We start from the raw sequence: 57,671 nt of genomic DNA on the forward strand, positions 1-57,671 counted from the left end.
TTTTGATGTGTCGCCATCTATCGATGGGTCATTAAACTTCTTGTTCTTTGAACGCTTCGAGATTGGAGCAACTTACAGACTGGATGACAGCTTTGGTGCTATGGTAAACTATGCAATTACACCAGGCCTACGAATTGGATATGCTTACGATCATATCATCTCAGATCTTAATGTAACAACTCCTGCATCGCATGAGATCATGTTATTATTCGATCTGAACTTCCCGAAAAAAGTATCCCGTTCACCACGTTATTTTTAACATAAAGCCAATTACAGATGAAAAAATTATATCTCTCTCTTAGTTTGCTTGCAACCATGGCTATGGCGGGGCAAAATAAAGACACCGAAACTGCCGATAAACTATTTGCTAAATTTGAATATGTAGATGCCGCAAAAGAGTATTTAAAACTGGCAAACAAAGGCAAAGATGTTTATGTTTATAAACAACTGGCTGAAAGTTACTATAACCTGTTTGATTCTAAGCAAGCCATACAATGGTATGCAAAGCTTATAGAGGCTAAACCGCAGGATGCCGAGACCTATTACCGTTATGCTCAAATGCTAAAGGCAGAAGGCAGGTATGAAGACGCAAATAAACAGATGCAGAAGTTTGCATCATTAGCACCTAAAGACCAAAGAGCAGTTTTATTTAATCAGGATCCTGACTATCTGCCAAAATTAAAAATGCAGACAAAGCTGTATGATGAAAAATTGCTGGACATCAACGATAAAAAATATGCTGATTTTAGCGGTTTTGTAACCAATGATAATACTTTCTATTTTGCCAGTACACGTAATACGGCAAGAAGAACATACGGTAGGAATGAAGAACCGTATCTTGATATTTACACAGCCACTTATAACTCCGATGGTAGTTTTAGTGAGCCAACACCGTTATCTGAACTGAATACAAAATGGCATGATGGCCCTGTAACAGTAACAGCAGATGGTAACACCATGTATTTTGCAAGTGAAAGTTTTAAAGAAGGTAAATTTGAAAAAGATACTCCCGGACAGAGAACAGGGCTTGTTTATCTTTTTAAAGCAACAAAATCTAACGGCAAATGGGGTGACATACATCCTGTGCCATTTAACGACAAACGTTGGTCTACGGGTAACCCGGCTATAAGCAAAGATGGCAAAACACTTTATTTTGCATCAAACAGGGAAGGCTCTATGGGAGGCAGCACCGATATTTGGAAAGTAGAGGTTACTGGCAACAATACATATAGCAAACCTGAAAATCTTGGTTCTAAAGTAAATACTGAAGGAAGGGAAAATTTTCCTTATATAACAGACGACAACAAGCTGTTTTTTGCTTCTGAAGGAAGAAAAGGTTTTGGAGGAATGGACATCTTTATGATTGACCTTGCAAAAGGCGGCGAAGCGATGAACTTAGGTTTGCCCGTAAATTCCCCTAAAGACGATTTTGGTTTTAGCTTTAACAATACTAAAAATATTGGTTTCTTTTCAAGTAACAAAGCCGGCATAGACAACCTTTACCTTGCTACCCCTATTTGTGGCGTAGAGGCGATTGTACAGGCAAAAGATGCTAAAACAGGTAAATTCCTGGCTAATGCTAAAATTTCTATCCTTGATGAAAGAAATAACGTAATCCAAACAACTATTGCAGATGCAGATGGTAAAGCAACTTATAGTGTAGATTGCGACAGAGCGTATGTAATACAGGTAGCTAAAGATGGCTATTTACAAAATACAGCTCCAATAGCTAAAACAAGGGAGCGTGTTAAAAACGTTTCTGTAGAACTGACTCCTATAGATGTACTTATTGTAGGCAATGAAATAAAACTTAATGAGATTTATTTTGAATACAACAAAAGTAATATAACTAAAGAGGGCGCTAACGAACTTGACAAACTGGTTCAGGTACTACAGCAAAACCCAAACATGGTTATAATGGTAAAATCACACACCGATAGCAGAGGTAGTGCAGAATATAACCTTGCACTTTCAGACAGCAGGGCAAAAGCAACAGTACAGTATGTAATCTCAAGAGGAATTGATGGCAAACGAATATCCGGGAAGGGGTATGGCGAAAGTGAGCCTAAAGTTAACTGTGGTGAAAACTGTACTGATGAACAGCATTCTCAAAACAGGAGAAGCGAATTTCTTATTGTTAAAAAGTAATAATCACAACTATTATTTTTTTTGAAGCAGCCTTTAGGGGCTGCTTCTTGTTTTGCAACACATTGATTTTCAAAAAATAAATGACGTTGGGACTGAAATTTTAAGAAAACCTTATTTTACATTTAAATAACACTTTCTTAATTTTGTTATACCAAAACAATTTATCTGATGCCATTACATTTGACAGAAATTGAACGTGTAAAGACCATTTCGAAAAAGGATTTTTATAACAAGTATGTAAAAAGGCAAAAACCACTAGTCATAGAGCAGCTCACACAAGACTGGCCTGCTTTTGAAAAATGGAATCTTAATTACATTAAAGAAATAGCCGGAGACAAAACTGTACCACTGTATGATGATCGGCCTGTATCTCACAAGGATGGCTTTAATGAGGCACATGCCAAAATGAAAATGGCAGACTACATTGACCTTCTGCAATCAAAGCCTACTAACTACAGAATATTTCTTTACAACCTCATGAAAGAGGTTCCTTCTTTACATAAAGATTTTAAATGGCCGGATATTGGTTTAAAACTTGTTAAACAATTACCTATGCTGTTTTTTGGGGGAGAGAATTCAAAGGTTTTTATCCACTATGACATTGATTATTCTAACATACTTCATTTTCATTTTAACGGAAAAAAACGCTGTATTCTTTTTGAACCCGATCAGACACCTTACCTCTATAAAGTACCCCATGCGCTTATATCTAGAGAAGATATCGATTTTGACAATCCTGACTTTGATAAATGGCCTGCATTACAATATACTGAGGGCTTAGTTACAGAACTTAATCATGGCGAAATGCTATATATGCCCGAAGGTTATTGGCATTACATGAAGTATGTAACACCCGGATTTTCTATGAGCCTCAGAGCTTTTCCAACAAGACTGATTAATATATCCAAGGCCGTTTACAATATCTTTATTATGAGGAATTTCGACAACTTAATGCGAAAGTATAAAGGCCAGTCATGGATTGATTATAAAAACAAACAAGCTATAATAAATACTCACAAAAACTTAAATCTGCCGGTATAAATAAAACCCCCTTGGTTATGGGATTCTTTTTACCTTTATCCCAGAATTATCAGACAATGTATAAATCGTATACGGTAGACGAAGCACAAAGAAAAATGGAGCATTACTGTGCTTACCAGGAACGCTGCCATGACGAGGTTATACAAAAACTAAAAACGCTGAACATGATTCCTCAGGCTATAGATGCAATTGTGGTACATCTGATTGATAATAATTTTCTCAACGAAGAACGCTTTGCCTGTAGTTTTACCAGAGGAAAGTTCAGAATAAAGCATTGGGGGAAAAGAAGAATTACAAACGAACTTAAGGCAAGGAATATTTCTAAATATAATATTGACCGTGCCCTTAAAGAGATCCCGGCTGAAGAATATTTGGAAACTTTTCATCTTATCGCCGATAAACAATGGGATATTGTTAAAGAAAGTAACATCCTGAAAAAGAAGAAAAAAGTGATGGATTATCTGCTAAGAAAAGGATATGAAAGTAATTTAGTACAGGAAAAAATATTCTCTTTTTGTTAATTTTTTTTACTTTCAACCGAATTATCGTCCCTAAAATTTTGTTAATTTGGCAGTGCCAACCCCAGAATACGTTTACAAAATTTAATGTCTTAATGCTATGGTAAAAAAACTACCCTTTGCGCTTGTATTTATCGCTGCATTATCATTTGGACAAACAAAAGAGTATGACTTTAAAGCTGCTGAATTAAAAACCAAAAAGCTTATTTACTCTCACCCGGACAGTGCTTTAACAATAATTAAAAGAACACTCTCTCAAAAAGGAAATGTCCACGATACAATTTATGGTAACACCTACAACCTGTACGGCATGTACTATGGTATGATAGGCAAACCGGATTCTACCATTTATTATTTAAAAAAATCACTAACTTATCTTGGCCGCTACCCTAAAAACAGAGTGAGAAGCCTTATGAATCTGGCTATAGGGTATCGTAATAAAGGAGATCATACAACTTCTATAAAATACTTAGATAAAGCAATAATTCTTCATAAAAAAAACAAAAACAATGTAGGCCTTGCAATGGCTTATGGGGAGATAGCATCTAATTACAACTACATGATGGATTATGACAAATCTGTAGATTATTTACTAAGAGCTATTACCTTGCTTAAAGCAGAAAAAAACACCACACAGCTTGTTGCCATAAAACAAAAACTGGCAAACACTTACCTGGGTACCCAAAATTACAAATTTGCTATAGACCTATACCGCGAATGCCTCATAGGATTTAAGGCTAATGGCATGACAAAAAATTATTATCTCACGCTAATTACTCTTGGTGATGCTCTTATTCAGGTTAAAGACTTTTCTGGCGCAAAAACAGCACTACAGGAAGCTGCTACAGGACTAAATGGTTTTGGAGATAAAGAACTTATAGGCGTTTGTGCCTCAAAGCAGGCCGAACTGGAAACAAAACTGGGACAAACAGGTAAAGCAGTTATTAGTTATCAAAAAGCAGTTGATAATCTCAAGGAATCCGGCTCTTCAAGAATTATTGGCACAGCGGGTTCTTATATCGATTTACTCAACAAACAAAAACAACATCAAAAGGCATTAAGTATTATAGCAGGAATTGAATCTTCAAAGAAATTTAGGGATGCCACTAAAGTAGACCAGTTAACTTATCAAAATGCTATTGCCGACACATATAAGGCTACAAATAATGATAAAGAAGCCATTAAAGCATACCAAAATACTATTACTATAATGGATTCTATTGCCAGCGCTGAAAAAAGTGCGGCTTTAGAAGAAATTCAGGCAAAATTTCAAACAGAACTGCAGCGCGAAAAAAACATGGCACTAGAGGCAAATAACAAATCGCTGCAAAAAGATATGGAAACAGAGAAAATGCTAATGTTACTATATATCCTTATTAGCATATCTATTATCATATTAATTCTCTTGTTTTTGCGTGGCTATTGGTTAAAAAACCGATTGCAGAAAGAAGAATTAAAATCTATCGAAGCAGAGAAGAATCTTATACAAAAACAGCACGAACACGAACAGGAACTTACAAATACACAAAAAAACATTATAGAAGAAAAACAGCGGGAGCTAACCTCTACGGCATTAAGAATGGCTAACTATCAGGATAGTATTAATGATATTATTGGAAAATGTGAGTCTAATGATTTTATAAAGGTAACCGATGTAAAAAAAGAATTAATGTATTTAATGAAGCAAAAAGATTACTGGAAACAGTTTGAAACACGCTTTAACAATTTGCATCCGGAGTTTGGCACTACGCTTACTAATAGATTTTCGAAGCTTACTAAAAACGACGTCGAATTTTGTTCATTGCTTAAACTTAATTTATCGAACAAAGAGATTGCTTCGCTTTTACAAATTTCTCACGAAAGTGCTATTACTAAAAAATACAGGATAAAAAAGAAAATGGAGATTAATGACGATGCCGAATTTGAAAAACTGATTCTGGAAATATAAATTATGAAACACTATTTTTTAATCTTATTTCTTTCATTAACTTCCTTTTTATCAAGAGGGCAGGAAGCTCCCTTTAGTTATAAAGCTACCGAGGCAAAAATTAAAAAATACATATATTCCTCCCCTGACAGTACTAAAGTGCTTATCGATTATGCCCTTTCTCAAAAAAACCTGCCTGACTCATTAAGAGGAAATGTTTATAATATTTACGCTATTTACTATGGAAATATAGGAAAGCGGGATTCCAGTTTATATTACTATAAAAAAGCAATTGCGACCCTTAAAGATTATCCGGCAATACGATCAAGAGCCTTAATGAATATATCGGTCACTTATCGTAATATGGGCGAATATGATAAGTCCTTTGTATACCTGGAAGAAGCTTTAGAAATTGCTAAAAAAGACAACAATAAATTAAACGAAGCGCTTATTTATGGCAATATGTCCTCAAACTATCAGTTTATGCTTGAGTATGACAAAGCTGTTAGCTGTCTCTTAAAGGGTATTGCCATTGTAAAAAAAGAAGGCGAGAAAGGTACACTATCCACGCTAAACCAAAAACTGGCAAATACTTACATGAAAATGCGAAACTTTGATTTTGCAAAAGATATGTATTTAGAATGCCTTGCAGGGTTTAAAGCCTCAAATGACAGCCGTAATTATGCTTTTACCCTGATAAATTATGCCGAATGTATACTGCACATGAGCGATTCAGATGGCGCAAAAAAAGCACTAAAAGAAGCTATTGAAATCTTAAGGAAATTTAACGATCAGGAACATATTGGAGTAGCTTATTCTAAAATTGCCAATATTGCTTATTTTGAAAATAAATTCAGTGCGTCCTTTAACAACTACAATGCAGCACTTAAAGCACTTACAAAAGCAAACGCTATTAGTGTAGTACTAGTTGCAGCAGAGTATACCGAAAAGCTCAATATGTCTAAAAAATATAAAGAGGCATTAACTGTTATTGAGAACACAAAAAAAATTCCCATCTTTAAAAATACAAATCCTCAGGATAAATTAAGATTTGACCTTGCGGCAGCAGAAACCTATAAAAACACAAATAACGAAGAGAAAGCATTATTAGGCCTTAGTAATGCAGTTAAATTAAAGGACTCGTTAGCCGCAATAGATAGCGACTTGTCTACTAATCACTTACAAGCAGAATTTCAAAAAAACTTACAACAGGAAAAAAGTACTCTTCTAAAAGCAAAAAATAACACACTGCATAAAGCAATGGATGCTAAAAGCAGACTTACATTGCTATATATTCTTAGCAGTTTTATCATTATAATTATCATATTGTTATTCCTCCGCAGCTATTGGCTCAAAACCCGCCTGCAAAAAGAAGCATTAAGAAGTATCGAGGTTGAAAAAAACCTTATTCAAAAACAGCGCAAGCATGAACAGGAACTAACAAACACCCAACGTGATATAATCGAAGAGAAACAACGTGAACTAACTTCGACAGCCTTAAGAATGGCTAATTACCAAGACAGTATTAATGAAATTATTGAAAAATGTGATACAACATTCACTAACGTTAATGATGTAAAAAAAGAACTTCAGCATTTAATAAAACAAAAGGATTATTGGAAACAATTTGAAACCCGGTTTAATAACCTTCATCCCGAATTCAATTCTACTCTTACCAATCGTTTTTCAAAACTCACAAAAAACGATGTTGAATTTTGTGCATTACTTAAATTGAATCTATCAAACAAGGAAATTGCTTCGCTTCTGCAAATTTCTCATGAAAGTGCTATTACCAAAAAATACCGTATAAAAAAGAAGATGGAAATTAATGATGACAATGAGTTTGAAAGAGTAATCATGGCAATTTAATTACTGTAAATTTATTTTGCTCTACTATTCTTTTAATTTCAATAAACTTAACCCCAAAGGGGTCTTGTCTATGTTTTTCGTCTATAAAATATACACATAATCCATAAACAATTGATTTACAGCATTTAATAAATTTATAAAATTTACTCTGTCTATACTTTGTCTATTAATGTTTTGTTAACACTTTGCTTTTTTTAGCTTTACTTTGTAATGTACAAACGGCCTAATTATGGTTATAAAATAGTAATCGATTTTGGGTTGTATACACCGCCAACAAAAAATACTAAACAATAAATTAATGATTAGAATACTCTCTTTAAATAGATTAAATCGTTAGGGTTACCGCCCCCATAGCCCTAACGGTTTTAATTTTTAATATAGAACCTGCCCCCAGTTTTATATTATACGCCCCCTTAGCAGAGATATCTTTCTCTGAGTGATTTTAAAGATGATTTAGCCCCCACGAGATTATCGTCTATTTTATAGTCTTTACTTACTACTCGAAAAGCTTAAAGCATTTACCGTGTTTTCTTTCTGAACCCAATAAATAGTTGTACCCCCAGCTACTTTTTATATGGATGCATAATGACTAAATTTTTATTATTCGTATTTATGTTTTTGCCGTTTTTTGGCACTTCCCAAGAATTTGACAACTTTCCTCCTCCAGATACCAATACCGGAATATACTGCAATGCTTCCACAACCTGGAATGGCAGTGCATGGAGTAATGGTGAACCGGATGCAAATAAGGATGTAATTTTCAATGCTAATTATACCTGTATTACAGGCACGTTTAATGCATGTTCCATTTTTGTTCTGGATGGTGCTCATATAAATTTCAATCAAGGTTCTAACGCAATAGTGACACATAGTGTTAATGTTGCCGAAAATGCACAACTTGTTTTTGAGAGCAGCAGTAATCTTATTCAAATTGAAGAGACAGAAAATACAGGAAATATTATTATAAAAAGGAAATCCTCTAAAATTGTTAAGGATGATTATACCTTATGGTCTTCTCCTGTAAGTGGTGAGCAAACCCTTGTTGATTTTTCTCCGGAAACGCTGCAAAACCATTTCTATACATTTAGCACTAATAATAATATTTACAATAATCTGGTTAACCCTCAAGCTACTGTATTTACAAAAGCAAAAGGATACTTAATTCGCACTCCCGAAACCCACCCAATTGTTCCAACTGCATGGGAGGCGCAATTTGAAGGCACACCTAATACGGGAGATATCAATATTCATTTAGTCTATGCTAATCAGGATTTAAATTATAATGCCGTAGGAAACCCTTACCCGTCTCCTATAAGCATTAAAGCATTTATCGAAGCAAACAGTGATGTAATTGACGGGACTGTTTGGTTGTGGAGAAAAACACAAGACGCTGCAAAATCAAGTTATGTTACAGTTACAAAACTAGGTTATCAGTCTAATGATATCGTTAATATAAACAACCCCAACGATCCTTATTACGCACATCCGGATGGAATAATAAATACCGGTCAGGGTTTTATGGTTAGATCTAAAAACACCCAGGAGTTGGTTTTTAATAACGCTATGCGCCTACCGGTAAATGAAGCTGTTTTTTTTCGCCCAAAAAATGACGAACAACCCGAAGAGAATCTAACAAGCCGGTTATGGATAAATGTTACTGGCACTGGTGTATTTTCACAAACCCTAATAGGCTATACTCCACAAGGCTCATTACAATATGATAACGGATTTGATGGACTGGCAGTAATGGATGGTGGTGTTACATTATACACTGTAACCAATACAAAAAGGTTTGCCATACAGGCCCGTCCTGAATTTAATGATACAGATGTTGTTCCATTAGGATTTAAGACACAAACAGCTGGCACATATCAAATTGCCCTGGACCACATGGATGGTTTATTCTTAAGTGGACAACATATATACCTTAAAGACAAAACAGACAATACTATACATAACCTAAATGAAGGGAATTACACATTCACTACAAATGCAGGTACTTTTGAAAACCGTTTTGAAATCGTTTATACTGAAACTTTAGGTACTAATTTACCGGCAGCACCATTACAGGAAACTATAATTTATACTAATAATAATCAGGTTAAAGTTCATTCTACACAAGAGATAATGTCTATAGCCTTATATGATATATCCGGCAGGCTTATCTATTCTCAGAATAATATTAATGCTTTTGAATTTTCAAGTTCATATCTAAATATTACAAAACAAATTGTTATCGCTAAAACAATATTAAGTAATAAACAGATTGTTACTAAGAATATCGTAATCCAATGATTTAAAAAAACTATAATGAGTAAGGTCATTATAAATGTTGAGTAGTTTTTAATTACTAAAGGCTCCGATAAGTAATATTATCGGGGTTTTTTGTAATTTCCAAATCAGCTTCATAAGTCATAAAATCCTTACTAATGCATTGTTGTATATGGCAGAATTTTAAACATAAGATTACAATATCATTGTATAATATTCTTAAAAATGAATATTATCATCTATTTGTTTCATATAAATATCTATATAGTAAATATATAACAGTAGTATTGAAAAATACATAAAAAGCAAATACCTCTATTACAAATACTTATATATCAATATATTTGCATAAGGATAATAAAGGGGATTTATTTATTAATTTATTTATAAATTAAATAAGAATATATACTTAATTTGAAGAGTAATTATGAGTTCTACTCATAATGTTTTAGTAATTTTTTAGTTGGATGCGGAATCCCGGGTTAGTAGCCGGGATTCTATTTTTTATACCCTTCCGTTTATTTAGAAAGTAATATACTTACTGCATTTCCGCCAAAACCTACAGCATTTACTAATATCTTTTTCAAGGGTCTGTCCAATACTTTATCAGACGCTACAAATGGAACCCCTACAAAATGATTGTGCTGCAGCATCAAAACGGCAAATTCAAGGCTCAATAATCCTGATGAACCAAACGTATGCCCTATCTTCCATTTATTAGTAGTCAATAAAGGAAGTTTATCACTAAATATTTTTTGTATAGCTTTATATTCAGAAAGATCACCTTTAATTGTGCCTGGCGCATGCATAACAATAGCATCTACCTCTTCAATAGGTGTATCTCTAAGTGCCATTATCATTGATTTTTGCATGCATTCTGCGTCGTCAGAAATAGAGACACTATGTTTCAGTGTTTCTGTAGCATATCCTACCCCATCAATATAAGCCAAGGCATTTGGCACTTTACCAAGCTCAAGGCATGCCGAAGCTGCTCCTTCACCCAGCACCATTGTATTTGCTTTTTTATCCAGATCTAATGCCCTGCATGGATATTCAGCAGTAAGTGTACTATAAATTTTCATTGCCTGCATTTGCGCAATCGTAAAAGGTGTTAATGGCGCCTCACTACCTCCTACAAGGAATTTATCTGCCATGCCAGCACGAAGCCATGCTACGCCATTTAAAAGCGCATGTAATGCAGTAGAACAGGTGATTGAATGTGATATTTCAGGACCGGTACTTTTAAGATCCTGGGCAACCCAGCTCGAAATATTTCCAAGTGTAGTAACCGGTGATGCCTGTACTGCTGTTTTTCCGGTTTCTAAAAATTCACTATGGTGCTTCTCAAAAAGATCGGTAGCACCACGGGAAGAGCCAATATTAATCCCAAAAACATCATCCCCACCCCATCCGGCTTCCTTTAGCGCCTCTCTCGAAGCGAGCAAAGAATACAGCACCGAATTGTCAAGACTACTGTATTTTGAGTCAGATTTTTTTAAAGCTTCAACTTCATGTTTCTGTTGCTCAGTAAGTGCAGCAGCCGGAACAATTTTAGCGCCTGCCTGAAAATCCTGAATAAGCGTTGTCTCTTTTAAATAATTCTCCCAAACCTCCTGAGGCGTAGTACCCAATGGAGAAAACGAAGAAATGGAAACTATGGAAACCGGTGTTGACACTGTAAATAAATTTATGCAAAAGTACTGCAAAACACAAAAAAAGGGGCATTAGCCCCTTTAAAATTTTAAACTTACTATCACAGCACTTTTTCGATAGCCTGCTCTATGATTTCATAAATTTTCTCTAGCAATTCGTCCTGTATTATATACGGAGGAAGTATGTAAATAATATTACCTACAGGTCTCATTATAACTCCGTTTTCGATAAAGAAGTTGTATAATTTATTCCTGAAGTTGCCATAATATTCTTCACTATCCCTATTAATTTCAAGTGCAAATATTACCCCCTGCACCCTTGCTGTTTTAACTCTTGGATGAATTTCCATTTTCGCCTTAAAGGCAAGGTGCTGCGTGTTTATGCGCTTAATGTTTTCCTGCATTTCCGGCTGCAGCAATAAATCCATACTGGCAAGCGCAGCAGCACACCCTGTTGGATTAGCCGTAAAGGTATGTCCGTGAAACAATGCTTTGTTTACATCATCATCATAAAAACCATCAAACAACTCTTGTGTAAAAGTAGTTATCGCCATAGGTATCGTTCCTCCTGTCAGCGCTTTCGACAAGCACATCATATCAGGCTGGGTTGTTAGATAATCGCAGGCAAAGTTTTTTCCTGTTTTACCAAATCCCGTCATTACTTCATCTGCAATCGTGAAAATAGCATTTGCTTTACAAATTGTAATCAGTTTGTCTAATGCTGCCGGCTCATACATAACCATTCCCGCTGCTCCCTGAACTAAAGGCTCAAAAATAAACGCCGCATATTCGTTAGTCGCTGCCAACTCTTTTAAAATCTCAAAGCTTTCTTCTTCTTTTCCTTTTAAAGGAACCGGTATTCTAACCACTTCAATGAGCGATCCTTTAAAGGCTTCGGTAAAAAAAGAAATACCGCTTGCTGCCATAGCGGCAAATGTATCCCCGTGAAAAGCATTTTCGAAAGCGATGATTTTAGTACGCTTTTCGCCTTTGTTATAATAATACTGCAATGCCACTTTCATTGCGATCTCCACAGCTGTAGACCCATTGTCTGAAAAGAATAACTTCTTCTGGTTATCCGGAAGCAGTTCCATCAGCCTTTCGGCCAATACAATAGCAGGCTCATGCGTAAAACCGCCAAAGAGCACGTGCTCCAGTGAAGTAAGCTGTGCATAAATAGCATCGGCAATATATTTATTACTGTGCCCATAAGGGTTTACCCACCACGATGCTATCGCATCGATATATTGTTTCCCTTCTTCATCCCATAGCAATGCACCCTCTCCTCGTTTTATAGCAATGGGCAGGGCTGCCGTTTTATGTTGTGTGTACGGATGCCAAAGGTATTGACCGTCTCTTTCCTGTAAATTCATAACTTCAATAGATTTTCCCGAAATATATCGGCATAATAAGAGATCACGTTTTGATCAAAATAAGGTTCATCTTCAATGCGGCCTATCATTGTTAATCCCGTTTTTTTAAGAATAATCTCTTCTGTAGATGGTAGTTCGTTACCATTAAACACAATACCAGCTATATCAATATTTCTATGTTTCAAGGCTTCAATAGTAAGCAGTGTATGATTGATACTCCCAAGGTAATGCCTTGAAACGACAATAACTTTATAGTCGGGCTTTATCAAATCGGCAATAGTATCAGTATCATTAAGCGGAACAAAAAGCCCGCCGGCTCCTTCTATCACCAAATGATTTTGAGTTATAGGCTCCTGTATCTTTTTAAGTTCAAGAACAACGCCATCCAACTCTGCTGCCAAGTGCGGACTCGCAGGTGTATTAAGCAGGTAGCTGTTAGGGAATAATTGTGTTTTAGTATTAGATATGTACTGTTTTATCTTATGGCTGTCTGATGTTTCTACATCGCCTGCCTGTATAGGTTTCCAATAATCGGCTTCGAGAGCTTCGGTAATAATTGCTGAAGCAATCGTCTTACCAACATCGGTACCTATACCTGTAATGAATAGTTTCATTGTTATTTTGTTTCGTTATGCAAACTTACTAAACGAAATGGCATGCTCAAGCGAATATGTAAAGGCAATTTTCACTTTGAGCAGTTAAACATAATTTTAATACAATATTACGAATGAGGGGTTTTAAAATTCTTAATTTTGAAAGAGAAGCTTTATAAATTTAACCCGTTTTTACTGATATGGAGACATCAACCGTGCCCAATTACATCAAAACCGTTTTCATAGCCCTACTTATTATTATCATTGTATTCTTCATGATAATCGCTAAAGCATTATTAGTTCCCTTACTCATATCGGGGTATATCGCCATGCTGCTTACCTCCACCTGTAATAGGTTAGAACGTTATAAAATACCACGTTCATTAAGTGCATTTATCTGTCTTTTGTTTTTTACAGCTTTAATTGGAGGTATTTGCTACTTTATATTTTCGCAGGTAAAAGGTTTTGCCGACGACCTGGGAGGCGACCTTTCGCAAAAATTAAACGCATTTGTTATAATGATCAACAACTGGTTCTATGAGAATTTTGGTTTTGATCTTGGTATGAAAAACGGCTTTGAAATGAAAAAAGCTGTAGAAATCGTTCAACCGGAAAATGGAAGTCCAACACAAATTGTGTTCTCTACTCTTAACACGTTATCAAACATTATCCTACTGCCAGTTTTTATCTTTTTCCTGCTAATATATCGTGACCACCTTGTTGTATTTATAACCAAAGTATTCAAGAAGCACGAAAACAATTCACTGCTGGAAAAAGTGACTTCGATTAGAAAAATTGTTCATGCCTATATTGTAGGCGCCGGTAAAGTAATGGTTATACTTGCCGTAGTAAACACCGGCGTTCTACTCGCTTTAGGTATAAAACACGCTATTTTTTTTGGAGTATTGGCCGGAATGCTTAATATAGTGCCCTATTTAGGCCCCTCATTAGGTGTTGTGCTGCCCTTCACGTTTGCATTACTAACTAAAGACAGTGCTTTTTACCCTATTGCGGTTGCTGTATCTTTTACATTTATCCAATTACTGGAAGGTGCCTTTTTAACTCCAAAAATTACAGGAAGCAATGTAAACCTAAATGCATTGGTTACTTTTCTGGGATTACTAATTGGAGGAGCGATATGGGGTGTGGTAGGAATGATCATTATTATCCCAACTATTGCGATCCTCAAAAAACTCTTTGAACTAAGTCCGGATACCGAGCCTTATGCCTACCTTTTTGGGGAAGAAGACAATAACTGGTTTAAAAAAAGGGGTGTCGGAAAGAAAATAGCTAAGACCGAATCGTAACCCTGAGTAATTCTAATACAGTAGTAATTTGCTGTGGCGTATTATAAGCATGCAAACAAAAACGCAAGCGTTCCTGCCCCTGCGGAACTGTAGGAGACAATATTGCTTTTACATCAAAATTATGCTGCTGAAGAACTGACGATATATTTTTTACTTTTTCGTTACCCGGAACCACCGCACAATGTATGGCTGACTGACTGATTATGAAAAATTTAGTTAGCTCCAGCCTTTTCATTTCTGATGTAAAGAATAGGATAATTTTGTGCAGTGCTTTCCTTTCATACGAATGATTTTCCAGATACTTATAAGCCGTTAAAATTGTAGCCAAAGAATGTGGTGGCAGTCCTGTAGTATAAATAAAGCTGCGGGCAAAATTAACCAAGTAGGCTGTAAGCTGCTGTGAACCTAGAACAGCAGCACCATGACAGCCGAGCCCTTTGCCAAAAGTCATGATTCGGGCAAACACTTTGTCATGGAGATTTTTGCTTTGCAATAATCCTTCACCTTTTTCTCCTGCAACGCCAAGAGCATGGGCTTCATCTATTATCAGTAGTGCTTTATATTCATCCGTAAGATCTACCAGTTTTTGAAGGTCAGGGCTGTCGCCATCCATAGAAAATACCGATTCTGTAACTATATAGACCTCATTCTCCCCAATCGTATTGTAAGCTCTTTTAAGCAGCCTTTCAAGATCATCAACGTCATTGTGGCTAAACTTATACGCCTTCGCGTTAGACAGCCTTATACCGTCACGTATGGAGGCATGAATGTACTCATCGTATAAAATTATATCTCCTTTTTGCGGAACCGATGAAAACAAACCCACATTAGCATCATAACCCGAATTAAAAACAAGTGTACTATCTGCTTTATGAAACTGACTTATAAAGTCTTCTGTGATCTTATATTGATCATGATTACCCGATATTAGTCTTGATCCGGTAGCACCATTATTGATTATACCGGCATTCGCCAGATACTTATGCGAATCCTGAAAAATAATTTCCGATTTAGAAAATCCCAAATAATCATTAGAAGAGAAGTCAATACGCTTTCCGTTAACAGGCAACTTACGCAATGCGTTAGCAGACTCGCGCTGCGCCAGTTTATCTGATAAAGACTTTGGGAAACTTTTCATGACTCAAAAATAAGCAACTTACAATTAGGCAAAATTAAAAAATAATATTTTTTTTCGATGTTTTATTATTGATAAACAATAATTATTATATTTGTCTCAACCAAAATACAAAACCAATGAGAAAATTTAAAATTTTAAGATGGGCTATACAGCTCTTTATTACTATTTGCATATTAGGTATCTGTAGCAATATATACATCTATTATATATTATCATCTGAACCAATACCTGCATTATCGGTAGACATTACACCTTATTTGGTCTCTATGCTAAATGTACTTCTGCTTATAACCGGACTATGGTATATTCATCAGTCGTTCACCTTTTTTATCCAAAGGAGTTTTTTCAATTTTAAAAGTGCTTTATACCTTTCAAAAGGCGGTTACATTATAGCAGCTACAGGGATTATTAGTTTTACATATAACATGACTAAACTAGCCGGTAAATCCAGAGAAGAGCTCATAACAAACATTATTCTTAACTGCCTTATGCTTATTATTGGATTTGGCCTTACAGCCGTTGCAGATATCATAAAAAAAGGAGAAAGCATTAAACAAGAAAACGACTTAACCATATAATTCCATGAAACGATTACCCATATTAAAAACGCTAATTGATATTATTTTTTATCTATCAGTTATACCCTTAATTTTTGGATTACCTTTTATATTCTTACTAGGCATAATGCCCGATAAGATACCTTTGACTCTAAACAATGAAGTTTTATCTATTACAGGTGCAGAACGAATACTATTTCTTCTTCTGATACTTGTTGGCTATGCACTACATGTTTATGCTCTTTATCTATTCAGGAAAGTCCTGCAGCTATTTAGCAGGAGAATAATTTTTGACGACCGAATTATAAAGAATTTCGATCAAATGGGTAAAGCTATACTAACTGGCACATTTATCATTATTGCTCCATTAATTTTTTACAGCCTGATAAAAAAACCTATCGAAATAAAATTAGGTTTCAGCTCAATTTTATGCACTCTGGGTCTTGGTTTATTCTTTATGGTTCTTAGTGAGGTATTCCAAATGGCAAAGAAGATCAAAGAAGAAAATGACTTAACGGTATAACAACAATATGAAACATCACTTAAATATCATAATAATTGCATTGCGTGTAGTTTTGTTTGTAGCTGCAATAATGTGTGTGTTTAATTTAATCCAGGCATATGGATTTATTCAAACAGATGACCCCGTAGCCATAAATGAGTTTTTCTTAAATTACTTTACAGCTCCTAAATTATCTTTAGGCAGCTTGGAACAGCTTGGGGCACGTTATTTTTTCAACATAAAATGGCTTGCCATAGGATTTACTATAACCTATACCGCTTTGCTTGTATATGGAATAACTGGAATAATCAGGCTGTATAAATGCCTTTTAAAAATAGAAAAAGGGCAAATGTTTTATAATGAGCAAGGCGCACAATTTAGAAAAGTTGGCGCAACAGTAATTATTTTCGCCAAGCTTAAGTACGTTTTATTTTGTTTTACAGGCATACTGAGTTATTTAGACATATCGACATTCTTTAAGCAGCTCCCGGCTTTCCTTACACTTTACCTTGTAGGAAAACTAATCTTCATTATGTCTTATATAACCGAAAAAGGCGAGTTTATACAAGAAGAGAACGAACTAACAATATAGCTATGCCAATAATTATAAACCTCGATGTAATGCTGGCCAAGCGTAAAATGCGGTCTAATGAACTTGCCGAAAAAGTAGGCATCACTACAGCAAATCTTTCTATACTAAAAACCGGTAAGGCAAAAGCCATCCGGTTTTCTACGCTTGAAGCCATATGTGAAATACTCGAATGCCAGCCGGGCGATATAATGGAGTATATTCCTGAGAAAGAAACATAAAAAAAGCCCCACGCATAACGTGGGGCTTTTTGTTTTTATATAAATCGGAAGGAAGGATTAACCTACCAAGATAATAATTCTGTTGTCTTTAAGCTCCAAAGTACCTGATGTTATAGGTAAAAGGAATTTTTGATCTTTCTCTGATTTTTCAAAACGAGCCGAAAACTCAGCATTTGTTTTAAAATCAGGAACTGCAATTTTGATAGTACCAGTTGTTAATATTGATACAATATTGGCGTGGTTAACTAACATCTGGAATTCACCGTTTGTACCAGGAACAGTTACCGATGTAACGCCTCCTTTAAACAAATGGCCTTCCGGCGATACAATTTCTAATAATAACATAGTTATAAGTTTTGGGTTGAGGGCTGCGGGTTTAAGGCGACAGATATAAATCTAACACTATAAACCCGAAACCCGAAACTGTTATTAAGCTTCGCTCAACATTTTTTGTCCTGCCTCGATTGCCTCTTCAATAGTACCTTTAAGGTTGAAAGCTGCTTCCGGAAGGTGGTCAAGTTCACCGTCAATGATCATGTTGAATCCTTTGATAGTGTCTTTAATATCAACTAATACTCCCGGTATACCTGTAAACTGCTCTGCCACGTGGAATGGCTGAGAAAGGAAACGCTGAACACGACGAGCACGTGATACAGATAGCTTATCTTCTTCGCTAAGCTCTTCCATACCAAGGATCGCGATGATATCCTGAAGTTGTTTGTATTTTTGTAGAATTTCTTTTACTCTTTGAGTACAGTTGTAATGTTCATCACCAAGAATTTGTGGAGTAAGTATCCTTGAAGTAGAATCCAATGGATCTACTGCAGGGTAAATACCAAGCTCAGCAATTTTACGGGAAAGTACAGTTGTAGCATCTAAGTGAGCAAAGGTTGTAGCCGGTGCCGGGTCAGTTAAGTCATCCGCAGGAACGTAAACCGCCTGTACAGATGTAATAGAACCCTTTTTAGTAGATGTAATACGCTCCTGCATTGCACCCATCTCTGTTGCAAGTGTAGGCTGGTAACCTACCGCAGATGGCATACGGCCAAGTAGAGCCGATACCTCAGAACCTGCCTGTGTAAAACGGAAGATGTTATCAACGAAGAAAAGTACGTCTTTTCCTTGTCCTTCTCCTGCTCCATCACGGAAGTACTCAGCGATTGTAAGTCCAGAAAGCGCAACACGTGCACGTGCTCCAGGTGGCTCATTCATCTGTCCGAATACGAATGTAGCTTTAGACTGCCTCATTCCAGGCTTGTCTACTTTAGAAAGGTCCCAACCACCATTCTCCATAGAATGCATAAAGTCATCACCATACTTGATGATACCAGACTCAAGCATCTCACGAAGAAGGTCATTTCCTTCACGTGTTCTTTCACCTACTCCTGCGAATACAGAAAGACCACCGTGACCTTTTGCGATATTGTTAATCAACTCCTGGATCAATACCGTTTTACCAACACCTGCACCACCAAATAATCCAATTTTACCACCTTTTGCGTAAGGCTCGATAAGGTCGATTACTTTGATACCTGTGAATAAAACTTCTGATGAAGTTGAAAGATCTTCAAATTTTGGAGCCAGACGGTGAATTGGTAAACCATTAGCACCTTCTTTAGGTAAATCACCAAGACCATCAATAGCGTCTCCAATAACATTAAACAAACGTCCATAAACATCAGCGCCAATTGGCATCTGGATAGGAGCACCTGTACCAATAACTTCCTGACCTCTGCTCATTCCGTCAGTCGAGTCCATCGAGATTGTACGAACAGTGTCTTCACCTACGTGAGATTGTACCTCAAGTATTAATTTTGAACCATCTTTTTTAGTGATCTCTAATGAGTCATAGATCTTAGGAAGCTCAGCGTTTTGGGTGTTAAACACCACGTCTACTACTGGTCCGATGATCTGTGCAACTTTTCCTATTACTTTAGACATTGCTTATGTATTTATTAAACAGCTATTTACGTTTTGCGAAAAAACCTATTTTTTTCGAGTGCAAAGATAGTTTTTTATCTGTGAATTATGCAATATTAAAATTGCATTTTTTTCAATAAAAAACAGTATTTCTGCAAATCCGGACTAAAAAGATTGTTAAGAGTTCATCTCGATTGCTGAATTATTACTCCTACACCCAAACTATCTACCAGTTCAAATTCTTTTGCCATATGGTCTGAGTGTAATTTTATTCAAATTCGGATGCAGTAACAAATTAAACAAAAAAGCAGCTAAGAATACCCTAACTGCTTTTTTTATAAATTAATAAAGTATTATTACTCTGCTGCAAATTTCACAACAAACGTTTTAGAAATACTCCCGGTATAATCATTATTCTCCTGTCCGAAACTACCCATTTTTAAAAGTTGTGAATACAATTCAGTAAAACTGGCTTCATTACTTTTTCTTCCTTCTTTCACCTCAAGTATCTTGCCTGTTTTTAAACCCGAAGTAACACCAATAAAAGCAGCTCTTGCTTTAGCCTTATCGATGAGTTTTTTAATAAGCTTTTCTTCTGCTTTTAACTTATCTGAATATTTTAAAACCACTACAACAGTAGTTACGTCCTCTCTTGAATTTAGCAGTTCCTTTAACTTTTTCATCTCTGCTTCATCATTTACAACAATACTAAAACCTTCCTTTGAAGGCGGCCTTCTTTCTAAAAGATTAATTTTAGATTCATCCAAAGGAAGCACTTTATATTTTTTAGTTTCCAGCATCCCTTTAACCTCATTAAGCTTGTTTTTTGCTTTTTCGGCAGCTGCTAAAGGATCGTATTCTTCGTCTTCAGCAACATCATAAGAATAAACATCTGTATTATCCTGAGCATACACATTGCATCGAAAGTTAAGTGGCTTTAGGGAAATGGTATCGGTTACCTCCACTTCAATGAATTTGGTTTGAGCATAAGACCCAAACGAAACGAACAGTAGAGCAATGAGAGCTAGATTTTTCATTATAATAATTATTGATTAATGTGACACAAACGTAGGAAAATATACCAAACAAAAAAAGCCGTTAAGAAATCTTAACGGCTTTTAAATTTTATCTGCAAAAATTACTCTACTGTAACCGATTTTGCTAAATTTCTTGGCTGATCTACATTACAATTTCTCATTACAGCGATGTGATATGAAAGCAGCTGTAACGGAATTGTTGTTAACAATGGCGATAGTGCATCTATAGTATACGGCACCTCTATAACGTGGTCTGCTAATGCTTTAACCTGCTCATCGCCCTGAGTTACTACAGCAATAATTTTACCGCTTCTTGATTTTATCTCCTGTATGTTACTAACCACTTTATCATAATGCTCCTGTTTCGGTGCAATAACAACCACCGGCATTTGCTCATCTATAAGCGCAATTGGTCCGTGCTTCATTTCGGCAGCAGGGTAGCCTTCTGCGTGTATGTATGATATTTCTTTTAGCTTTAAAGCACCTTCTAAGGCAACCGGGAAGTTGTACCCTCTACCCAAATAAAGACAGTTAGGAGCGTCCTTATAGACTGCAGCGATAGCTTTTGCTACCTCATTTGTTTGAAGTGCTTCCTGTACTTTTGCCGGTATAAGCTCCAGTTCCTGTAGGTGTCTGTGGAAATCTGATTTACTCATTGTTCCTTTAGCCTGCGCTAAACGAAGTGCAATAAGTGTTAAAACCGTGATTTGTGTTGTAAATGCTTTTGTAGAAGCAACACCAATCTCCGGGCCTGCGTGTGTATAAGCACCAGCGTGCGTTTCACGCGATATTGAAGAACCAACTACATTACATACCCCAAACACAAAAGCACCGTGCTCCTTGGCTAATTTAATCGCTGCAAGGGTATCTGCCGTTTCACCTGATTGTGAAATCGCAATAACCACATCGTTTGGTCGTATAATTGGGTTTCTGTATCTAAACTCAGAAGCATATTCTACCTCTACAGGGATACGTGTAAATTCTTCTAATATATATTCTGCAACAAGACCTGCATGCCATGATGTACCACAAGCAATGATCAGTATTCTCTCTGCATTAAGAAACTTCTGAAGATTGTCTTCTACACCCGCCATTTTAATAATACCCTCGTTAGCATGAAGCCTTCCACGGTACGTGTCTTTTATTACATTAGGCTGCTCATAGATTTCTTTAAGCATAAAATGATCGTAACCATTTTTTTCGATCTGCTCAAGATTCATTTGTAGTTCCTGGATATAAGGATCTACTAAAGAATCGTCTTTAATTTTTCTTACTTTTAACGGTTTATCAAGTCGTATAATTGCCATTTCCTCATCATCAAGGTAAATAGCGTTTGACGTATATTCGATAAAAGGTGATGCATCTGAAGCAATAAAGAACTCCTTTTCACCAACACCTATAGCTAGCGGGCTACCTAAACGTGCTGCTATTATTTCGGTTGGTCTTTCTCTATCAAACACCGCAATCGCATAAGCACCTACAACCTGATTAAGCGCCACCTGAACAGCTTTGCCTAACTTAAGATTATCTTTTTTCTTTACTTCTTCTATAAGATTAACAAGAACCTCTGTATCTGTATCCGAATGAAAAACATAGCCTCTCTTGATAAGTTCTTTTTTTAACGGCTCATAGTTCTCAATAATACCATTATGCACTATTACAAGATTCCCTGAATTAGATACATGTGGATGTGAGTTTACATCGTTTGGAACACCATGAGTAGCCCATCTTGTGTGGCCTATTCCAATGTTTCCATTTAATGTTATTTCTTTTTCTGCTCTTTCTTCCAGATCAGAAACTTTTCCTTTAGTTTTAGACAACTTAAGATCTTTGCCGTCAAACAGCACAACACCTGCACTATCATAACCTCTGTACTCAAGTCTTTTAAGACCTTTTATAATTAAAGGATATGCTTCTCTATGGCCTATATAACCTACAATTCCACACATAATTTTTATTTTTTAGCTTTAGTGTAAAAAATCTCTAACTTAAGACGTTTATCTTTCTCTGCTTCCGGAACGTTATTTCCATAAAGCACTGTTCCAAATGGCTGTATTACTGATGATACCGGAACCCTGTCTACTTGATAAAGACCTGCTGTAAAAGGAGTTTTTATACCTGCATTTTTAACATTGTTAATATCTTCAGTTATTACAAGACCCAGCGGCACATTCAATGAATCGTTTTTAATAATGTTATTCAAGTGATTGGTAAGACGTATCTTATAACGCGCTCCTTTTTTATCAAATTCAAGTAAGCCGCCATGAACAACTTTATCAAACTTTTTATCTGACTTATTCGATGAAGCATCTCTATAGTAATCGAACAGAGGGGTTTTATTTTTAAGATCATAAAGATAAACCCTCATAGGTTCTGTAGATCCTTTCATAGCCTCTTCGTCTATATAGAAACTAAGATTAGCTTCATTTACCAGTACACCACCATTAACTGCATCATTTTTTTCTGCTAAACTTTTAATCGCAGCAGCATCAATATTTATTATAGCCATAGAACCTGACCCACCTTTAACATAAAGACGTGAATCTCCTGTTGTATGATTGGCCGTTGCTAAAGCATTTTCGAAAGTCTCTCCATACGTATTATCATAGAAATTTATGGTATTCCCGGCAAGATTAAGAGTTATGGTCTTCTTAATTAATTTATCTGTTTTCTCACCCTTTAAACCAACTTCATTATCAGTGTATTTAATTATGACAACACCTTTGGAGAATTGAGGAACCACCATTACCGCATCATTTCCCTTTTGCTCTATGTTAAAATAAAGCCCTCTGAAATAATTTTTAAATACATTATTATTTAATAGATTACCCGAACCTGCTTTTACTATTTGAGACTGAATAATATCTTTATTAAGATTCACAAAGATACCCGGCGCCATTCTTTCTATAACCTTTTCAGCTTCTCCTGACTTCACTATTGCCTTTCGTTCAATCTCTTTAGCGCTAATTTTAAAATTCGTGTTTTGCTCATTATTATTAATGTTATCATCATTAAGCGGCAAACCAACTTTTAAAGCATCCACCATTGCTCTCTCATTAGAATAATACCTTTGAACTCCCGATGGCGCATTAGGATCTGAATCTCTTAAGAAATAACCATTTCTATATACTTTCAAACTCATCGCCTGTTCAGTATTACCGTAAACAGAATCCAGCTTATATGTTGACGAAGAACCGGAAGTGCTGATTTTCTTACTATAATAAGGAACATATAGGTAAACTGAATCTACTTTAGGTTCGAAAATTGTTGGGTTTGCGGCATTAGCAGGAAACTCGAGCTGAGTAACAAAGTGCGCCACCGTCTTACCAAAAACATTACTATTAAAAACTCCAAGCTGATTAATAGGCAGGTTATTAGACTGCACAGCTCCCATAGAAGCATTATAAGCTACAACACCTATTGTTTCGCCCGTCATATCATGATGAATATCATCATCAATAATATCAGAGCCTATCTCATTAAAGTCTTTATCGCATGATACAAGAAGTACAACACTTAAAGCAAGTAAGAGTTTCTTTAAAAATGAACTATTAGTCATTATATATTTTTTTGATTTACTATAAAACCTGATTTCTATAGAAATTAGTATACGCCTCTGCAAAATTATCTTTCGCAACAAACGGCAGGAATGGTTTTCCTGAGGCCTCAACAGCCTTAACTAACTCATCTGAAAGGTTTTCCGAAGCAATAATAAGAGCATCAGAATGTGCTATTGATGCTTTAAGTATATTCTCATAATTAGGCACTCCTAACATTTTCACGTCTTCTTCCGGTATATTATCAAAGAGAACTTTTTTAAGCATCTCATTATCCAATGTCCCATCAAAAGACTGATTGTATACCGAAGTTACAATTTTAGTATCAGCAAAAAGAGCTTCGTGCTTATAATAATGTTTCATATAAATAGGCAGCATTGCTGCCATCCATCCATGAACATGTATAATATCCGGCACCCAGTTTAGCTTTTTCACTGTTTCAACAACACCTTTTGCAAAGAAAATAGCTCTTTCGTCATTATCCGGGTAAAGTACACCGTCTTCATCACTAAAAGTAGCCTTTCTTTTAAAGTACTCGTCGTTATCAATAAAATAAACCTGTATTCTTTCCTTAGGTATAGACGCCACCTTAATAATTAAGGGCATATCCATGTCGTTCACTACCAAATTCATACCTGATAAGCGGATTACTTCATGTAATTGATGCCTCCTTTCGTTAATATTGCCATAGCGGGGCATAAATATTCTTATTTGTCCACCTTGGTCATTAATCATTTTTGGCACATCATACGACATTAAAGAGACTTCATTCTCAGCCAAGTACGGCACTACCTCAGATGATACGTACAATATCCTCTTATCCTCCATTTTTAAAACTTGTATTTATTTGGGTATAAAAAACACGCAAAATTAAACAATTTTGTGCATTTTGTTACTAAAATATTAATTTTGCTTCGATATTTAATTCAAACTTGATGCTCATTTTCAATAATAAAGCTGGTATTACCTCGCTTTTATCTAATTACGTTAGTACAAAATATAACATTGGTTTTGTGCCAACAATGGGTGCTTTGCACCAAGGACACCTGTCGCTGCTCCAAAAATCAGTGCAGGAAAATGACATCACTGTCATTAGTATCTTTGTGAACCCCACCCAGTTTAACAACCCCGAAGACCTGGAAAAATATCCACGGACTCTGGAAGCCGATGTCGAAAAAATAAAATCGGTAAGCGATAAAATAATTGTTTTTGCACCTTCGGTGAACGAAATGTATGATGGCAACACTTCATCAGGCTCATTTTCTTTTGACGGACTCGAACATCAGATGGAAGGAAGCCACAGGCCCGGTCATTTTGACGGAGTAGGAACAATTGTGAAAAAATTATTCGAAATTGTTACTCCTACCAATGCCTATTTTGGCGAAAAAGACTTTCAGCAATTGCAGATCGTTAAAAAAATGGTAGAAAAGCACCACATGCCTGTTAATATTGTAGGATGCCCTATAAGCCGCGAAGAGAACGGACTTGCAATGAGTTCACGAAACCAAAGATTATCTGCTGAAGACAGGACTAAAGCTGCTTTTATATACAAAACACTAAAGGAAGCTCAACAGTTATTTGAAGAAAAAGGAATTGAGTTTACCCGAAACTATGTAGCAGATGCTTTTTCTGTTCATCCGGAGTTTAAAATGGACTACTTTGAGATTGCTGCAGAAGACGATTTAATACCTGCCACAATAAAGGAAAACAAAAAATACAGGGCTTTCATTGCAGTTTTTTTAAGCAATGTTAGGTTAATAGATAATATTTCATTAAATTGATTACCTTTGCACCATGCAAATTCAAGTTGTAAAATCCAAGATTCACCGCGTTATGGTGACTGGAGCCGATTTAAATTATATTGGTAGTATTACCATAGACGAAGCGCTAATGGAAGCTGCTAATATTATTGAAGGCGAAAAAGTTTCTATTGTTAACATCAACAATGGAGAACGCCTTGAGACTTATGCTATTAAAGGAAACAGGAACAGCGGAGATATTACCTTAAATGGTCCGGCTGCAAGAAAGGTACAAAGAGGCGATATCATTATCATTATTTCTTATGGGATACTTGATTTTGAAGAAGCTAAAACATTTAAACCATCTATTGTTTTCCCTAACGAAAAAGACAATTCTTTAACCTAGATTTTGAAAAAGAAAATAGGACGACTACTAAGTATAATACTCCCGCTATTGCTGGGAGTATTTTTAGTTATATACACTTATACTTCGTTTACAGCACAACAAATTGAAGTAATATCCGGTTACTTTAAAAATGCCGATTATAACTATATTTATATTTCTTTATTTATAGGGCTTACAGGTTTTATTGCACGGGCTTACAGGTGGAAATATACTCTGGAACACTTGGGTTATCATTCTCCTTTTTTAGTCAATTTTTTCGCTGTGAGTATCTGTTATTTCATGAACATGACCATTCCTCGTTCCGGCGAAGTAAGTAGAGCCCTGGTACTGAAAAACTATCGCGATGTACCTTTTGATAAGGGTTTTGGCACCATTATATCAGAACGCGTAGTAGACCTTTTTATACTCATAGCCTGTATTCTGGGTACAATATTACTGCAATTTGACACGCTAAAGAACTACATATCCACTAAAGTGCCATTTGAAAAACTTCTTTTTTATGGCCTGATTGCAGGGATAGTTTTCATTGGATCGATTTTGTTCTACATATACTCTAATGCAAAATGGCTTAAGAAACTCAAAATAAAAATTTCAGGATTAACAGAAGGTGTGCTAAGCGTTTTTAAAATGCGTAAAAAATGGCCTTTCCTACTGCTGTCTTTATACATCTGGGTTTGTTATGTGCTTATGTTCTATGTTACCATTTTTGCATTGCAGGAAACAGCTCATATTAGCTTTGGTGTTGTAGCCGTTTCTTTTGTAATAGGCAGCCTTGCCATTACATTTAGCAACAGTGGTTTTGGTGTATTCCCAGTTGCTATTTCGGCCGTTCTTAGCTTATATGGCGTAGCTGCGGAGGCTGGTACTGCCTTCGGATGGATCGTTTGGGCATCACAAATAGGCTTGATTATTTTTCTGGGATCGGCATCATTTTTACTATTGCCTTTACTGTATAGAAACAAATAATTGCTAACTTGCTTCGCGTTTATACCATTAAACTACAAAGCAATGAAAACCAAAACCTTACTATTTTTATTCCTTTTTACTACTTCCCTATTCGCTCAAAAAAAGAACGAAGAAATTGCATCTCAAAAACTAAATACGACCAGGCAGATTACCGTTGTTACTCCGGCATCTTATGATCTACCGGCAAATAAAAACAAAAAATACCCTTTATTAGTATTGCTTGATGGTGACTATCTTCTGGATCCTTTCTCCGGAATGTTATCGTATACTGAATATTGGAATGATCTTCCGGAAGTAATTATAGTAGGTATTAACCAAAATAAGAATAACGAGCGTAAAACCGATTGCAGAATAGACAAAGAGACCGGACTCCCTGACGAGTTTGGCGAAAAATTCTTTGACTTTATGGTGACCGAATTAATGCCTCATATTGAAAAGAAATACAGGATCTCCCCTTTTAAAATTATTGCAGGACATGACCTTACAGCAGGTTTTATGAACTATTTTTTATACAAAGAGAGCCCGCTATTTAATGCTTATATAGCGCTTAGTCCTGAACTACCAAAAGAAATGGACGTACATATCCCGGAAAGGCTTGCCGATATAAAAACACCTGTTTATTATTACTTAGCTACCGCAGACGGCGATGTTGCTAAGATGCAGAAAAAAATTAAAGCACTTGATGAGAGCATCAAAAAGATAGCAAACCCTGCTTTAAAATATTATTTTGATGATATAAAAAATGCAACACATTACTCATTAGTAACCTATGCAATCCCCGAAGCACTTTACCATATTTTTTCTTCTTACCAGCCAATAACGCCTATTGAATATCAGGAGAAAATTGTAACATTAAAATCGGGTTATGTAGATTACCTTGCCAAAAAATATGAGGTTATCGAAAAAGACCTTGGAGTAAAAATACCGATCAGGATCAATGACTTTAGAGCTATAGAGGCAGCTATCCTTAAAAATGGAGCTTATGAAGAGCTAAAAGGTCTTTCATCACTTGCATCAAAAAGCTATCCTAAAACAACATTGGTAGAATACTACAACGGTTTGTATTACGAAAAAATGGATGAAACAAAAAAAGCGATTAATGCTTATATGAAAGGTTACAGCCTGAATGAAGTAGGAGAATATACAAAAGAAATGATGCTTGAAAAAGCAGACAATTTAAAATAGCACAATATATTATAAATGGCCAAACTTAAAACTTCCTTTTTTTGCCAAAACTGTGGCAATCAATATTCAAAATGGCAAGGCCAGTGCAATGCTTGTAAAGAGTGGAATACCATTGTAGAAGAAGTGATACAAAAAGAAGAAAAGCAGGCATGGAAACCTACTTCTTCTGAAACAAAAAAAGCGGCACGCCCGCTTAAAATAAACGAGATTGATTCGTCTAAAGAAGTTCGGCTTGATACAGGCGACGGTGAATTAAACCGTGTTCTTGGAGGCGGACTCGTTCCCGGATCACTTACTCTTTTGGGAGGCGAACCTGGAATAGGAAAAAGTACCCTGCTATTACAGGTGTCTTTAAAGTTACCTTATAAAACCCTTTATGTTTCGGGCGAAGAGAGCCAGAAGCAGATAAAAATGCGCGCCGAAAGGATAACCCCTTCTGCCGAGAACTGCTACATTTTAACCGAAACAAAAACGCAGAATATCTTTAAGCAGATCGAAGCCATCGAGCCCGAAGTGGTTATTATTGACTCGATACAAACCCTGCATACCGATTTTATAGAATCATCTGCCGGTAGCATCTCCCAAATAAGGGAAACTACCGCAGAGCTTATAAAGTTTGCCAAAGAAACAAACGTTCCTGTAATACTTATTGGCCACATTACAAAAGATGGCAGCATTGCCGGACCAAAAATACTGGAACACATGGTAGATACCGTTCTGCAGTTTGAAGGCGACCGCAACCACGTGTACCGCATACTACGATCGTTAAAAAACCGTTTTGGTTCTACAGCCGAACTTGGTATTTATGAAATGCTGGGCAGCGGATTGAGAGAAGTTGTTAATCCGTCAGAGATTTTAATTTCACATAAGGAAGAAGAATTAAGCGGAACTGCTATCGCCACAACAATGGAAGGTATGCGCCCTCTGATGATCGAGGTTCAGGCATTGGTAAGTTCGGCTGTGTATGGAACGCCACAACGTTCTACAACCGGATATAACGCCAAGAGACTCAACATGATACTGGCAGTGCTTGAAAAAAGAGCTGGTTTCAGACTTGGAGCAAAAGATGTATTCCTAAATATTACGGGTGGCATAAATGTTGATGATCCTGCTATAGATCTTGCCGTTGTAGCTGCGATATTATCATCTAACGAAGACATTGCTGTAAGTAAAGACTTCTGTTTTGCAGGAGAGATTGGCTTATCCGGAGAGATTCGTCCTATCAATAGGGTAGATCAACGCATACTGGAAGCAGAAAAGTTAGGATTTTCCACTATTTTTGTATCTAAGTACAATAAGATTTCATTAAAAAACACCCTAATTGACATCAGGCTGGTGGCAAAAATTGAAGATGTAGCGGGCCACCTATTCGGTTAGACAATTATTTAAAATGCGCAAAAAAAACAAAAAACAAATAGCAATATTAGTTTTAAAGATATTCGTTGTATTCATCGTTCTTTCTGTCATATCCTTTTTTGTCTTTCGTAATACACTTTTACAAAAAGCGATTGCCAAGGTATCAGACAAAATGACTACCGATTACAACAGTTCTTTTACCGTGAAAGAAGCTTCTTTTAAAGGGTTTTCCGATATCGAAATGAAAGGCATTACCCTTGTGCCAAAAAATGCAGATACCCTGCTGCAGGTTAGCGAGCTAAAAACCAGCATTAACTTTTTAAGACTGCTTACCGGAGATGTACAACTGGGTACTCTTGAAATGAAAAACGGATTTGTACAGCTTGTAAAAAACGAGAATGGTAAAAATTTTGATGCCTTTTTAAAAAATAAAAAAGAGGATATCCTTGATGATAAAAAAGATGCTAACTATGCCGAAAGAGCATATAGGCTACTAAACAGAGTCCTTAATCTTGTGCCAACGGATATGCGTCTTGAGAACCTGACACTACGTATGAACGATATGGGCAGGAAAGTAAACCTGCATCTTAAAGAACTTAAGCTGGCCGATGAACAACTCGAATCATCCATTGGTGTTAGTGCAGATGATATTGCTCAAAACTGGAAAGTAAAAGGCTTTGCAGACCCGCGTAACAAACAGGCCGACCTTAATTTTTTTAATACAGATACTTCCCGAGTAGAAATACCCTACCTGAATGAACGTTACGGATTAAAATCAGGGTTCGACTCCATTCACATCAATGTAGAAAAAATAGACATGAGTGGCGGAGAACTTCATGTAGACGGCTATGCATCTATCCGTAATTTTATGGTAAACCATGCCAGGATCTCCAAAAAAGATGTAGTTATTGATGATGCCCGTTTTGATTACCGTTTCCTTTTTGGATCTGATTTCATCGCATTAGACAGTACATCGACAGTTCGATTGAATAAAATAAAATTCCATCCTTTCATTAAATACAGTGTTGCAGAAGACACTACTTATCAGCTTAAGGCAAGAATCCCTAAAATGGCTGCTCAGGACTTTATCGTTTCGCTGCCGTCAGGATTGTTTACCAACTTTGAAGGCATGGAAGCCGAAGGTAACTTTAGTTATAACCTGGACTTTTTATACAATAAAAACAAGCCTAACCAACTTGTATTTGATAGCACCCTCAAAAAAGACGGCCTGAAAATCACAAAGTATGGAGCAGCAGACCTTGCAAAACTTAATAGCGCTTTTACCTATAGGGCTATTGATAATGGCAGACAGCAGCGTGGTATATCATTGAGCAGTGATAATCCGTATTACACGCCAATGGAACAGATACCGTCTTACCTACGTCATGCGGTATTGACCAGCGAAGACCCATCATTCTTTTCGCATAGAGGTTTTATCAACGAAGCATTCAAGCAGTCGATCATTAAGAACATCAGGACAAAGAAATTTGCCCGTGGAGCGAGTACTATAAGTATGCAGCTTATTAAAAATGTATTCCTGACCCGTGAGAAGACGCTATCCAGAAAACTGGAGGAAATACTGCTTACCTATATTTTAGAGAACAACCGTATCGCCAGTAAAGAGCGTATGCTCGAAGTTTATTTTAATGTTATAGAATGGGGCCCGGATGTATATGGAATAGGCGAAGCCTCATCATACTATTTTGGCAAAAGCCCTTCGCAATTAACGCTGGACGAATGTATATTCCTTGCCAGCATTATACCGCGTCCTAAAGCCTTTATGTGGCAGTTTAATGACGATGGTAATCTTAAAGGCTATGCCGAAAAACATAATGATTATATTAAAAAACTAATGATGAGAAGAGGGCTTTTAAACCCTGAAGACACATTAGCACAATCGGGGAAAATTAATATTTCCGGTCGTGCAAGATCACGTATACGCCTCAAGGAACAAGTTCCAACGGCAAATGATTCTCTCGCTATGAAAGAGTTTTTTATGAATTTTACCAATCGTACTTTTTAAAACCGATTAAGAGTTTTTAGATGCTTCCCGTGCTTTTTCAGCCTGTTGAATATGTCTTTGATTATGATAGATTACAACCCTGAAAGTATCACCCAGTTTCAATTTTATGAGGGATGAAATACTTATACCCGCTTTTGTTTTATTGAGACTAACATGGCGGGCTTTATTAAGCAATTCGAGCATTTGGATTTGCTGATCCAGAAAGTTATCAATTACCGATATGTCCAGTTCGCTGTTTAACGGATTCATACTTTTAAAAGTATTCATCTTGTTCAATTTCTCCTTAGGCAGTAAGCTGTTTGCAAAATAGTTACCCAGTAGTCCACTTTTAAAATCTGTTTCTTTTGGGTATCGGCTTTGCTCTATCTGCTTAGCGATTTCAGGAAGGTAAAATCTGCCATATAAGTTTAAATGTTCCAAACACTCTAAAGCACTCCAGCTTTGAGATGCAGCTTTATAGTTTAGTGCATTGTCTGTTTTAATTTTCAGTAATTCTGCTTGGTTTATATTTTGACGTGTTCGCTCAATTAAGTCCTGAATCAATTCTTCCGATCTTATTTTCATCTTATTTGTTTTAGCAAAGCTCCTAAACTTTCAAACGATAAACCTTGATTGAAATCAACGTTTTTTTAATCTTGACAAAGTTTCGGGGCTCATCCTCAAATAATTTGCAATATGCTTGTTTGGTACTTCTTGAAATAATTGCGGGCTTCTTTTTAAAACCCTGTCAAAACGTTCTTTAGGCGAATTGATCAATATATCTTTTTCACGTTCTATTTGCTGCAGGATCAGGTCTTCCAGTATTTTTACCCAAAGCTTTAAATGCTCTTCATTTTTATTAATGAACGTCATGAAACTTTTCTTCGGGATTACTTTTACACTTGTTTTCTTTATCGCCTGAATGTAAAAATCAGACGGGCTCTCGGTAAGAAAAGAGTCTAGAGAAACAATGATATTGTCTTTATATCCAAATCGGATAATACGCTCTTCATAATCATCCAGAACAAAAATCCGCAGGCTCCCCTCTTCTATGAGATAAATGTTGGTATCAATACTACTCTTAACTTTTAAAAACGCATTGCGTTCCACTGTAATTGTTTTCTCGACCAGATCATTCTGTTCTATCAGGCTTATTATATCTGCTGCTTTCATTGCTACATCAAAAATTTACTACGATGAATTTAATTATTTTTTTACCGATCCTGAAAATATTTCGTGCTCATCCCAACCTTTTGTGTAAAAAGATAATCTATATCTAAAAGATAAAATTTTACATCATGAAAAAGATTGTTCTGTTACTACTGTTAGCCTTTGGCTATACATATGCTCAAAAGCCCATTTTTACCAATGCAAAAGTAAAAGCGGCAACGGTTTATTTTAATGCTGCCGAAATTACCCAAACAGCAAACGTTACCCTGCCCGCAGGAACGTCAGAAATTGTAATTAAAAATGTTGCTAACTATCTTCTTGAAAACACCGTTCAAATTGGCGCTCCATCTAATCTTACGGTGATGTCGGTACAATTCACAAACGATTATATTTCGGAATATGAACCGGATGAAACTTCTCCGGTTATTAAAAAAGTAAGGGACAGTATCAAACTGGTTCAAAAAGAAATCGCACTGGTATCCAACCAAAAAGCATCCGAACAAAAAACACTTGAACTCTTAGACAAGAACAATCAGGTGTACGGGCAGCAATCCGGACTTAGCGTTGCCGAGCTGATGAAAATGGTAGATTACTACAAGCTGAAACGAACAGAAACAGCCAACGCAATTAATGCTTTTACCACAAAAGAAGAAAAGTTAAACGAGACTTTAGCAAGACTGAACAGCCGTTTAGAAACTAATACGAGTAAAGAAGAAAAAACATCTACCGGAAAACTGGTGCTGCAGGTTATGAACAATATTGCTGTAAGCACCTCTTTAGATATTACTTATTTAACCCAAAATGCAGGATGGTCTCCTTTTTATGACCTAAGAGCCGACAATACTACCGATCCAATAAATATGCTCTACAAAGCACAGGTAGTGCAGCAAACTGGTATCGATTGGAAAAAGGTAAAACTTACGCTTTCCAGCGGAGTTCCCAACCAAAACAATCAGGCTCCGGAGCTTAGTTCATGGTTTTTAAGACTTGGTTATGACAAAAGCATTGGTTATTTAGCCGCAGCACCAAATGTTTCGTCAGATATTATGATCAAAGGTCAGGCATCTGGCCTTGTTGTTGAGAAGAAATCCAAAGAATCTTCCATTTCAAATTACACAACAATCAATGAAAATCAGATGAACATTTCTTTTGATATTGATTTACCTTATGACATTTTATCTAACGGAAAAAGGCATAGCGTTACCCTTAAAGAAATAAAACTTCCGGCAACTTACAAATATTATGCAGTCCCTAAAGTGGAGAAAGAAGCGTTCCTTTTGGCTGAGATTAACGACTACTCCAAATTCAATTTACTGAAGGGCGAAGCCAATATTATCTTTGAAGGAATGTATATTGGTAAAACGTATATCGATCCGTCTCAAACTTCCGACACGCTTAACCTGAGCATGGGCAGGGATAAAAAAATTGCCATAAAACGTGAAAAAGTAGCCGAAAAATCAGGGACCAAATTTTTATCATCAAGCAGGGAGCAAACATTTACTTATGACATTACGATAAAAAACAACAAAAAAGACGCAGCCAAACTTATGATTAAAGACCAATACCCTATAAGTACAGATAAGGAAATAGAGGTAGAACTTTTACAAAGTGATGGTGCTAAAGTTGATAAAGAATCTGGTATACTAACCTGGGAACAGGAATTAAAACCCGGCGAAAATAAAAAGATACGAATTAGCTATCGTGTAAAATATCCTAAAAACAAAAACATAGACAACCTATAATGTTTTGTTAACCAATGCGTTACAAATAAACAGTTCTTGGTAAATTTACTACTATAATCCAATTAACAGTTTATGCTATGAAAACAAAATTATTATTATTTGCCCTGATATTATCAGGGGTCGGGTTTTCCCAAAGTATAAGTCTTCAACCCTTTGCAACAGGATTCAGCGAGCCTGTAGAGATTGTTAATGCCGGCGATAGTCGCTTATTTGTTGTTGAGCAGGGTGGACGTATAAAAATACTTAATGCTGATAAAACTGTAAATCCAACTGTTTTTCTGGATATATCAGGGTTGGTCACTTTTGGAGGTGAGCAGGGGCTTTTAGGATTGGCGTTCCACCCGGATTATGCTACAAATGGTTATTTCTATGTTGACTATGTAAATACTGATGGCAATACCGTTATTGCACGCTATACAAGAAGTGCAGGAAATCAAAATACGGCCGATCCGTCCTCAGCATTAATTATGCTTACCGTAGAACAACCATTTGAGAATCATAACGGAGGCTGCCTTCGTTTTGGTCCTGATAACTATCTCTATATTGCAATGGGAGACGGTGGAAGCGCTGGTGACCCTGGTAACAGGGCACAAAATAAAAATGAGCACTTAGGTAAACTATTACGCCTGGATGTAGATGCTCCTGCCCCTTATATCCCTGCCGGAAATCCTTTTGTAGGTATTGATGGTGCTGATGAAGTATGGGCTTATGGTTTGCGTAATCCATGGAAGTTTTCTTTCAGCCGAGTAAATAATCACTATCTATGGATTGCTGATGTAGGACAGGGCATATGGGAAGAAATAAATAGAATGTCTCCTACAACGGCAGGGGTAAACTATGGATGGAAATGCTATGAGGGCAATGAAGAATTTAACTTCTCAGAATGCTCTCTTGTTGAAATGTACACTATGCCGGTAGCACAGTATGCTAATAATAACACTTCGCGCTGCTCTATAACAGGAGGCTATGTATATACTGGGACAACATATCCGAATATGCTGGACAAATACTTTTTTGCCGACTATTGTACCGGTGAAATAGGGATACTGAACACCATTAGTTATACTATTACCTGGAGACCGGGTGAAGCAGGAACTACTACTTTTGGAGAAGACATCAATGGCGAGCTTTATGTAGCAGCAGGAAATAGTATTTACAGCTTAAAAGATACAACTGCGGGTACAGATGATTTTGATGCCACTCGTTTATCAGTGTATCCAAACCCGGCAAAAGATGAAGTATTTATCGATTTAAAAGATATAACAAATACAGGCATTGCAAGTATCTTTGACATTACCGGAAAACGATTAGTGCAACAATCAATAGAGACAAACAGCACCCGCATTGATACGTCTATGCTTCAAAACGGTATTTATCTTCTCACCATAGAAACGTCGGGAAGTAAATTCAGCAGTAAACTTGTTATCGATTGACATAAATAAAAAAGCCCTGCAATTGCAGGGCTTTTTTATTTATTATTTATGACGATTAGATCTCGTTAAGCATTTTTGAAATTTCATCTAATTTAGGCGTAAGGATAATTTCTATCCTTCTGTTTTTAGATTTTCCTTCGGCAGTATCATTACCAGCTACGGGAACAAATTCGCTTCGCCCCGCAGCTGTTAAGCTTTGAGGTTTAACACCTTTATTTTCTTTAAGGATATGAACGATTGCAGTAGCTCGTTTTGTAGAAAGATCCCAGTTATCAGCGATCTGACCACTTCCGGCATAGGCCGCATTATCGGTATGTCCTTCAATAAGTACCGAAATATCAGGGTTTGCAGCAAGTACTTTACCTACCTCCACCACAGCTTTTTTACCTTCTGCGCCAACAGTCCAGCTACCCGATCCAAAAAGTAATTTGTTCTCCATAGAAACATACACTTTACCGTTTTTTTGTTCAACAGTAAGTCCTTTACCTTCAAAACCGTTAAGTGCTTTAGAAAGGGTTTCTTTTAGTTTTTTAAGTCCGGCTTCCTGAGCAGCGATCATACCTTCCAGTTCGTCTACACGATGAGAACGTTCCTGAAGTTCTGATTTTAATTTATTAAGGCGTTCCTGCTCTGCAGCAAGTGCTTTACCTTTAGCCTCAAGTTCAGCAAGAAGTTCCCTGTTCTTTTTGCTAATGCTTTCGTTAGTCTCTCCGCTGCTTTTTTCTAAATTGTTGTATGACGACTGCAGGTTATCAAGACCCGATTTAGTCGATGCATAATCTTTAGAAAGTTTATCTCTTTCCGCCTTAAGTTTATCCAGTTGAGCCTGTAGATCTTTCGATTTAAGGTCAAGTTCGTTTCTCTCTTTACCAACTTTAGTATTCTCATCAGAAAGTTGTCGGTTTTCTTTTTTCAGGTCGGCATATTTAGTCTCAAGGTCTGTGTATACTTTTTTAGAAACACAGCTGGTAGTAAGTGCTAAAAGCAGTAATCCAACCGAAATTTTTTTGATAATCATTGTAGTGTCTTTTATTGATGTTTATTTTATTCGAATTCTACCATTACCGGACAATGGTCGCTATGCTTAGCTTCAGGAAGTATTACTGCTCTTGTAAGCCTTTCTTTCATAGGTTCAGTGACTAAAGCATAATCAATACGCCAGCCTTTATTATTTCCTCGGGCACCGGCACGGTAACTCCACCAGCTGTAATTGTGTGGTTCTTTATTAAAATGGCGGAAGCTGTCTACAAATCCGTTTTTAAGAAATGTATCCAGCCATGCCCGTTCTTCCGGTAAAAACCCTGAAACTTTGGCATTTCGAATCGGATCATGAATATCAATGGCTTCATGGCAAATGTTATAATCCCCACAAATTACAAGATTAGGCAGTTCTTTTTTCAGGTTAGTAATATACTCCTGAAAGTCGTGCATATACATAAATTTATGATCCAGTCTTTCTATATTAGTTCCCGATGGCAGGTAAAGACTCATTACAGAGAATGTATCAAAATCCAGCCTTAAATTACGGCCTTCAAAATCCATATGCTCTATGCCTGTTCCATACACAACATTATTAGGTTTATGCTTAGAAAATACAGCAACACCGCTGTATCCCTTTTTTTGAGCCGAATAAAAATAATGGTAAGGGTAACCTGCTTCTTCTATCTCATTGATAGCAACCTGGTCGTGAGTTGCTTTTATCTCCTGAAGGCAGATAATATCCGGATCAGCCTGTTTTAACCAATCCATAAAACCTTTTGTAAAAGCGGCACGTATACCGTTTACGTTATAAGAAATAATCCTCATTATGTGTCATTTGATTTTCAAAAGTAACCAAAAAACTATATAAATTAAATCTTTTGAAAAGATTTGACATTAACTTCTTTTATAACAGATAAATAGCCAGTTATTTAATAAAAACAATTAAAAAAATAATCTCCTTTAACCTTTCGCAAGAATTGTTATCTTTGTTTTTCGCCCGAAACACAAATGTAGATGAGTTTAGTTACAGCTAAAGAAGTTGCAAAAGCAATAAAGACTGACAAATACGGGTTTTTAGGGACTTTTTCAGGCTGGTTGCTGATGAGGATCTTAAAGATCTCTAACATTAATAAATTATACAACAGGAACAAGCATCTTAATGATCTTGTATTCCTGAACTCTATACTTGATGAGCTCCAGATAAAGTTTGAAATACCCGAAGAAGATCTTAAACGCCTGCCAAAATCAGGTGCTTATATAACCGTATCTAACCACCCACTGGGAGGTATAGATGGCATATTGCTTTTAAAATTAATGCTCGAACAGGAACCTAATTTTAAAATTATTGCCAACTTTTTACTACATCGCATTGAGCCTTTAAAACCCTATGTAATGCCGGTTAATCCTTTTGAAAATCATAAGGATGCAAAATCGAGCGTTACCGGAATAAAAGATGCGCTTCTACACCTAAGAGAAGGTAAACCATTAGGTATTTTTCCGGCGGGCGAAGTTTCTACTTATAAAGATGGAAAATTTGTTGTAGATAAACCATGGGAAGAAGGTGCTATGAAACTTATCAAAAAAGCAAATGTACCCGTAGTACCTATTTACTTTCACGCTAAAAACAGCCGCCTGTTTTATTTTCTTTCTAAACTAAGCGATACACTACGCACGGCTAAATTACCATCTGAACTACTTACCCAAAAAGACAGGGTTATTAAAGTAAGAATAGGCAAGCCAATATCTGTTGCCGAACAAAACGAGCACGAAACACTGGATTCTTATTCTGATTTTATCAGGATAAAAACCTATATGCTTGCTAACCCTTTTGAAAAAGAAACCAAGCTTATCGATACTTCAAACCTTAACCTTAAAATAAACAAAGGACCAAAGAAAATTGCTACGGCAGTTAATCATGACAAAATACTGGCTGAAGTAGCTGCTATGCGTAAAGGTGATTACCGTTTGCTGCAAAGTAAAAATTACGAGGTGTTTTTTGTATCGGCAGATAAGATCCCTAACATTCTTCATGAAATAGGACGCCTTCGTGAAATAACATTCAGGGAGGTAGGTGAAGGCACGAACGAATCACTGGACTTAGATCAGTACGACAAATATTACCACCATATGTTCCTTTGGGACGACCAGACCAAACAAATAGCAGGTGCTTACCGAATGGGATTAGGCTCTGATATCTATAAAAAACATGGTATTGATGGTTTTTATCTTCATGACCTTTTTAGGTTTGAGCCTGAGTTATATGACATGATGTCGAAGTCGATCGAGATGGGTCGTGCGTTTATCATTAAAGATTATCAGCAAAAACCAATGCCTTTATTCCTGCTTTGGAAAGGTATTGTACATACAACTCTACGCTATCCGGAACATAAATTCCTTATTGGTGGAGTAAGCATCAGTAATCAGTTCTCTGACTTCTCAAAATCATTAATGATCGAATTCATGAAGTCACATTACTACGATCCTTATGTTGCACAATACATACACCCTAAAAAGGAGTACAAAGTAAAACTGAAGGATGCCGATAAAGATTTTGTATTCAATGAAGCAGAAGCCGACCTAAATAAATTTGATAAATTTATTGAAGAGGTAGAACCGGGCAACCTCCGCCTGCCGGTACTTATTAAAAAGTACATCAAGCAGAATGCAAGAGTTGTAGCATTTAACGTAGACCCGCTATTCAATAATTCTGTAGACGGATTAATGTACATTCGAATTGCCGATTTACCCGAAAGCACAGTTAAACCTGTCATGGAAGAATTTCAGGCTGAACTGGAACGCAAGCTTACAGAAAAGGAAGAAGAACACCTATAGAATAAAACATCACCTATATACAATATTACTTAATAAGAAATCTTATTATAAAAAAGCCCCATTAAATGGGGCTTTTTTATTCTGGGAGTTTTACAGGAATACCTTATCAACAGGCTCCCATAATTCTATCTTATTTCCTTCGGGATCTACTATCCATCCAAATTTACCATAATCGTATGCCTGAGGCTCTCCTATGATGGTAACGCCTTCTTCTTTCAAAGAAATCAAAAGATTATCAAGATCATGCACTCTGAAATTTTGCATAAACTGTTTTTGCGAAGGCTCAAAATAATCGGTATCAGCAGCAAAAGGCGACCATTGTGTTGAAGCATCATTGCCTTGTTGATCCTTCCACCAAAATGTGCAGCCGTAATTATCTGTATTCAATCCTAAATGTTTGTTGTACCAATCTCTTAAAGCAGCAGGATCATCTGACTTGAAGAAAACACCTCCAATACCGGTTACACGTTGTACTGCTGTTTCTTCAACTTTATCTCCAAAGTAAACCGCTTTAATTTTGTCTACTATAACCTGCGCCAGTTTTTTATGACTCTCAAATGTCCACCCTGCAATGTGAGGCGATAACAAAACATTATCGGCCTCTAAAAGGTATTGAAAAGCTTCAGGTATATTCCTATCACTAAAAAGATGCTCAAAAGAGGATTTTTCATATTCCAACACATCCAGAGCAGCCCCTAAAACCTTTCCTGATTTTAGTGCTTTGGCAAGATCCTGAGTTACTACACTTTTACCACGTGCCGTATTGATAAGCCAGAATGGTTTTGCAAAAGCATTGATAAATTGAGCATTCACCATTTTATTGGTTTCGGGTGTCCAGGGAGTATGCAGACTCAGTACATCTGCATTTTGCTGTAGTTCTTCCAAGGTGACTTGTTTCGCGTTAGCATCTCCCATAGCTGGTTTTATATCATAACACAAAACATCTACATCAAACCCTTTTAATTTTTTAGCAAACGATTTGCCCATGTTACTATATCCAATAATACCAACGGTTTTACCCTCCAGTTCATGCCCTCGATTACCCTCTCTTATCCATTTACCACTACGTATCTCACCATCAGCTTTATTAAGATTATTGAATAATGACAATAGCATACCCAGCGCTTGTTCACTTACTGCATTCCGATTGCCTTCTGGTGCTGCAATAAGGTGTATACCTTTTGCTTCTGCATAATCACAATCAATACTTTCCAGCCCGGCACCTACACGTGCAATAAATTGCAGATTAACTGCTTTATCTAAAAACGCTTTATCAATATCAAAACGGCTTCTTATAACAATACCATTATAATTGGCAATTTTCGCTTCTATTTCTTCTTTCGAAGATTTATAATCGGCATGGTTTTCAAAACCAGCCTGTTCCAGCTGTTCCCAAAGCAAAGGGTTATTGCTGTCTATATGAAGTACTTTTATGTTTTGGATGAGAGATTGTGAATTCATTATACTGCGTTTAGTTACGCAAAGTTACATAAAGGGGGCAGATATTCTGTACAGTTTTAAAACCTTATAACAGAACATACTGAGCTCTTAAATATAACGTTGTAAGATAAATCATTATTTTTAGCACAAATCAACTAAATCATGAAACAACTTCTATTCTTATTGTTGTTCACCTGCCTTTGCAATGCTCAGCAGGAATTTAAAAACTATACCAAAGTAACAGTATGCAGACTGGTAAATACCGATGAAGGAAGCCCATGCAGTATAGAATATTATGCAAAGAAACTAAAGCGAACAGGGCATTATATACAAGCAATGGAATCGTTTAATGACACATTAGCCTATAGCCTGTTACGACTAAAAACAGAGGCCAAAAACTGGAATAAAGAGGTATGCAATTGTGGTGAAGAATCTGTAGGAAAGGCATTGGTGCCAAATATGTTCATCATAGAAGTGAACAATCATAAGGATACTGTATTTACAACAATAGGCAACAGAGCGGTATTCTTCCCTAACGAACAGCAGCAGTATACAGCTCCTCAAAACAATATCACATCAATTTTCCCTAAAGATGTTACCGACTTTTTTCTAAGAGATTTTACTTCAGAAATCAGCGCATGGAAGATGGACTCCATCCCGGCTAAAAGTGTCCTTTTACGAAAGAAACCAATTTACGATCTTACCCGAAAAGAATTTGAAAAAGACATTACTTACTTCAATTTTTCCAGAACTGACTCAGTATATATCGCTACCGGAAAGCTCCACAGAACTGTAAACTCATATTATCTTGGTGAAACAAAATTTAGTTTTGATGCTGTTCAGGATAGAATAAGCGAAGTGATCATTAATAAAACGCAAGACCTTTCTGATTTTTATACCATTGAAATAGATGGCGTAAAAATAGGAGACTCAGAAGAGGTGCTTTGCAACAAATACGACAATTCCACGCTTTTAAAAAACTGGGATGCACCGCTAAGTGCAATTAATAATTATTACACTTACGAAGTATATCTTGACAACCTTGAGGGATTAATACGATATACAATACGGAACAAGATTATATACTCCATCTATATAGAATTTAAGTATCCTAACGGCATGCGAAAAAAGAAGAAAAAGTAAATCCCAAATTCAATTAAAAACCAAGTAACATCTTGGCAATTGAGAAGTAGATCAAGATACCGCAAATATCATTACTGGTTGTAATAAATGGTCCGGTAGCCAAAGCTGGATCAATACCAAATTTATTTAAAAGTATCGGGACAAAAGTACCTATCAGCGATGCTATAACAATTACCGAAATTAACGACACACTTACTGTAATTCCAAGATCGTAACTTTTATTTAATAAAAAATGACTCCCCAATATTAATATCACTGCAAGTATAGCACCGTTAAGCAAACTTAAAGACACTTCTTTTATTAATCGGTTCCAAAGCGAACCGCTGATGCTATTATTTGCAAGACCCTGTACAATAATTGCAGAAGACTGTACTCCTACATTACCCGCCATTGCAGCGATAAGCGGCGTAAAGAAAAATAACTCTTTATGATTTTCCATAGCAGCATCAAAGCTATTCAATAGCCTAACACTTATAAAACCTCCCAGTAGTGCCAGTACAAGCCATGGCAGTCGCGCTTTGGTAAGATCAAGTATGCTGTCATCCGCCTCAACATCCTGCGAGATACCTGCCGCTAACTGGTAATCCTTGTCGGCTTCATCCTTGATAACGTCTACAATATCATCGATGGTAATACGTCCAACAAGACGTCCAAGCTCATCTACAACCGGTATGGCCTCAAGGTCATACTTTTGCATGATACGGGCTACTTCAACATCCGGGGTAGTTACTTTTACATAATCCACTTTAGGAATATAAATATCACTAATATTAGTTTTTGTAGAAGTAGTTAGCAGGTCTTTAAGAGACAGCCTGCCCTTTAATTTATTGTCGTCATCAACCACATAAATAGAGTGTACGCGCTGCACATTCTCTGCCTGCGCACGCATTTCTTTTACACAGGTTAATACATTCCAGTTTTCGTTTACCTTAACAAGCTCTTTTCCCATTAACCCCCCTGCGCTATTTTCGTCATAACGAAGCAGGTCTACAATGTCTTTAGCGTGTTCGGCATCAATAAGTTCAGATATTACCTCACCTTTTTTTCCTTCAGGAAGTTCGGCAATAATATCTGCAGCATCATCCGTACTCAACTCATCAAGCTCTTCGGCAATTTCTTTTGGTGAAAGATTCTTTAAGATCTTTTCACGCACTTCCTCATCCAGCTCAAGCAGTATTTCTGCTGTCTTTTCACTGTCAAGGATATGGAACAGATAGCTGGCTTCGCCGCTATCCAGTTCTTCCATAATTTCGGCAATATCAGCATAGTGAATATCCTCAAGGAGTGCCTGTAGCTGTTCCTCACGATTTTCTTCTATATATTGCTCTATCTGAGCAATAAAATCCTTGCTGATTTTAAACTCCATTCGCCGCTATTTTTTGTGTAAGATCTATAAATTGTTCCACCGAAAGTTGTTCCGGACGGAGGTCAAAGATAGTATCTTCCTTTAAACTATCCGATAGATTGTATGTTTTTAAACTGTTACGAAGTGTCTTTCTACGCTGATTAAAGGCCATTTTTACAACCGTAAAAAACAGTTTCTCATCTACAGGTAAATGGAAGTTTTCTTTACGTCTTAATCGCAGTACACCCGACTTTACTTTTGGTGGCGGATTGAACACATGCTCGTCTACAGTAAACAGGTATTCGGCATCATAAAATGCCTGCACCAGTACTGATAATATACCATAAGTTTTACTTCCTTTTTTCTCACAAATACGTTGCGCAACTTCTTTTTGGAACATCCCTGCAAATTCCGGTATTCTGCTCCTTAATTCTAAAGTCCTGAAAACAATTTGTGTCGAAATGTTGTACGGGAAATTTCCGATGATTGCAAACGATCCATCACCAAAATCCTCTGCAAGATTGTATCGTAAAAAATCTTTAGAAATAATTTTACCGTGCAGCTTTGGGTAATGTGCATTAAGATATTCTACCGATTCAGTATCGATCTCAATCACATAAAGATCTGTAGGCTTATCTAAAAGGTACTTTGTAAGCACACCCATACCCGGGCCTATTTCAAGTACTTTATCATATCCTTCCAGCGTAAGTGTATCTGCAATATCTTTTGCTATACTTTCATCTTTAAGGAAATGTTGTCCAAGATGCTTTTTAGCTTTTACTTTATCCATTTTGTGTAGGGGTGTTTTGCTAATGCAAAACGTTAGGCAGCTTAGTACTAAACCTGTTTAAATTCTTTAATAAGCTCCAGCTCTGTTCTAAAGGCCAGCATTTTGTCCCCAAAAAGCTTAGCACCTTCTTCCCTGAATCGAGGAGCATCTTCTTCATAATAAGCTTCCAGCTTTTCTTTGGTTTCCGCAAAGTACTGTACAGAGTAGGTTGTGCCTCCCATCTCTTCCACGATAAGCACTTTTACCATCTTAGCCTTGACAAACTTACCTGTTGCCATAATCTCCGGTATGTGTTTTTCCATCATCCAGGTGATCCATTTATCATGCACACTTTCGTCTATGTTTATGGTTACGTTGTAAATTATCATGTAGTCTTGTTATTTTGTAATGTTTGTTTTGTTTTCTAAGTACACATGCTGTTACCGCCTGTGTTTAACTATTTGTATCGCCACGTAATAATCTAAACTGCTTACGGGCTTCTATAAAGTAAATACTGTCCTGGTGTTCAAACAATATCTTTTCATATAGCGGTTTGGCTTTCTCTGGATCAGCGAGTTTTTTATTATAGATCTCTGCCGAAAAGAAAAGTGCCTCGTCTACATAAATACCTTCTTTATAGTTATCTATTATTTGTTTATATTGCTGCAGCGCAAGATCATATTTCCCTTGGCTTTCGTATATTTCTCCTAATCGCAAAAGTGTAACATCTTTAATGCTTTTGGTCTGGTCATTATCCAGTAGATCTTTAAACTGTGCTAAAGCTTCTGTTTTTTTATTCTGGTATAATTTAAAGTCGGCTTTAGCAAACTTCTTTAATGCTGTTTGTGTACTGTCTTCAACCGTATTATCAATGATAAGCAGATAAATTTCAAGAGCATCATTTGCAATAAGCTGTGATACCGATGATTTTAATACTTTAAATTGTTTTTGAGCCCACTCAAAATCACCTTTAAAATAACTGCTCTTGGCCACTTTAAGACTAGCCTCATGCCCTACTGCATCGTTCTTAAGATCTTCTTCTATTTGGGCATAATAAATAATCGCCTGATTGAATTTTTCGTCTAACAGCAGTATGTCCGACAATTTCATTTTCACCTCAGCAACCTGGTATTTATTAAGTTGCAGCTTCAATGCATTGTTCAATGTTTCTACTGCCGATTTAGTGTCTTTTAAATAAAAGGCGTCAAAATTTGCTTTAAGCAATTGTAGATCGAGAGAATAAGGCGTTGCCCCATATTCTGTAAGCAATGCTGTTATGCGCTGCTTAAGAGCCGGATAATCTTTTTCCTGAGCAGTATCGATATCCATCGTAAGGATATTAACCTGCGACTGTAATTTTAAATTCGGATCATCGGTGTGTTTTAAAATGAAGTCCAATATCTCTCTGGCTGTAGCTGTTTCTTTTTCTTCTATCGCTAGTTGTGCCAGGTTTACAATATTCATAAACAGCTCCGGATCTCTTTTAAAGATCGCTTTCTCCTGAATGAATGCCTTACCATATTCTTTTTGCTGTACAAAATACCAGCTTAAAAACTGGTTCCAAAAGATGTCCTGCGTTTTTTGTGTATTTAAAAGCAGGGCTTTACGCAAAGAAGCATTAAAAGTATCACTGCCTTCTTCGTTCATAAAGCGCGACAACTGGTTTTGTACTACGACAAGGTTCTGTCTGTTACTATATGAATACGACAACAGCTTCTCGATCATCAGATCTGTATTACCCAATTGCCCCTGTATTAACGCCAACTGATAATCAAAATTCATGCTTTTGTTAATCTCAGTTGCCGTTTCATATGCTTTTAGCGCATACTCTAACAATGTTTTTTGCTCGAAAGCATTGGCAACAGCATAAACGTTAGAAGGATTATCTGTTACTGTTTTTATTGCAGCTTTATAATTCTTCTCGGCTTTAGCCATCTCTTTTTGCAGCTGGTAGTTGTAACCCAGTTCCACATAAAGTAAAGGCTGTCCTGTCTTATCAAGCCTGTCCGCAAGAAGCTTTCCCGCTTCTGTATATTGTTTTAACTGCTGATAGCAGGCTGCTATTTTTTGGATATAAAAGGTATTGTTAGGCTGCTTTTTTTCAAGGTCCTGATAAATTACCAATGCTTTTTCAAATTCGCCTTTGTCAAAATAATTGTAGGCAAGCTGTTCGTTTTGCGCAAAAACCGCAACCGACCACAAAAAAGCTATAATGGTAACTATATTTTTCATCCCTAACTGTTAGTGTTTAATGGAACATATTTTCCTTAACTAATATAAAAACGCAAATGACACTGATTTAGCACATAACGCAATCTATAACCTTTGTAAGCCAAGACCTGCGAACACCTGTTAAATCCGCGTCATCCGCGTTCCATTAAGCCGTTCCTAACAAATTTACTAATTTATTATATCAAATCCGGTGTACGGACGTAAAACTTCCGGGATAACAATACCGTCTTCCATTTGGTAATTTTCTAATATTCCGGCCAGTACCCTTGGCAATGCCAATGAACTTCCGTTTAGCGTGTGTGCCAATTGATTTTTACCTTCTTTATCTCTAAAACGCAGTTTAAGACGTGTAGACTGGAACGTTTCAAAGTTAGACACCGAGCTTATTTCTAACCAACGGTCCTGCGCTGTAGAGAACACTTCAAAATCATAGGTTAATGCAGCAGCAAAGCCCATATCGCCACCACAAAGGCGCAATATCCTGTATGGTAATTTAAGCTCCTGTAGTATCGTTTTAACGTGTTCCACCATACCGTCTAAAGCAGCATAAGAATTCTCCGGACGCTCAACACGCACTATCTCTACTTTATCAAACTGGTGTAAACGGTTCAATCCGCGTACGTGAGCACCATAAGATCCAGCTTCTCTACGGAAACACGGTGTATAAGCAGTACACAATACCGGAAGGTCTTTTTCTTCGATGATTACATCACGGAAAAGATTGGTTACCGGAACCTCAGCAGTAGGAATAAGATAAAGATCATCTATACCTACGTGGTACATCTGCCCTTCTTTATCCGGCAGCTGTCCTGTTCCATAACCAGAAGCTTCGTTTACAAGATGAGGCACCTGGTATTCTTTATATCCTGCTTCTGTATTTTTATCAAGGAAATAAGCAATTAATGCACGTTGTAACCTTGCTCCTTTTCCTTTGTAAACAGGAAATCCGGCACCGGCAATTTTAACACCAAGCTCAAAATCTATAATGTCATATTTTTTTGCAAGTTCCCAGTGCGGCAAAGCACCTTCAAACAATACAGGAATATCGCCTTCACGCTCTACTTCAAGGTTTTCTTCCGGAGTTTTCCCGGCAGGCACAATATCAGCAGGAGTGTTAGGCAGTTTATAAAGTACATTCGTAAGCTCTTCACTAACGGTATTCAGCGCATCAGAAAGCTCTTTGCTTTTTTCTTTAAACTGTACTGTTTTTTCTTTAATAAGAGCAGCCTTAGCTTTTTCCCCGGCTTTCATCAGCTCACCAATATCTTTAGACAGCTTATTGGATTCGGACAAAACAGTGTCAAGTTCCACCTGAGTAGCTCTTCTTTTCTCATCAAGTGCAATCACTTCATCAACTAACGAGCTTGCGTCAAAATTTCTTTTGGCTAAAGCCTGTATTACTTTTTCTCTGTTTTCTCTAATAAATACTGTCTGTAACATGATTATGTTTTTTATAAAGTGAGGCAAATTTAATGAATTGTTATTAATTAACCCGTACAGTGCCAAAGTTTAAAAGCCTGCCTCTTAAACTTTTTTCTAAGCGCACCGAAAGCAATTTCTCATTACATTTGAGAAATTTTAGCCATGAAAAAGAACTTTACATTCATACTATACAGCCTGTTATGTTTTCATTGTGCCTTTGCCCAACAACAGGATAATGATGTAAAACAAATTGCCGAGGCCGAAATGAAATCAGCTTACGCGATAAGTAACTTTACGGCTAACATGAATACCGGTAATTATAACGTAGTATACCAACGTTTGGAACTTCAGGCCGATCCTGCAATACACTTCATCAGCGGCGATGTTACTACCCATTATATTGCCAAAGAAGACATGACCCAAATTACATTCGACCTTACCAATCAGCTTACCGTAAGCGCTGTAAAACGTAACGGTATCGATCTTTCTTTTTTACAAAATGAGAATGACGAACTGGTAATTACCCTACCAGTTACACAACCACAAGGCATATTGGATTCACTTACCGTAACCTATTCCGGCGAACCTCCTTTTGATTCTGATGCTTTTGTTACCAGCCAGCATGCAGGTGCTCCCGTTTTATGGACGCTATCTGAACCTTATGGTGCTAAAGATTGGTGGCCATGCAAACAGGATCTTATAGATAAGGTAGATAAACTGGACGTATACATAACAGCTCCTGGCGAATACATAAGTGTTTCTAATGGTTTAGAACAATCGCACAATGACAATGGTGATGGCACAAAAACAACTCATTTTAAGCACAATTATCCTATACCCGCCTATCTTATTGCGATTGCAGTAAGTAATTACAGCATTTACACCCAACAGGCAGGCACTGTTCCAAATACTTTCCCAATTGTAAATTACATCTACCCCGAGACACAGGAGCAAAGCAAACAAGAGCTTGCTGTTACTTTACCTATAATGGATCTCTACGAACAGCTTTTCGAAACTTATCCGTTTCATCAGGAAAAATACGGGCATGCCCAATGCGGTTTTGGCGGAGGCATGGAACACACTACAGTTTCGTTTATGGGAAGTTTTGGAAGAAACCTTATCGCTCATGAATTGGGTCATCAATGGTTTGGCGATAAAATAACTTGCGGTTCATGGAAAGACATTTGGCTTAACGAAGGTTTTGCTACTTACCTGTCTGGAATTGTCATTGAGCATTTTGACGGCAAAGACGCCTTTAAAAACTGGAAAGCAGCCAACATAAACGACATTACTTCTCAAGGCGGAGGTTATATTTATCTGACCGATGCAGACACCCTGAGTGTAAGCAGAACATTTAGCAGCAGACTTACTTATAATAAAGGCGCAATGGTACTTAATATGCTGCGCTTTAAAATGGGAGATACTGCTTTTTACCAGGCCATAAAAAATTATCTGTCAGATCCCGAACTGGCTTATAGTTATGCAAAAACACCTCAGCTGCAAGCACACCTAGAAGCGGCATCAGGAATGGATCTTACCGAATTTTTTAATGACTGGGTATATAAAGAGGGATATCCTACTTATACCATTATCGTAGATAACCTGAACGACGGAAATGTCAAAATACTGATAAAGCAAACGCAGTCGCATCCATCAGTCACATATTTTGAAATACCTGTGCCGATACAACTAAACAGTGCTAACGGACAGGTACATTCTGTTGTTTTAGACAATACAACTAATGAACAGGTGTTTATTGTACCTGTACCGTTTACAGTAGCTAGTGTCGCTTTTGATGTTGATAAAAATATTATCTCTGCAGGAAGTACCATTAAAATAGTATCGGAAGATTTTAAACCTCATCTCTATCCTAACCCATCCAATAGTATACTTCAGGCAGCACTATCTGAAACTACTATTGTAAACGAAACTATATTTTACAATACCCTTGGCAAAAGAGTTATGGAAACCACCAATGACACCTCCTGGAATATTTCCCGCCTTGCTACCGGAGTTTATTTCGTGACCCTTATTACCAATAAAGGCACTACACAACTAAGCTTCTTTAAGAACTAAGGCACCCATATAAGCCTGCCCATACCGCTAATGCCATGTTCGTGATTTGCAACCGGAATACCTGTAAGAAGCCCCAAACTCACTTTCTTCGAAAACTGTACTTTAAACTGCGGCCTGAAAACAAACGAAGGTTTTTCATCTGAAAACTCCATATTCGTTTCCAACCCAACAAAATTGCCTCCGTTAAAAACATAGTGCAGGTTGGCATTTACCTGTGCCGATGTTTCCCAACTGTTTGTTTTAAAAGACTGCTCGATTACCGGGCCTGTATAAAGTAATGTATGAATGTGCGGCGTCAATCTTTTGGCTGCAATAAAGATAGGATTATATAGGGCACCCTCAAAAAGGCTTCCTTTATGATCGATATCCGATAGTGAAGAGAATTCAAATTCCTGAATATATCCTACCGCCATAGATGTCTGGTATTTTTCTGAAACCCAAAATGTATACTGTGTTGCCAGTTTTACACCTTCAACCCTGTTATCGGGCATGGACATGGATTCTTTACCGCTAAGACGCTGATTAACTTCAAAAGGAATTTCTACTTCTAAACCAAGCCTGTTGGCAATAGCAAATTCATATTCTACAAAACCGTTATAAGAAAGATAATGTTTTTTGTCATTAACACCAAAACCCACATTGATCTCTTTTTCTCCTTTACGCGCACCCAGATCCCGTATCAAATCAATATACAAGGGTTCGGCATGGCTCAGCTTCAACGGTTTTACAGGAGTGTCTTTTGGTTGTTGTGCATGGACAGAAAAAGTCAATAGTAACAATAGCGTGATAACGAGGGTATTCTTCATAAATCTTTCATTTGATGCCAAAACTAGAGGCACAAATAGGAAAGAATTGGGAAAAATGAGATTTTTGAAGAAAAAAGTATCTTATTCCTGAAAAGCTTTTACCCTGCTTACTAAAAAAGTAATAAAGAATCCAAAAATACCGATGATAGCAAAAGAAGCTCTTAAACTCGAAGCTTCTGCGATATATCCTATAACAGGCGGACCAATCATAAAACCAAGGAAACTCACACTGGAAACCGTAGTTAATGCGATACTTGGCGATACTCCGGGCGTTTTGCCGGCAATACTGTACACAGTGGGCACAATGGTAGAAACACCAATACCCACAAGCATAAATGCTAATGCAGACGTTAGTATATACGGGAAAGCTACTGCAGTAAACATTCCTATAGAAATAAGGCAACCGCTAATTTGCAGCACTCTTTTCCTGCCTACTTTACGGATAACACGATCGCCTAAAAAACGACCTGTTGCCATCATGACCATAAAAGAAGTGTAACCGAGTATTACTAACGGTCCGGGTGCTTTTACAACATCTTTAAAATACACACCGCTCCAGTCGAACATAATACCTTCGCTCACCATACAGCAAAAACCAATAACACCAAACCACAGCAGTGCCGAATTTGGTTTTGTAAAACCTTTTTTCTTAGCTGCGGGTTCAGGGCTTTTTGCCTTAACCAGATATTTATAGTTGAAAAGTATTACAAGGAGCAGGACTGCGCCTACAATAGCAAAATGATAAAGAGGCTTTAGCTTAAGTGCCATCATACCCAAGCCTATTAAAGCTCCTGTAAAACCGGCAGCACTCCATGCTCCGTGAAAGGAAGACATGATCGTTCTTTTAAAAAGTCCTTCGGTATAAATGCCTTGGGTATTGACAGAGATATTGGTTAGATTACTGAACATCCCAAAGAAAAACAAAGCAAGCAGTAAATGCCATCTTTCGGTACCAAGACCCAGAACCACCATACTGATGATATAAAAGGTGATACCAAAAACCACTGTACGGTGGCTGCCATACTTGTTTGCCAGTTTACCCGAAAATGGCATCATGAAAAGCTGCCCAAAAGGGATAGCAAAGAGTACTGTTCCCAGATCGGCTTCAGAAAGCTGCATTGTCGTCTTAATATCCGGGATACGGCTTGCCCATGTGGCAAAAGTGAGCCCCATGGAAAAATAGAACAATGATACCGCCCATCTGATACGGTTTAAATAAGATGTTTTTACGTCTTTATAAGCTTTTTTATAAGCTAAAACGCCCGTTGGCTTGTCTGTTATTTTTACTTCTCCCTGCACCCTGCAAAATTACTTCTATTTCTTTAAAACCTTTCAGACAAACTACAGAACATATGTTAAACTTCAATACTTTAGGCGAGCAGTCACGTTGTCAAATTGTTACCTGTTTTTACCAGGCACTCGCTTGTGTAAGGAAATCGATTTCGTGTTTTGTTATCGCCAGGTTAGGAGCTTTAATTATGCTCTCCAACTGGCTAATACTCGTCGCACTAACGATAGGAGCCGTAACCGATGGACGATGGATTAACCATGATAAAGCCACTGTTGCAGGTGTAGTATTCAGTTTTTTAGCCACCTCGTCAAGAGCTGCCAATATTTTAAATCCGCGGCCGTCAAGATATTTTTCTACCCCGCCGCCCCGCTGGCTTTTACCAAGATCATCTTTAGAACGGTACTTTCCGGTAAGGAATCCGCTTGCCAAAGAATAGTAGTTAAGCACACCCAGATTATGCTCTAAACAGATAGGCTCAATCTCAGCTTCAAATTCTTCGCGCTCGTAAAGGTTGTATTGCGGCTGAAAGGTTTCATAAGCAGGCAGTCCGTTTTTAGCGGCTATCTGCAACGAATCTTTAAGCCTTGCCGGCGATAGGTTTGATGCACCAATATGACGTACTTTTCCTTCCTGTATCAATTGAGCATATGCCTCCAATGTTTCATCTATCGGAGTAGTCTCATCATCCCAATGGGTTTGATATAAATCTATGTAATCGGTCTGCAATCTTCTCAGCGAATCTTCGGCTGCTTTTAAAATGTAATTCTTAGACAGGTCTCTTCTTCCGTTACCCATATCGGCACCCACTTTTGTTGCAATAATAACGCTCTCCCGATTGTTATTTTTCTTCAGCCAATTACCAATGATAAGTTCCGATTCGCCTCCCTGATTTCCAGGAACCCAGCGCGAATACACATCGGCAGTATCTATAAAATTAAAACCTGCTCCTGTAAAAGCATCTAATATCTCGAACGATTGTTTTTTATCTATTGTCCATCCAAACACATTACCTCCAAAAGTAATTGGGTACACATGGAGATCGGTGTTGCCTAGTCGTCTTTTTTCCATAATAACTGTTATTCTTTTAAGTCAATACTTCTTTTTTGTTCACTGCTTGCTACTGCTGCATCTATTATTCTCATGGTACGAATGCCATCTTTTGCAGTAACGGGTTCTTCTTTATCCTGCGTAATCGAAATATACAATCCATCAAAAAGATCATAATAATTACCTTGCAGGGTAGGAATCGTTTTTCGAACCACCTCTCCATTAATTTCGGTATGCAGCAATCCGGCTTTATCTTGAGGTTCAGTTCCCCAGGTAGTTAAATTTGGCTTCTCTCCGGTCTTAAGTACATCTTCCTGAATATCGCCACGGCTTTTAAGGAACGATCCTTTTTTACCATGAACGGCATACGCCGAAATTGCTTCACGCACAAAAAAACCTGCTTTTAACCGTACTCTCTTATCCGGATAGTACAGTAAAATATCCATATAATCATCTACCAGAGAACCTTCCCTTAGGGTTCTTATATCGGCAAAAACAGCATCAGGATAGCCAAATAAATACAACGCCTGATCTATTAAATGCGGACCAAGATCTTTTATTATTCCTGCTCCTGCATTTGCTGTTTCTTTATGCATTTTCGGACTCAAGTTTGGATTGTATCTGTCAAAATGAAATTCGGCTTCTACAATATCCCCCAGTAAACCCTGATCTACAACCTGTTTTACCGTTTTAAAATCGCTGTCCCAACGACGGTTTTGGTATACTGTTAATTTAAGGTTTTTTTCTTTAGCAATTGCTAATAATTCTTCTGCCTCGGCAGCTGTTGTGGTAAAGGCTTTTTCTACCAATGCGTGTTTGCCTGCCAGCAAAGCTTTTTTAGCATATTCATAATGGGTCTCAACTGGCGTATTTACAATAACCAGATCGATATCATCTGCTAATAGTTCCTCTAATGAATCATAGCTTTTTACCTGTGGATAATCATTTTGTATGAGTTTTTTGCTTCTTTCCCACGAACCGATGAGTTCAAATCCGGCGTGGAGTTCTAAAAATGGTGCATGGAATACCCTGCCCGACATTCCGTAAGAAAGCAAAGCTGTTTTTATTTTTTTCATTTATATTTTATTACTTTTTTCTACTTTCCTTTTGTCTTGAAACAAAAGAAACAAAAATTCAAGGCACAAAGTTTAAGGCCTTAGCTTCACTCTATTATTAGATAGATTTCTAAGTTTTTATTTATTTTCTTTTACATGTGCCCGTTCATATTGTTTTGGCCAAATGATGTCGGTATGAAGTTCATGTGCAAAGGTAAGAGGCAGGTAAGGATTACGCAAAGATGCACGCCCAAAGAAGACCAAATCGGCCTGACCGTTTTTAAGAATTGCTTCAGCTTGTTCGGCTTCGGTTATAAGCCCTATTGCAGCAGTACAGATGTGTGCCTCCTTTTTAACGCGTTCGGCAATTGGCACCTGATAGTTTGGCTCAACCGGAATTTTCTGATGCGACACTGCACCCCCCGATGAACAATCTACCACGTCTACTCCACTCTCTTTAAGTAGTTTTGCTAATACTACCGACTGGTCTACATCCCATCCGCCTTCTGCCCAATCCGTTCCGGAAATACGCACGAATAATGGCAGGTCAACAGGCCATTCCGTTTTAACCGCTTCAATAATTTCAAGCAGTAAACGAATTCTGTTATCAAAGCTTCCACCATATTCATCGGTACGCGTGTTACACAATGGCGACATGAATTCATGTATAAGATAACCGTGTGCAGCATGAATTTCAAGTACTTTATAACAGGCTTCATGTGCACGACGTGCTGCAGCTTTAAAGTCGGCTATCACTTTTGCTATTCCTTCTTTATCCAGTTCAAGAGGCGGTAGTGCTTCATCTTCATGGTATCGTATCGCGCTTGGTGCTACCGTTCTCCATCCACCTTCATCCAGTGTTAGTTTTCGGTTGCCCTGCCATGGTGCCGATGTACTGGCTTTTCGGCCTGCATGGGCAAGCTGTATTCCCGGAAAGGCATTTTGCGACAATATAAAAGCTGTTATCTGTTTGTATTTTTCTATATGTTCGCCTTTATAAATACCAAGGTCTTCAGGTGAAATCCTGCCTTCAGGTGAAACAGCGGTTGCTTCCTGTATAATTAGTGATGCTCCGCCTACGGCACGTGAGCCTAAATGCACCAAATGCCAGTCGTTTGCAAAACCATCTTCTGCAGAGTACTGACACATGGGTGATATTACCATCCTATTTCTAAGAATAATACTTTTTATTTGTAACAATGAAAATAAGGGTGAAGCCATAACGTTTATGATTTAGATAAATAGCTCAGAGTAGCAGTAAATGCCTAAGTAGAGTAAATTTACCCTACAAAACTTAAACAGGAAACGTAACGTTTAATAATTAACAAACATTTAAACAGCAGCTTAAAATTAAAATCGGCAGAAGTAATCAGAAAACACTATTTTTGTTCGTTAATTTAAGCACACTAAAACTTTAGAATGGATACACTTGTACAGATTGCCCAGTTAATACTTATGTTGTCAATATTAGTAGTACTTCATGAATTTGGGCATTATATTACCGCAAAGATGTTTAAAGTAAGGGTAGAGAAATTTTACCTTTTTATGGATGCCGGATTTGCGCTCTTCAAGAAAAAAATAGGTGATACAGAATGGGGTATTGGTTGGTTACCAATAGGTGGATATGTAAAACTATCAGGAATGATAGATGAAAGCATGGATACTGAGCAAATGAAAAGCCCGCCACAGCCATGGGAATTTCGTGCTAAACCGGCATGGCAGAGGCTTATCATCATGCTTGGAGGTATTATAGTAAACCTTATTCTTGCATGGTTTATTTACACTATGGTATACTGCACCTATGGTAAGAAATATGTAGCTACAGAGCTTATTCAAAAAGACGGACTAGTTTTTGGTTCTACCGGAAAAAAAGTAGGCTTTGAGGATGGCGATAGAGTACTAAGCGTAGACGGCAAGTCTCAAGAACGTTTTGATCGTGTTATACTGGATATTCTATTAGGTGACAATGTAGAAGTATTACGTGACGGCAAACCTATTACGGTTCATTTAACTAACGAAGACAAAAAAGAAATACTTGACAAAGAAGGTCGAGATTTTATCCATCCTAAAGTTACAAGTACAATTATCGACTCTATTGTACCGGGATCGAATGCTGAAAAAGCAGGATTGAAAAAAGGAGACAAAATTGTAGGGATAAACAACAAAAATCTTCTTTATCAAAAACAACTTAACGAAGAAGCTTTTAAAAACAAAGACAAAACTGTAGCAATCAATATTGTTAGAAACAATGAACCGCTTACGGTTACATCTAATGTTTCTAACGAAGGGACCATTGGTATTATGCAAATACCAGCAGAAAAAGTGAATTTTATAATCACCGAAAAATACAACTTCTTTACGGCAATCCATAAAGCTGTAGAAGAATCATACTTCTTATTGGTATATAATGTAAAGCAGTTCAAACTTATCCTTCGCCCTTCAACAGGTGCTTACAAGCACGTGAAAAGCCCTGTGGGTATTGCTGCCAGCCTTCCTACTACATGGGATTGGGAGTTTTTCTGGAAGTTCACTGCTCTTTTCTCTATAGGTCTTGCCTTCATGAACCTGTTACCAATACCGGGATTAGATGGCGGCCATGCCCTATTTACCATTGCAGAAATGATTACAGGTAGAAAATTAGGCGATAAGGCTGCCAGTGTAGTACAAACCGTAGGGATGATTATTCTGTTAAGCCTCATGGTATTAACTTTTGGTAAAGATATCTACGAAATAATCGCTCGAAAATTCTTTTAATTTTTTTTCGTTTTTGTTTGCGAAAACTAAAAATGGTTATATATTTGCACCGCGATAACAGGGAAACACCTAGTAAGCCACAAGTTCTTAAACAAGTTGTAATTTCACTGATATAAATTAGAAGATTACATTTATAATATACAGTTTCCTCCTTAGCTCAGTTGGTTAGAGCATCTGACTGTTAATCAGAGGGTCCTTGGTTCGAGCCCAAGAGGGGGAGCTTTTAAAGCCTTACAGCAATGTGAGGCTTTTTTATTTC

General features: G+C 37.1%; 49 protein-coding genes, 1 tRNA gene and 1 pseudogene. 25 read left to right on the forward strand and 26 right to left on the reverse strand.

The genetic code is table 11. The features are described 5' to 3' along the window. From EPI11_RS10005 to EPI11_RS10035, 7 genes are all read left to right on the forward strand, one after another. A partial coding sequence (locus tag EPI11_RS10005) for a type IX secretion system membrane protein PorP/SprF (RefSeq protein ID WP_128389834.1) occupies positions 1-259 on the forward strand: 259 nt, incomplete at its 5' end. A 17-nt stretch (positions 260-276) separates the two neighbouring features. Then, positions 277-2,148 carry an OmpA family protein gene (locus EPI11_RS10010; RefSeq protein WP_128389835.1) on the forward strand — a complete coding sequence of 624 codons (1,872 nt, stop codon included), beginning with the start codon at positions 277-279 and terminating at the stop codon, positions 2,146-2,148. Positions 2,149-2,316: 168 nt separating this feature from the next. Continuing rightward, complete coding sequence (locus tag EPI11_RS10015; RefSeq protein WP_206619113.1) at positions 2,317-3,189, forward strand: cupin-like domain-containing protein; 873 nt, start codon at positions 2,317-2,319, stop codon at positions 3,187-3,189. Positions 3,190-3,206: 17 nt separating this feature from the next. Then, positions 3,207-3,710, forward strand: a complete 504-nt coding sequence (locus EPI11_RS10020; RefSeq protein WP_241657611.1) for a regulatory protein RecX — start codon at positions 3,207-3,209, stop codon at positions 3,708-3,710. 97 nt (positions 3,711-3,807) lie between these two features. Beyond that, complete coding sequence (locus EPI11_RS10025; RefSeq protein WP_128389837.1) at positions 3,808-5,655, forward strand: tetratricopeptide repeat protein; 1,848 nt, start codon at positions 3,808-3,810, stop codon at positions 5,653-5,655. Positions 5,656-5,658: 3 nt separating this feature from the next. Then, on the forward strand, positions 5,659-7,503 hold the full coding sequence (locus EPI11_RS10030; RefSeq protein ID WP_128389838.1) for a tetratricopeptide repeat protein: 1,845 nt from the start codon (positions 5,659-5,661) through the stop codon (positions 7,501-7,503). Positions 7,504-8,088: 585 nt separating this feature from the next. Beyond that, positions 8,089-9,798: a hypothetical protein gene (locus EPI11_RS10035; protein ID WP_128389839.1), complete on the forward strand. Its 1,710-nt coding sequence runs from the start codon at positions 8,089-8,091 to the stop codon at positions 9,796-9,798. A gap of 494 nt (positions 9,799-10,292) precedes the next feature. Here the strand turns inward: EPI11_RS10035 and EPI11_RS10040 are convergent, their stop codons facing one another. The 3 genes from EPI11_RS10040 to bioD form a co-directional block, all read right to left on the reverse strand. After that, the gene (locus tag EPI11_RS10040) at positions 10,293-11,450 is read right to left on the reverse strand and encodes a beta-ketoacyl synthase N-terminal-like domain-containing protein (protein WP_128389840.1); all 1,158 of its coding nucleotides are present in this window, start codon (positions 11,448-11,450) and stop codon (positions 10,293-10,295) included. 77 nt (positions 11,451-11,527) lie between these two features. Continuing rightward, positions 11,528-12,799 carry an adenosylmethionine--8-amino-7-oxononanoate transaminase gene (bioA, locus tag EPI11_RS10045; RefSeq protein ID WP_128389841.1) on the reverse strand — a complete coding sequence of 424 codons (1,272 nt, stop codon included), beginning with the start codon at positions 12,797-12,799 and terminating at the stop codon, positions 11,528-11,530. Further along, positions 12,796-13,413 (reverse strand): dethiobiotin synthase, encoded by a 618-nt coding sequence (gene bioD / locus EPI11_RS10050; RefSeq protein WP_128389842.1) that lies wholly within the window; start codon positions 13,411-13,413, stop codon positions 12,796-12,798. Before bioD ends, bioA begins: the two co-directional genes overlap by 4 nt. Before the next feature lie 179 nt (positions 13,414-13,592). Between bioD and EPI11_RS10055 the strand changes: the two genes are divergently transcribed. Further along, positions 13,593-14,699 (forward strand): AI-2E family transporter, encoded by a 1,107-nt coding sequence (locus tag EPI11_RS10055; protein WP_128389843.1) that lies wholly within the window; start codon positions 13,593-13,595, stop codon positions 14,697-14,699. On the opposite strand, the gene EPI11_RS10060 is transcribed toward EPI11_RS10055, so the two are convergent. After that, positions 14,683-15,837, reverse strand: a complete 1,155-nt coding sequence (locus tag EPI11_RS10060; RefSeq protein WP_128389844.1) for an aminotransferase class I/II-fold pyridoxal phosphate-dependent enzyme — start codon at positions 15,835-15,837, stop codon at positions 14,683-14,685. The genes EPI11_RS10055 and EPI11_RS10060 overlap by 17 nt on opposite strands. Before the next feature lie 116 nt (positions 15,838-15,953). Between EPI11_RS10060 and EPI11_RS10065 the strand changes: the two genes are divergently transcribed. The 4 genes from EPI11_RS10065 to EPI11_RS10080 all read left to right on the forward strand — a co-directional run bounded on the left by EPI11_RS10065 (position 15,954) and on the right by EPI11_RS10080 (position 17,706). Then, positions 15,954-16,415: a DUF2975 domain-containing protein gene (locus EPI11_RS10065; protein ID WP_128389845.1), complete on the forward strand. Its 462-nt coding sequence runs from the start codon at positions 15,954-15,956 to the stop codon at positions 16,413-16,415. Positions 16,416-16,521: 106 nt separating this feature from the next. Further along, a complete protein-coding gene (locus EPI11_RS10070; protein ID WP_241657612.1) occupies positions 16,522-16,917 on the forward strand; it encodes a DUF2975 domain-containing protein in 396 nt (131 codons plus the stop codon). A gap of 7 nt (positions 16,918-16,924) precedes the next feature. Next, complete coding sequence (locus EPI11_RS10075) at positions 16,925-17,488, forward strand: hypothetical protein (RefSeq protein WP_128389847.1); 564 nt, start codon at positions 16,925-16,927, stop codon at positions 17,486-17,488. Between the two features lie 2 nt (positions 17,489-17,490). Then, the gene (locus EPI11_RS10080) at positions 17,491-17,706 is read left to right on the forward strand and encodes a helix-turn-helix domain-containing protein (RefSeq protein WP_128389848.1); all 216 of its coding nucleotides are present in this window, start codon (positions 17,491-17,493) and stop codon (positions 17,704-17,706) included. Between the two features lie 57 nt (positions 17,707-17,763). Here the strand turns inward: EPI11_RS10080 and EPI11_RS10085 are convergent, their stop codons facing one another. From EPI11_RS10085 to EPI11_RS10110, 6 genes are all read right to left on the reverse strand, one after another. Further along, the gene (locus EPI11_RS10085) at positions 17,764-18,051 is read right to left on the reverse strand and encodes a F0F1 ATP synthase subunit epsilon (protein WP_128389849.1); all 288 of its coding nucleotides are present in this window, start codon (positions 18,049-18,051) and stop codon (positions 17,764-17,766) included. Positions 18,052-18,135: 84 nt separating this feature from the next. Then, positions 18,136-19,647: a F0F1 ATP synthase subunit beta gene (atpD, locus tag EPI11_RS10090; RefSeq protein ID WP_128389850.1), complete on the reverse strand. Its 1,512-nt coding sequence runs from the start codon at positions 19,645-19,647 to the stop codon at positions 18,136-18,138. Between the two features lie 335 nt (positions 19,648-19,982). Beyond that, positions 19,983-20,663 carry a hypothetical protein gene (locus EPI11_RS10095; RefSeq protein WP_128389851.1) on the reverse strand — a complete coding sequence of 227 codons (681 nt, stop codon included), beginning with the start codon at positions 20,661-20,663 and terminating at the stop codon, positions 19,983-19,985. A gap of 101 nt (positions 20,664-20,764) precedes the next feature. Beyond that, positions 20,765-22,612: a glutamine--fructose-6-phosphate transaminase (isomerizing) gene (gene glmS, locus EPI11_RS10100; RefSeq protein ID WP_128389852.1), complete on the reverse strand. Its 1,848-nt coding sequence runs from the start codon at positions 22,610-22,612 to the stop codon at positions 20,765-20,767. Positions 22,613-22,617: 5 nt separating this feature from the next. Beyond that, complete coding sequence (locus tag EPI11_RS10105; RefSeq protein WP_128389853.1) at positions 22,618-24,222, reverse strand: DUF4270 domain-containing protein; 1,605 nt, start codon at positions 24,220-24,222, stop codon at positions 22,618-22,620. Between the two features lie 19 nt (positions 24,223-24,241). Next, positions 24,242-25,048 carry a glycogen/starch synthase gene (locus tag EPI11_RS10110; protein ID WP_128389854.1) on the reverse strand — a complete coding sequence of 269 codons (807 nt, stop codon included), beginning with the start codon at positions 25,046-25,048 and terminating at the stop codon, positions 24,242-24,244. A 107-nt stretch (positions 25,049-25,155) separates the two neighbouring features. Here EPI11_RS10110 and panC point away from each other — a divergent pair, with 107 nt between their 5' ends. From panC to EPI11_RS10140, 6 genes are read left to right on the forward strand one after another with little or no spacing between them, the layout of a single operon-like run. After that, positions 25,156-26,001 carry a pantoate--beta-alanine ligase gene (panC, locus tag EPI11_RS10115; RefSeq protein ID WP_128389855.1) on the forward strand — a complete coding sequence of 282 codons (846 nt, stop codon included), beginning with the start codon at positions 25,156-25,158 and terminating at the stop codon, positions 25,999-26,001. 13 nt (positions 26,002-26,014) lie between these two features. After that, positions 26,015-26,365 (forward strand): aspartate 1-decarboxylase, encoded by a 351-nt coding sequence (gene panD / locus EPI11_RS10120; RefSeq protein WP_128389856.1) that lies wholly within the window; start codon positions 26,015-26,017, stop codon positions 26,363-26,365. Positions 26,366-26,368: 3 nt separating this feature from the next. Next, positions 26,369-27,331: a lysylphosphatidylglycerol synthase transmembrane domain-containing protein gene (locus EPI11_RS10125; RefSeq protein WP_128389857.1), complete on the forward strand. Its 963-nt coding sequence runs from the start codon at positions 26,369-26,371 to the stop codon at positions 27,329-27,331. Positions 27,332-27,373: 42 nt separating this feature from the next. Further along, positions 27,374-28,516 (forward strand): alpha/beta hydrolase, encoded by a 1,143-nt coding sequence (locus EPI11_RS10130; RefSeq protein WP_128389858.1) that lies wholly within the window; start codon positions 27,374-27,376, stop codon positions 28,514-28,516. Between the two features lie 15 nt (positions 28,517-28,531). Beyond that, on the forward strand, positions 28,532-29,893 hold the full coding sequence (radA, locus tag EPI11_RS10135) for a DNA repair protein RadA (RefSeq protein ID WP_128389859.1): 1,362 nt from the start codon (positions 28,532-28,534) through the stop codon (positions 29,891-29,893). A 13-nt stretch (positions 29,894-29,906) separates the two neighbouring features. After that, positions 29,907-31,895 (forward strand): transglycosylase domain-containing protein, encoded by a 1,989-nt coding sequence (locus tag EPI11_RS10140; RefSeq protein WP_128389860.1) that lies wholly within the window; start codon positions 29,907-29,909, stop codon positions 31,893-31,895. Between the two features lie 6 nt (positions 31,896-31,901). Here EPI11_RS10140 and EPI11_RS10145 read toward each other — a convergent pair whose 3' ends face one another. Further along, the gene (locus tag EPI11_RS10145) at positions 31,902-32,459 is read right to left on the reverse strand and encodes a DinB family protein (protein ID WP_128389861.1); all 558 of its coding nucleotides are present in this window, start codon (positions 32,457-32,459) and stop codon (positions 31,902-31,904) included. Between the two features lie 54 nt (positions 32,460-32,513). Further along, on the reverse strand, positions 32,514-33,047 hold the full coding sequence (locus tag EPI11_RS10150; RefSeq protein WP_128389862.1) for a Crp/Fnr family transcriptional regulator: 534 nt from the start codon (positions 33,045-33,047) through the stop codon (positions 32,514-32,516). Between the two features lie 125 nt (positions 33,048-33,172). Here EPI11_RS10150 and EPI11_RS10155 point away from each other — a divergent pair, with 125 nt between their 5' ends. Further along, positions 33,173-34,786: a DUF4139 domain-containing protein gene (locus EPI11_RS10155; protein ID WP_128389863.1), complete on the forward strand. Its 1,614-nt coding sequence runs from the start codon at positions 33,173-33,175 to the stop codon at positions 34,784-34,786. Positions 34,787-34,863: 77 nt separating this feature from the next. Next, positions 34,864-36,219 carry a PQQ-dependent sugar dehydrogenase gene (locus tag EPI11_RS10160; protein WP_128389864.1) on the forward strand — a complete coding sequence of 452 codons (1,356 nt, stop codon included), beginning with the start codon at positions 34,864-34,866 and terminating at the stop codon, positions 36,217-36,219. 55 nt (positions 36,220-36,274) lie between these two features. Here EPI11_RS10160 and EPI11_RS10165 read toward each other — a convergent pair whose 3' ends face one another. Both EPI11_RS10165 and EPI11_RS10170 read right to left on the reverse strand, forming a co-directional pair. After that, positions 36,275-37,234, reverse strand: a complete 960-nt coding sequence (locus tag EPI11_RS10165) for an OmpA/MotB family protein (RefSeq protein ID WP_128389894.1) — start codon at positions 37,232-37,234, stop codon at positions 36,275-36,277. Positions 37,235-37,263: 29 nt separating this feature from the next. Next, entirely contained in the window at positions 37,264-38,025 is a 762-nt protein-coding gene (locus EPI11_RS10170) for an exodeoxyribonuclease III (RefSeq protein ID WP_128389865.1), read from the reverse strand. 189 nt (positions 38,026-38,214) lie between these two features. Between EPI11_RS10170 and EPI11_RS10175 the strand changes: the two genes are divergently transcribed. Further along, complete coding sequence (locus EPI11_RS10175) at positions 38,215-40,032, forward strand: GNAT family N-acyltransferase (protein ID WP_128389866.1); 1,818 nt, start codon at positions 38,215-38,217, stop codon at positions 40,030-40,032. A gap of 90 nt (positions 40,033-40,122) precedes the next feature. Here EPI11_RS10175 and EPI11_RS19260 read toward each other — a convergent pair whose 3' ends face one another. Beyond that, complete coding sequence (locus EPI11_RS19260) at positions 40,123-40,548, reverse strand: VOC family protein (RefSeq protein WP_394343638.1); 426 nt, start codon at positions 40,546-40,548, stop codon at positions 40,123-40,125. Next, positions 40,528-41,493, reverse strand: a pseudogene (locus EPI11_RS10180) (2-hydroxyacid dehydrogenase); the annotation flags it as partial. The pseudogene EPI11_RS10180 and the gene EPI11_RS19260, both read right to left, overlap by 21 nt. Positions 41,494-41,634: 141 nt before the next feature. Between EPI11_RS10180 and EPI11_RS10185 the strand changes: the two are divergent. Next, on the forward strand, positions 41,635-42,615 hold the full coding sequence (locus tag EPI11_RS10185) for a hypothetical protein (RefSeq protein WP_128389867.1): 981 nt from the start codon (positions 41,635-41,637) through the stop codon (positions 42,613-42,615). A 13-nt stretch (positions 42,616-42,628) separates the two neighbouring features. Here EPI11_RS10185 and mgtE read toward each other — a convergent pair whose 3' ends face one another. From mgtE to serS, 5 genes are all read right to left on the reverse strand, one after another. Then, positions 42,629-43,981, reverse strand: coding sequence for a magnesium transporter (gene mgtE / locus EPI11_RS10190; protein ID WP_128389868.1), 1,353 nt, complete (start codon positions 43,979-43,981; stop codon positions 42,629-42,631). After that, positions 43,971-44,750, reverse strand: coding sequence for a 16S rRNA (adenine(1518)-N(6)/adenine(1519)-N(6))-dimethyltransferase RsmA (gene rsmA, locus EPI11_RS10195; RefSeq protein ID WP_128389869.1), 780 nt, complete (start codon positions 44,748-44,750; stop codon positions 43,971-43,973). The genes mgtE and rsmA overlap by 11 nt, the downstream gene beginning before the upstream one ends. Before the next feature lie 47 nt (positions 44,751-44,797). Next, positions 44,798-45,118, reverse strand: coding sequence for a DUF4286 family protein (locus EPI11_RS10200; RefSeq protein WP_128389870.1), 321 nt, complete (start codon positions 45,116-45,118; stop codon positions 44,798-44,800). Between the two features lie 64 nt (positions 45,119-45,182). Then, positions 45,183-46,961 carry a tetratricopeptide repeat protein gene (locus EPI11_RS10205; RefSeq protein WP_128389871.1) on the reverse strand — a complete coding sequence of 593 codons (1,779 nt, stop codon included), beginning with the start codon at positions 46,959-46,961 and terminating at the stop codon, positions 45,183-45,185. A 168-nt stretch (positions 46,962-47,129) separates the two neighbouring features. Then, a complete protein-coding gene (gene serS, locus EPI11_RS10210; protein WP_128389872.1) occupies positions 47,130-48,401 on the reverse strand; it encodes a serine--tRNA ligase in 1,272 nt (423 codons plus the stop codon). Positions 48,402-48,545: 144 nt separating this feature from the next. On the opposite strand from serS, the gene EPI11_RS10215 reads away from it, so the two are divergent. Continuing rightward, positions 48,546-50,459, forward strand: coding sequence for a M1 family aminopeptidase (locus EPI11_RS10215; protein ID WP_128389873.1), 1,914 nt, complete (start codon positions 48,546-48,548; stop codon positions 50,457-50,459). Here EPI11_RS10215 and EPI11_RS10220 read toward each other — a convergent pair. The 5 genes from EPI11_RS10220 to EPI11_RS10240 form a co-directional block, all read right to left on the reverse strand. Then, complete coding sequence (locus tag EPI11_RS10220) at positions 50,456-51,265, reverse strand: HAEPLYID family protein (protein ID WP_128389874.1); 810 nt, start codon at positions 51,263-51,265, stop codon at positions 50,456-50,458. The genes EPI11_RS10215 and EPI11_RS10220 overlap by 4 nt on opposite strands. 81 nt (positions 51,266-51,346) lie before the next feature. After that, positions 51,347-52,564: an MFS transporter gene (locus EPI11_RS10225; protein WP_241657613.1), complete on the reverse strand. Its 1,218-nt coding sequence runs from the start codon at positions 52,562-52,564 to the stop codon at positions 51,347-51,349. A gap of 109 nt (positions 52,565-52,673) precedes the next feature. Further along, positions 52,674-53,624 (reverse strand): aldo/keto reductase, encoded by a 951-nt coding sequence (locus EPI11_RS10230; RefSeq protein WP_128389875.1) that lies wholly within the window; start codon positions 53,622-53,624, stop codon positions 52,674-52,676. Between the two features lie 8 nt (positions 53,625-53,632). Beyond that, positions 53,633-54,679, reverse strand: coding sequence for a Gfo/Idh/MocA family oxidoreductase (locus EPI11_RS10235; RefSeq protein WP_128389876.1), 1,047 nt, complete (start codon positions 54,677-54,679; stop codon positions 53,633-53,635). Between the two features lie 117 nt (positions 54,680-54,796). Further along, on the reverse strand, positions 54,797-55,879 hold the full coding sequence (locus EPI11_RS10240; RefSeq protein ID WP_128389877.1) for an NADH:flavin oxidoreductase/NADH oxidase: 1,083 nt from the start codon (positions 55,877-55,879) through the stop codon (positions 54,797-54,799). A gap of 198 nt (positions 55,880-56,077) precedes the next feature. Here EPI11_RS10240 and rseP point away from each other — a divergent pair, with 198 nt between their 5' ends. Continuing rightward, positions 56,078-57,412 (forward strand): RIP metalloprotease RseP, encoded by a 1,335-nt coding sequence (rseP, locus tag EPI11_RS10245; protein WP_128389878.1) that lies wholly within the window; start codon positions 56,078-56,080, stop codon positions 57,410-57,412. Positions 57,413-57,558: 146 nt separating this feature from the next. Then, a tRNA-Asn gene (locus tag EPI11_RS10250) sits at positions 57,559-57,632 on the forward strand. Positions 57,633-57,671: the final 39 nt, after the last annotated feature.

The sequence above is a fragment of the Flavobacterium cerinum genome (assembly GCF_004028155.1).
GTDB classification, from domain to species: Bacteria; Bacteroidota; Bacteroidia; order Flavobacteriales; family Flavobacteriaceae; genus Flavobacterium; species Flavobacterium cerinum.

What these genes read in the sequence shown, in the direction of transcription:
- EPI11_RS10205 (WP_128389871.1), bottom strand. Translation starts at nt 46,961, where the DNA reads ATGAAAAATATAGTTACCATTATAGCTTTTTTGTGGTCGGTTGCGGTT.
- EPI11_RS10140 (WP_128389860.1), top strand. Translation starts at nt 29,907, where the DNA reads ATGCGCAAAAAAAACAAAAAACAAATAGCAATATTAGTTTTAAAGATA.
- EPI11_RS10170 (WP_128389865.1), bottom strand. Translation starts at nt 38,025, where the DNA reads ATGAGGATTATTTCTTATAACGTAAACGGTATACGTGCCGCTTTTACA.
- EPI11_RS10080 (WP_128389848.1), top strand. Translation starts at nt 17,491, where the DNA reads ATGCCAATAATTATAAACCTCGATGTAATGCTGGCCAAGCGTAAAATG.
- radA (WP_128389859.1), top strand. Translation starts at nt 28,532, where the DNA reads ATGGCCAAACTTAAAACTTCCTTTTTTTGCCAAAACTGTGGCAATCAA.
- EPI11_RS10145 (WP_128389861.1), bottom strand. Translation starts at nt 32,459, where the DNA reads ATGAAAATAAGATCGGAAGAATTGATTCAGGACTTAATTGAGCGAACA.
- serS (WP_128389872.1), bottom strand. Translation starts at nt 48,401, where the DNA reads ATGTTACAGACAGTATTTATTAGAGAAAACAGAGAAAAAGTAATACAG.
- EPI11_RS10085 (WP_128389849.1), bottom strand. Translation starts at nt 18,051, where the DNA reads ATGTTATTATTAGAAATTGTATCGCCGGAAGGCCATTTGTTTAAAGGA.
- EPI11_RS10070 (WP_241657612.1), top strand. Translation starts at nt 16,522, where the DNA reads ATGCCCGATAAGATACCTTTGACTCTAAACAATGAAGTTTTATCTATT.
- bioD (WP_128389842.1), bottom strand. Translation starts at nt 13,413, where the DNA reads ATGAAACTATTCATTACAGGTATAGGTACCGATGTTGGTAAGACGATT.
- EPI11_RS10035 (WP_128389839.1), top strand. Translation starts at nt 8,089, where the DNA reads ATGACTAAATTTTTATTATTCGTATTTATGTTTTTGCCGTTTTTTGGC.
- EPI11_RS10025 (WP_128389837.1), top strand. Translation starts at nt 3,808, where the DNA reads ATGGTAAAAAAACTACCCTTTGCGCTTGTATTTATCGCTGCATTATCA.
- EPI11_RS10065 (WP_128389845.1), top strand. Translation starts at nt 15,954, where the DNA reads ATGAGAAAATTTAAAATTTTAAGATGGGCTATACAGCTCTTTATTACT.
- EPI11_RS10055 (WP_128389843.1), top strand. Translation starts at nt 13,593, where the DNA reads ATGGAGACATCAACCGTGCCCAATTACATCAAAACCGTTTTCATAGCC.
- EPI11_RS10230 (WP_128389875.1), bottom strand. Translation starts at nt 53,624, where the DNA reads ATGGAAAAAAGACGACTAGGCAACACCGATCTCCATGTGTACCCAATT.
- EPI11_RS10150 (WP_128389862.1), bottom strand. Translation starts at nt 33,047, where the DNA reads ATGAAAGCAGCAGATATAATAAGCCTGATAGAACAGAATGATCTGGTC.
- EPI11_RS10200 (WP_128389870.1), bottom strand. Translation starts at nt 45,118, where the DNA reads ATGATAATTTACAACGTAACCATAAACATAGACGAAAGTGTGCATGAT.
- mgtE (WP_128389868.1), bottom strand. Translation starts at nt 43,981, where the DNA reads ATGGAGTTTAAAATCAGCAAGGATTTTATTGCTCAGATAGAGCAATAT.
- EPI11_RS10240 (WP_128389877.1), bottom strand. Translation starts at nt 55,879, where the DNA reads ATGGCTTCACCCTTATTTTCATTGTTACAAATAAAAAGTATTATTCTT.
- EPI11_RS10155 (WP_128389863.1), top strand. Translation starts at nt 33,173, where the DNA reads ATGAAAAAGATTGTTCTGTTACTACTGTTAGCCTTTGGCTATACATAT.
- EPI11_RS10010 (WP_128389835.1), top strand. Translation starts at nt 277, where the DNA reads ATGAAAAAATTATATCTCTCTCTTAGTTTGCTTGCAACCATGGCTATG.
- bioA (WP_128389841.1), bottom strand. Translation starts at nt 12,799, where the DNA reads ATGAATTTACAGGAAAGAGACGGTCAATACCTTTGGCATCCGTACACA.
- EPI11_RS10160 (WP_128389864.1), top strand. Translation starts at nt 34,864, where the DNA reads ATGAAAACAAAATTATTATTATTTGCCCTGATATTATCAGGGGTCGGG.
- EPI11_RS10175 (WP_128389866.1), top strand. Translation starts at nt 38,215, where the DNA reads ATGAGTTTAGTTACAGCTAAAGAAGTTGCAAAAGCAATAAAGACTGAC.
- EPI11_RS10075 (WP_128389847.1), top strand. Translation starts at nt 16,925, where the DNA reads ATGAAACATCACTTAAATATCATAATAATTGCATTGCGTGTAGTTTTG.
- EPI11_RS10105 (WP_128389853.1), bottom strand. Translation starts at nt 24,222, where the DNA reads ATGACTAATAGTTCATTTTTAAAGAAACTCTTACTTGCTTTAAGTGTT.
- EPI11_RS10110 (WP_128389854.1), bottom strand. Translation starts at nt 25,048, where the DNA reads ATGGAGGATAAGAGGATATTGTACGTATCATCTGAGGTAGTGCCGTAC.
- EPI11_RS10130 (WP_128389858.1), top strand. Translation starts at nt 27,374, where the DNA reads ATGAAAACCAAAACCTTACTATTTTTATTCCTTTTTACTACTTCCCTA.
- rsmA (WP_128389869.1), bottom strand. Translation starts at nt 44,750, where the DNA reads ATGGATAAAGTAAAAGCTAAAAAGCATCTTGGACAACATTTCCTTAAA.
- EPI11_RS10060 (WP_128389844.1), bottom strand. Translation starts at nt 15,837, where the DNA reads ATGAAAAGTTTCCCAAAGTCTTTATCAGATAAACTGGCGCAGCGCGAG.
- glmS (WP_128389852.1), bottom strand. Translation starts at nt 22,612, where the DNA reads ATGTGTGGAATTGTAGGTTATATAGGCCATAGAGAAGCATATCCTTTA.
- atpD (WP_128389850.1), bottom strand. Translation starts at nt 19,647, where the DNA reads ATGTCTAAAGTAATAGGAAAAGTTGCACAGATCATCGGACCAGTAGTA.
- panC (WP_128389855.1), top strand. Translation starts at nt 25,156, where the DNA reads ATGCTCATTTTCAATAATAAAGCTGGTATTACCTCGCTTTTATCTAAT.
- EPI11_RS10015 (WP_206619113.1), top strand. Translation starts at nt 2,317, where the DNA reads ATGCCATTACATTTGACAGAAATTGAACGTGTAAAGACCATTTCGAAA.
- EPI11_RS10030 (WP_128389838.1), top strand. Translation starts at nt 5,659, where the DNA reads ATGAAACACTATTTTTTAATCTTATTTCTTTCATTAACTTCCTTTTTA.
- EPI11_RS10215 (WP_128389873.1), top strand. Translation starts at nt 48,546, where the DNA reads ATGAAAAAGAACTTTACATTCATACTATACAGCCTGTTATGTTTTCAT.
- EPI11_RS10235 (WP_128389876.1), bottom strand. Translation starts at nt 54,679, where the DNA reads ATGAAAAAAATAAAAACAGCTTTGCTTTCTTACGGAATGTCGGGCAGG.
- rseP (WP_128389878.1), top strand. Translation starts at nt 56,078, where the DNA reads ATGGATACACTTGTACAGATTGCCCAGTTAATACTTATGTTGTCAATA.
- EPI11_RS10095 (WP_128389851.1), bottom strand. Translation starts at nt 20,663, where the DNA reads ATGAAAAATCTAGCTCTCATTGCTCTACTGTTCGTTTCGTTTGGGTCT.
- EPI11_RS10220 (WP_128389874.1), bottom strand. Translation starts at nt 51,265, where the DNA reads ATGAAGAATACCCTCGTTATCACGCTATTGTTACTATTGACTTTTTCT.
- EPI11_RS10185 (WP_128389867.1), top strand. Translation starts at nt 41,635, where the DNA reads ATGAAACAACTTCTATTCTTATTGTTGTTCACCTGCCTTTGCAATGCT.
- EPI11_RS10020 (WP_241657611.1), top strand. Translation starts at nt 3,207, where the DNA reads ATGGGATTCTTTTTACCTTTATCCCAGAATTATCAGACAATGTATAAA.
- panD (WP_128389856.1), top strand. Translation starts at nt 26,015, where the DNA reads ATGCAAATTCAAGTTGTAAAATCCAAGATTCACCGCGTTATGGTGACT.